This window comes from Nocardioides iriomotensis (assembly GCF_004168035.1).
GTDB lineage: Bacteria > Actinomycetota > Actinomycetes > Propionibacteriales > Nocardioidaceae > Nocardioides_B > Nocardioides_B iriomotensis.
The window spans coordinates 1-57,671 of the sequence record NZ_SDPU01000008.1 but is presented as its reverse complement, the minus strand read 5'-3'; the positions used below and the strand labels follow the sequence as shown (position 1 = coordinate 57,671).

The following is a 57,671-nucleotide window of genomic DNA, read 5'->3' as shown; positions in this document are numbered from 1 at the left end:
GATCCGGACCGTACCGAAAGAACTGCGCTCCGCGGTCCTCGCGTACACGCAAGGTTCGACGCTGACGCCGATCGCGGTCATCGAGACGGTCCGCCGCAGCGTCCACGTGCTCGACCTGGACGGCTCCGTCCTCGCGGAGGTGGTGGACGATCAGGTGACCGCCGGGGACCTGGCGTGGCGTGAGTGGGAAGTCGAGCTCGGCACGGGCGACGAACGACTACTCGCCGCGGTCGCCGCTCGGTTGCGTGACGCGGGCGCGCGTCGATCCAAGGTGGGCAGCAAGCTGGAGCGCGTCGTGGGGACAGGGGTGAGGGAAAGGCCCGAACGGCCTGTCCACAAGGTCGGTCGCAAGAGTCCGGCGGCGAACCTCGTCCGGGAGAGGCTGGCCACGCTGGTCGACGCGATCCCCGCCCGCGACATCTCCGTTCGACGCAACCTGCCCGATGGCGTGCACCGCCTCCGCGTGACGATCCGGCGGATCCGGCAGCTGCTCGCCTCCTTCGAGCCGCTTCTCGACCCGAGCGAGGTGCAGTGGTTCCGCGGCGAGCTCAAGTGGCTCGCCGACTGCCTCGGCGCGGCCCGCGACGCCGAGGTCGTGAGCGCACGCCTGAAGGGTCTCCTCGCCGATCAGTCCGACGAGTCCGGGGCTCCCGCCGCTGCACGCGCGGTCCAGCGGGAGATGACACGCCGCTACCGCGAGGCACACCGCGCCGCCGTCGTCGCCATGGAGTCACAGCGCTACCTCGAGCTCCTCGCCGCCTTGCGCGGGTACGCCGAGGAACCGTCGTTCCGGAAGCGCGCAGCCAAGCCGACCAAGAGGGTGCTGCCCGGAATCGTCGACCGGGACGTCGCGCGGCTCGAGAAGCGGCTGCGCCGGCTCGGCGATCCCGCCGATCCCGACTACGTCGAGCGTCTGCACGAGGCGCGCAAGGCCGCGAAACGAGTGCGATACCTGGCGGAGGCGTGCCGTCCCGTCTACGGAAAGCCGGCGCGTCGATCCGCCCGGGAGATGAAGGCGTTCCAGTCGTACGTCGGGGAGCACCAGGACGTGGCGATGACCCGCACCGCCCTGCGCGTGATCGCCGCCCAAACGGACCCGGCCGGGCGAGTGGCGTTCGTGCTGGGTCGCGTCGACGTGGTGGAGGAGCAGGCCGCCGCATCCGTCGTGCGTGGACTCGGACGCGCGTGGAAGCAGGCCGAGGTCTCGAGGATCAGGAAGTGGGCACGCTGACCGGGAGCTCGCCCCACGTCGTCGTGGCACTCGGCCACGGCCACGACGACATACCTCTCCTCGCCGCCGTGTGCCTGACGCTGCTCGGACGACCGGTGACCGGCGTGAGCGTCAAACGAACATGTCCTCGCTGCGGCGGCGACGACCACGGCCGTCCCTCCCTGAGGATCGATGGCGAGGAGGACCGGTTCTCGGTGAGCATCTCGCGGTGCGACGGCACCACCGGCGTGGCGGTGTCCGACGCGGCCGGGGTTGGCCTCGATCTCGAGAGCCCGCGTCGCGCCGGGTTCGCCGGGTTCGACGACGTGGTCCTGCATGCTCTCGAGTCGGCACCGCAGTCCGAGCGTGACCGCGCAGTCGTGTGGGCGCGTAAGGAGGCCTACCTCAAGGCCGTCGGCACCGGGCTCGACGCCGACCCGCGGGATGTCCGGCTGTCGAGCGCGGACGCGCCGCCACGCGTGCTCGTCGGGGTTCGGTCGGCTGTCGGGATCAGGCTCGCTGACCTCGACGACGAGCTGGTCCCCGCGGGGCTCGTCGGTTGCGTGGCGGTTGCCTCCCCGGCCAGGCCACGCGTCACCGTGGTGACGGCAGGTCCGGAAGGGCTTCCTCGTGCAGCCACGCCTGGAAGAGCGGGTCGAGGTCCGCGTCGCACCGTGTCGCCACGAAGGCGATGAAGCCCTCGGTGGTCACGGTGCCGTACCGCTGCTCGGCCGCCCATCCTCGGAGCATGTCGAAGAAGGCGTTGTCGCCGATCGTGCAGCGCAGGGCGTGCAGGCACAGGGCTCCGCGCTTGTAGACCCGGTCGTCGAACATCAGGTCCGGCCCCGGGTCGGCGAGCAGCAGGTCCTGGGCGAGACCGGAGAGCCGGGTCCAGTGCTCCTCGGCACGCTCCTGCGCGGTCGGCCCGCCGGACGCCTCGGACCACAGCCACTCGCTGTAGCAGGCGAATCCCTCGTGCAGCCAGATGTCCTGCCACGTCTCCGCGGTGAGGCTGTTTCCGAACCACTGGTGGCTGAGCTCGTGCGCCACCAGCCGGACGGCCTCCCAGTCGCCGCGCACCAGGTTGGCGCCGAACGTCGACAGGCTCTGCGACTCGAGCGGGATCTCCAGGTCGTCTTCCGTGACGACCACGGCGTACCCCGCGAACGGGTACGGGCCGAACAGCTCCTGGAACATCTCGATCATCTCGGCCTGCCGACCGAAGGCGTCGTCCAGCTGGTCGCGGAGCCGAGCGGGCGCCACGATCCGGGTGGGGACGTCCGCGTCGAGGTCGTGCACCTCGTACTTGCCGATCTGGACGGTCGCCAGGTACGGCGCCATCGGCTCGGGCTGCTGGTAGGTCCAGGTCGTCGTTCGGCCATGGGGGTTCGTCGAGGTCAGCTCGCCGTTGGCCACGACGACGTAGTCACTCCCGGTCGTGATCTCCAGCGAGTACGAGGCCTTGTCGCTCGGCCGGTCGTTGCAGGGGAACCATGACGGCGCGCCGTGCGGCTGCCCGGCGACGATCACCCCGTCCGTGAGCTCCTCCCAGCCGGCGGTGCCGTGGTGTCGCTTGCGCACCGGCTTGGGGCTGCCGGAGTACATCACCGCCACCTCCGCGGTGTCGCCCGCGGCCAGCTCCTCCAGCAGCCGGACGGAGAGCCGACCCCGTTTGTGGGAGTAGCGCGCCGGTGTGTCGTCGACGAGCACCTTCTCGACGTGCAGGTGGTGCAGGTCCAGCTCGACGCGCTGGATCGTCTCGACGGCTCGCACCGTGAGGGTCGCGCGGGCGTTCAGCCGGTTCCCACGGACGGCGTACGTCAGGGCGAGGTCGTAGTGGTCGACGCCGTAGGAAGTGTCGCCGTGGGCCGTGACGTAGGGATCGGCGCCGGAGGTGCCGAACGTCATGCGTCGCTACGACCGGGCTCGTCCACCCAGGGGCCGATGGGGTTGCCCATCCAGCGAGTCTTGTCCGGCACGGACTCGCCTCTCATCACCAACGACACGGGGCCCACCGTAGCGTGACGACCGAGGCTCGAGGCCGGGAGGATCACGCTGTTGGCTCCGAGGGTGGCGCCCTCGTGCAGGGTCACCGCATCGATGCTGAGCACACGGTCGTGGAACAGGTGCGTCTGCACGACACAGCCTCTGTTGACGGTGGCTCCGTCCGCCAGCCGCACCTGGTCGGACTCCGGCAGCCAGTAGGTCTCACACCACACGCCGCGACCGACCTTGACGCCGAGGAGACGCAGCCAGAAGTTGAGGACCGGGGTTCCCGACGCCGCCCGCGCGAACCACGGGGCCGCGACGACCTCGACGAAGTTGTCGACGAGCTCGTTGCGCCAGACGAACGAGCTCCAGAGCGGGTGGTCCGTCGCCGCGATGCGACCCACCAGCACCCACTTGGCCAGCACGGTGACAGCGGCGGCGACCGCGCCCGCAGCCATCAGCACGACGCCGGAGAGGGCGGCTGCGACCGCCGAGTCGAGGGCGTCGGCGATGACGAGGATCGCGGCGACCACACTCCAGCCGATCGCGGCCCCGACCACCATGGGCACCACGCGGCACAGCTCCACGCAGGCCCGCGCAACCTGCAGGTGGCGAGCCGGCTGGTAGGTGCGGCTGGCGTCGATGCCTCCGGCGGAGCGGCGCAGTGGTACGGGCGGGCTGCCGAGCCAGGAGGCGCCGGCCTTGGCGGACTTGCGCCGCGGTGCAGCGGAGAGCACGGCGACGAGGGCACGCTTCGGCACCTTGCGGCCGGGTGCCGCCATCCCGGAGTTCCCGACGAAGGCGCGCTTGCCGATCTTGACTCGCTCGACGCGCAGCCACCCGCCGCCGAGCTCGTAGCTGCCGATCAAGGTGTCGTCCGCGAGGAAGGACTGGTCGGAGACCGAGGTGAGCCTGGGGATGAGCAGCACCGTCGACGCCTCGACGTGCTTGCCGATCCGGGCGCCGAGGGCGCGGAGCCAGCCGGGTGTGAGCGCGCTGGCGTAGATCGGGAAGAGCCAGGTCCGCGCCTCGTCGAGCACCCGCATCGTGCCCCAGGCCTGCCACGCGGGACGGCTGTGGATCGGAAAGTGGCCGGGCCCGAGCCCGAGGGACAGCAACCGCACCGTGGCCAGCACGAGCACGGCCAGCGCGGTGTACGCGGCGACGACCGCGACGGGCGACCACGCGAGCCCGGCGAGCCAGGCATCGCGCAAGGACGATGCACCGACCACCGGGCGCCACAGCACCAGAGCCGCGACGGCGCCGGCCACGACCGGCAGCAGAGACACAGCCAGGCCCAGCAGCGCGTAGGCGATCGTCCACCGGGGCATGCGGCGGGGCCGCTTCGCTGACCACGGGCCACGCGCCGTACGCGTGACCGGCTCGGCCGGCGAGCCGGACCAGAACGCATGCTTGGGAACCCTGCCGAGGACGGCCGAGCCCGGTGCGACCTCCGACCCCCGGCCGAGGGTGGCGCCGGGGCCCAGGGTGCTCCTCGTGCCGACCCGCGCACCGGCTCCCACCTTGACGTGGCCGATCCGCAGCACGTCACCGTCGACCCAGTAACCGGCCAGGTCGACCTCTGGCTCGATCGAGCAGCCCCGGCCGAGCGTGAGCATCCCCGTGACCGGTGGGAGCGAGTGCAGGTCGACGTCGCGGCCGACCTTGGCGCCGAGCGCCCGGGCGTACCACGGCATCCACGCGGCACCGGCGAGGTTGGCCGCACCCAGCTCGTCCGCCAGCCGCTCCGCGAGCCAGACCCGGAGGTGGATGCGGCCCCCGCGGGGGTAGTCGCCGGGCCGGATCCCGTGCATGAGGATCCGCGCCCCCAGGGCACTGAGTGCCATGCGCCCGGGGGCGAGGACCAGGAGGACCCAGCCCGCGACAAGCCAGGCCCACGGAGTCGTCGGCGCCCACGTCGCGCCCGCGGCTGCGGCGACGTTGCTCCCGGCCAGGACCCACGTCGCCCAGCGCAGTCCGGACAGGAGGCGGAGCGGCACCGTGAACACCACCTGACCCATCTGGGTCTTCCACGGCGTCGGACGGACCCTGCGGTTCGTCGCCGCGACGGGGGTGTCCATCGTATCGAGGAGGTCGGCCAGGCGCTTGACGCTGGGTTGCTCGTAGACGTCGGCCACCGTGATGTCCGGGTGCGATGCCCGGAGCCGCGACACCAGCTGGGCCGCGGTGAGACTTCCGCCGCCCAGGTCGAAGAAGTCGTCCTTGCTGCTCCGGACAACCGCGCCCAGCACCTCGAGCCAGAGATCCGCGACGTGGCGCTCGGTGTCGGTGAGGTCAGCCGCGACATCGGCCACGCCCGCGTCGCCGGCGCCGGGCAGCGGCCACGGGAGCGCTTCCCGGTCGATCTTCCCACTCGTCCGCGTGGGGAGCTGGTCTACCTGTGCGAGCCGGGGAACGAGGGCGGCGGGAAGGTCCCGGCGCAGCTGCTCCGTGGCGGCGGTCGTGTCGAAGTCCTCGCTGACGTTGATGTAGCCGATGAGGATCTGGTTGCCGGCCTGGCTGGTGCGCACGGCGGCCGCGGCGCCCGCGACGCCCGGGAGGCCGAGCAGGGCACTGTCGATCTCACCCAGCTCGATCCGGCGTCCGCCGAGCTTGATCTGGTCGTCGGCGCGTCCGGCGAACACCAGCCCGGTGCCGTCGAAGCGCACGATGTCGCCGCTGCGGTAAGCGCGGTCCCAGCCGAGCGTCGGCATCGGCGCATACTTCTCGGCTTCCTTGGCAGGGTCCAGGTAGCGGGCGAGGCCGACTCCACCGATGATCAGCTCGCCAGGTTGGCCGGCCGAAACAGGCACGCCGTCCGCGTCGACGACCGCGAGGTCCCAACCGTCCAGCGGAAGGCCGATCCGCACGGGACCGTCACGGCTGATCTCAGCCCCGCACGCCACGACCGTGGCCTCCGTGGGGCCGTAGGTGTTCCACACCTCACGGCCGGGAAGCGCAAGTCGCGCACCGATCTCGGGAGGACAGGCCTCGCCGCCCATGATGAGCAGCCGCACCCGGGCGAGCGCCTCGGTCGGCCACAGCGACACCAGCGTCGGAACGGTGGAGACCACGGTGATGTCGTTCGCGACGATCCACGGCCCGACATCCACGCCACTGCGCACCAGCGACCTGGGCGCGGGAACGAGGCAGCCACCGTGCCCCCAGGCCAGCCACATCTCCTCGCACGACGCGTCGAACGCGACGGACAGGCCAGCCATGACCCGGTCTTCTGGACCGAGCGCCGCGCCCTGCAGGAATATCCTCGACTCGGCATCGACGAACGCCGCCGCCGATCGGTGCGACACCGCGACGCCTTTGGGGGTCCCGGTCGAGCCCGAGGTGAAGATGATCCAGGCGTCGTCGGACGGCGACACGGGCGAAGAGGTCGACGCGTGCCGATCGTGACGTCGCGGCGTGACGCGCAGGCCGTTCCCGAGGATCGCGGCAACGTCTGCCTCGTCGAAGATCAAGCGGGCCCGTTCGTCGGGGTCGTCCGCGTCCACCGGCACATAGGCGGCTCCGGCGAGCAGGATCCCCATGATCCCGACGTACAGGTCGAGTGTGCCGGACTTGATGCGGACGCCGACGCGGTCCCCGCGGCCGACCCCGAAGGTGCGGAGGCTGTCGGCCACCTCATCGGCGGCTTCCTCGAACTCGGCGTACGTGAGCACCTCGGCACCGTTGTCGAGCGCGCGACTGGACGGGTGGGCCTGCACGACGTCGCGAAAGATGTCGACCAGCGTTCGAGGTGGAGCAGCGCGCTCGGACCGCAGCAGGGCCGGCTCGAGGCCGAGCGCGCCGACGTCGGCGTCAGGCACGCTCCCAGCCTCGCCTTCCTGGGTGCACGACGGAAGCCCGGAGTCGACCGGTCGAGGGCTCGCGCCACATCCCGACGGTCACACCCGACGGAGACCGCGAGCCGATGCCGGGTCATGTTCCGTGCTCATGGCGCGGAACGTAGTCCCGTGAGGTGAACGACTGATGACGTCGGTACCACCTCGGTCCAGACCAGGGAGGCTCAGTCGAGGTACGCCGTCACGGCGACGCCCGGATCGTTGGACAGAGCACCGCAGTGCCGGCAGCGGTCCACGGTGAGCAACCGGCCGTCGGCGAGCCGAACCCGGGCGAGCTGGAAGAAGTGCACCGCGGTCGGCGCCGTGACGCACTGCGTGTCTGAGAAGCCCATGCTCGTCCCACCGGCGACGCGTTTCGAGTGCGTCGCCTTGTCGCATCGTGCCTTGGCCCTTTGCCCCACGTCATCACGGTAGCCGGGTTTCCCGGTTTCTCATGGCGAACGGAAAATCAGCTGCCCCGGGCGAACTCGACCACCCGCCCAGGTGTCAGACAGGCTGCTCGGGCTGCTCGTAGACACCCGAACGGATGGCTGTGACGGTCTCTTCGGCGAGCGTCCTGCCCTTCAGCTTTTCCGCGGCCAGCTTGGTGAGGGCCCGGAGAAGACGACGCGACCGGCGGACAGCGGCGTGCCCCGATCTCAATCGCGAGCTGCTGACCATTGCGTGAGGGTACGACCAGGGCGATGCCGCGACGGAGGCATGCTTTCCGGGGCCGTGTCGACGTGGTTCGTTGCGTTCATCCCCCGTTCGCAGGGTCGACGTGGCGCAGACACTTTGACGGGTGCAAATACTGGACATGGCAGGTGACGTCGCCCGGATCGAGGCCGCGGGCGGTGTGCTTTGGCGCATGACGGACTCGCGAAGGGGCGTCGAAGTTGTGCTCGTCCACCGGCCCAACAAGGAGGGTTGGTCACTCCCGAAGGGGAAACTGCACGCTGGCGAGCATCCCGTCATCGCGGCCCTACGCGAGGTCCGCGAGGAAACCGGCTTTCGCGCCTCGCTCGGTCCGGCTCTCGGGACGACCAGCTACCTCAAGGGCGGCCAACCGAAGCGGGTTCGCTACTGGTCCATGAGCGCGGTCGATGGTCGGTTCACCCCGAGTGCCGAGATTGATGATCTGACCTGGGTGTCGCTCCGGGACGCTGCTCGACTGACGCGCCGACGCGACCTTCCCGTCATTGCGCGATTCCGTCGTGTGAACGCTTTTCAGACGCGGCCGCTCCTGCTCGTGCCGCCCGTGGGCGTCAGCAGCGAGGATGGGTCGGCTAAGAACCACCGCCGCTCGCTGGGCGGTCGAGAGCAGGCGAAGGCGTTGGGGGAGCTGATCCAGGCGTTCGGGGTTCAACGGGCGCTCGTCGCCGAGGCGCTTCGATGTACTGAGACTCTGCGCCCCTTCGAGCAGGTCATCGACGTCAAGCACGAGTCCGTGCTGGTTGTCCGAGACACCGGCCCACGGGCCCGAGTCGCGGTCGATCAGTTGCTAGAGGTGGCGCAAGAAGGCGTGCCGGCGGTGGTATGTGCCGAGGCGAGTCTGCTGGCCCGGCTGACCGACGAGCTCGGAGCGGGGAAGACGGACTTGCGGCGTCGGATCTCCAGGCTCCAGAACGGCAGTCTGTTAGTGCTGCACTTCGACCGAGGCCCCGGCCGCCTGGGCGGCCAGATTTCGACCACCGAGTGGATCCGCACCGGGGCATGAACCAGAGTGGGTTCGGTCTGTTGGTCAATGCTTCAGGCGCTGTCGGCGACCTGCTTGAGCGCCGCCCCCCGGCAACGCTGGGCTGGCGGTTCGTTATCGGCCGCCCTCGCGCCAACGTCGGTGGGCGGCGGCCTCCTCGTTGACGTGCTCCACGAGCCGGCTCGCCGCCTCTGACTGCTTTCGCCTGACTTTCACGGCGTACGGATCATGTCGATGCCCTGTGGCCACCGTTGCCCCGGCAACGCCAACCCGGACGACGGTGCGTCCTTTCCCAGTTTTCTGCAATTCCGCGCCTGTCACGTCGTCCCAGGCCACGTGAATCAGGCGTCGGGTACGGCGCTGGTCTGCGTCGAACTTGGACCGGGTGAAGGTCACGCCGTCGATCGTGACGTCAATTCGGGCCCCGCGACCCGATGCAGAGATGACGGACACCCGGCAAGTGGAGCACAGCGGGGTGAACTGCCCGCGGACAACGACCGTGATGAACGCTCCAATGGCCTGAGGTGTCTAAACCGCACATGCGCGCGGATGCAGACTGAAGAGTGTGAGCACAGTGAATGCAGCGGTGACGATCGGCGTGTGTGTTCTCATCTCGATTGCTGCTTTCGTGCCGCTTGTCATCGTTTGGCGGGATGACCACAGCTGGCTGGATCGACCGAGGCTCTGACCGATCGAGGTTGGGAAGAGCTCTCTGATTCGGGCCAGGCACATCAGCCAGCGGCCTCCTCGTCGGTAGTCCGCGGGCAAGGCGGCATGGAGGACACGGCCAGTTTCGACTGTCATCGCTCGCGGGCACCTCGAGATCAAGCAGCCTCGTGTAGAAGTCGATCGCCCGATCCAGACTGCTCACGTGGAGGACCGCGCCCTGCAGATGGACCTCTGTGTCGCTCAAGGCGGAGTCACACTCTTGGACACACCGGCGGCGCGGCCCAACTGATCAGGTCTGGGTTCACATCACCGTGGGCGGGTTTGCCGATCGCCGGCATGGAGTGTCGCCCATTCGAGGGCGTAGTCGGCCACCTGTTCCCAGCCGGGCTCGACACCGGTGAAGTGCGAGCGCTCCGGGAACTCGTAGGTCTCGGTCAGGGCCTCGGAGTTGCGGTACTTCTTGGCGTTCGAGCGGATCACCGATGGGGGCATCAGGTGGTCCTTGCCGCCGATGATGAACAGCAGCGGTGCGCGGTCGTCCAGGTCGTAGTCGACCCAGGTGTCCTGGTGGCCCGGCTTCCAGTTCGCGATCAGGCCGTAGGCCCACACCCAGCTGCCCGGCGCCGGGATGTGCAGTCGGTCGTAGGCGGCGTCGGACTCCTCGCGGCTGACCGTGTTGGCAAAGGCGTAGTGGAACTGCTCCTTGGTGAAGCCGACTGCGCGGTGTCGGTTGGCCGGGTTCGCGAGGATCGGGAACAGGGACTTGATCTGGGACGGCGGGTTGACCCGCACGCCCTCGGGTGGTGCCGAGTCGATCGTCACAGCAGCTGCGCCGAGGCCGCGGTTCACCAGCAGCTGTGTGAAAGTGCCGCCGAACGAGTGGCCCATGATGATGGGGGGTGCGTCCAGGCTCTCCACGATGTGGACGAGGTGCTCGAGCGTCGCGGGAACGGTCGCCTCGGCGACGATCTCGGGCTTCTCGCGGAGTGCCTCCACCTCGACCTCGAAGCCCGGGTACGCCGGCACGACGACCTGGTAGCCCTTCGCTCGGTAGTACTCCGCCCAGCGGTCCCAGCTGCGAGGCGTCATCCACAAGCCATGGATCAGCACGATCGGCGGAGATTTGGTCGTCTGCTCGGTCATCGGCTCCTCCTATGCCCCCTCACGTGATACCGCCATCGTTGGAGCCTCTGGTAGCGGTCGCAAGACCCACCTGAACCATGTCGCGCGTCGCTGTCAGGGCCTACGCTGCGATCGTCAGGTCACCGCAGAACCATGGGAGGCCCGATGGCCAAGCCGCGCATCTTCCTGGGTTCGTCGGGCAAGCAGGCCAAGCTCCTCCAGGCGCTGACGCGCGGGCTCGAGGACATCGCGGACGTGGAGCCGTGGACGACGACGTTCAATCCAGGTACCACCACCCTTGGCCGTCTCGTCGAGCTGACGCGCGAGGTCGACTTCGCGGCGTTCGTCTTCGCCCAGGACGATTGGACCAGCGCCGAGCCGGCCACGTCGGAGGCAGAGGCCGTGGCCGGCCAAGCCTCCCCGCGCGACAACGTCGTCTTCGAGGCCGGGCTCTTCGGCGGAGTGCTCGGCATGGAGCGCACCTTCATCCTGCACGCCAACGGGGCGAAGCTGCCCAGCGATCTTCTCGGCCTGACATCTGTCCGGTACGGCGACGCCACCAAGACCTCCGAGCTGAAGGCCGTCAACCAGAAGCTGCGCAAGGCGATCGAGGACATGGGCGGTCTTTCTCGCATCGAGGGGCTGTGGTGGCAGTTCTCGATGACGGAGCGCAGCACCGTGGAGCCGTCCGCGGTGAGCCTGCTTCGCATCTCACGCGATCGCGACTCGATGCTGGAGGTGAACGGCCGGGCCTGGCAGGACGACGGCACCCTGTCCGCCCGCTACTGGAGCGAGGCGACGAGGAGGACAAAGGAACCCCCGGGCATCTTCTATGCCTGGAGCGGCGAGCGCCCGCGCCATCCGAACGCACCCGCGATCCATGGCACCGCCGAGATCAGGCTGGACACCCACGACCGCGCCTCCGGTTACTGGATCACCTGCTCGGACACTGATGCCACCCTCAACGCCCGGACATCAGGTGTCTACCTGCGCGCCGAAGCGGCCGACCTTGCGATCCTGGATGGGCGCGACAACCAGGCCCGCGCCGCCCTGATCGCCAAGCGAATAGAGGACTGGAAGTCGATCGCGAACGCCTGAAGGCAGGGTCAAGCAGGAGGACGGCTCTTGTGCCGTCGGCAATCCTGGACGGGGTATGACCGGTCGGACCTAGTCCGAGGTCAGCAGCGACACCTGGGAGGCAGGACCGTAGCCACACCTGCAAGGCTGAACCGTTGGCGGATTTTTCCACCGCGTTCTGGGATTGGCCTGTGAGAACGTTCATGGAGCGATCCGCTATGCCTGGAGGCCATGGAACGCAGGAGTCCGAGATCGAGGGGTGGCTTGAGTGCGCTGCCGATGACCGGTCTGCCGTTGGATTTCGGTTGCGGTGAGTTCGTTGGCGTCGCGGGTGATGGTCTGGGCGAGTTGTTCGGTGACCTCCTTCGGGACAGCGGGTGGCTGATCTGCGTCGAGTCCGAGTTCGCTACACGTTGGAACGTAGAGCTGGGTGTGGTGGCGGGCCCGGGTTGCGGCGACGTAGAGCTGAGCGCGATCGGTGGTGGTATCGATGATGGCGTGGGTCGTGTCAACGGTGCGGCCTTGGGCTTGGGCGGTGGTGGTGGCGTAGCCAAGGTCGACGTGAGAGTTCACGTAGTGGTGCGGGAGTCTTACGTCTGCTCCGTTTGTGGTGTGCCGGGCGGTGATGTCGCCATTCTGGTGGCGGTGGGTGACGCGCCAGGTGTCACCGTTGCGGACAAACCGGGTGCCTGCGCGGCTCGTGAGGCTTCTGTCGTTGTGGCGGGTGATGATGAGATCTCCGTTGCCGGCGGTTGTGCCGTCGTGGAGCCTGACGCCGTCGGGCTCGACATCGCCGCTGTGGATTCGTTCGGCGCGGGCGCGGCGGTTGAGTTTGGTGACGTCGGCCTTGGTGCCGGCGATGAGCAGGCTGGTGTGTCCGTTGGCGGTGTCGGTGGCCCAGCCTTCGTAGGCGGCGTCGAGGAGAGTGGTTGGGCTTCCACTCGTGAGGCGTGCGTGGCGGGCGTAGTAGTCGATGGCGGTCGGGTCGCCGTTGCGAATGGCGAGGGTGGCGATGGCTTCGTCGGGGTCGGTGAAGCGGTGCAGGTCGGAGAGCTCGACGGCGTCCGTGTCGTGGGCGAGGAGGCGGAGCATGCCGCCGGCCTCGACGGCGTTGAGCTGGGCGGGGTCGCCGAGGAGGCGGACGATGGCACCGCGTTCGCGAGCGTAGGTGGTGAGCCAGTCGAGGTGCCGTGTGCTTGCCATGCCGGCTTCGTCGACGAGGATCAGGTCGCCGGGCTGCAGCGCGAACCACGGGTCACGGCTGGCGGTTGAAGACTGGTCACTGGCGTGGGTGTGGTGGAACTTGTGCAGGTTCTCAGCGCGGCAGCCGAGCTCGTCGCCGAGGACCTCCGCCGCGGTGGCGGAGGGTGCAAGGGGGATGACGCGTCTGCCGGTGGTGCGCCAGGCCTCGGCGACGGCGCGCATGGCAGTGGTCTTCCCGGCCCCGGCGGGACCGATCCCGACGACGAGACGGCGGGGGTCGGCGGCGAAACCGAGGACGAGGGCGCGTTGGCCGCGGTCGAGGCGGAGGTTATAGCGGGCCTCGAATCCGGCGATGAACTCGAGCAACCGCCCACTGTTGATCCCGTGCCGGGTCGGCGTGTGTGCGTGATCGAGAAGGCGTTGCTCGGCGTCAAGGAGGTCTTGGGTGGTGTAGCGGGCGGAGCCGTGCTCGACCAGGACGGACTCACCGTTCGATCGTCGCGGCGGATCGGTCTGGGCGACAGCTTCGAGGGTGCGTTCAGTGCCGTCAGCCGTTAGCTGGACTGCGGAGTCGGGGTGCAGGGAGGCTCTAATGACGGCGGCAGTGGCGGCTTCACGGTCGGCGGGTGTGCTGAACCGAAACGGGCGGAGTTGGCGTTCGGTCTCAGCGGTGATGTTCCATCGGGTCCAGGTCGCCTTTTCCATACTCACAGTCGCGACGACCGCCTCTGCAACCGCCTGCAGGTCGTCTGGTGGTGGAGTCGCGATGTCGCGCCCGAGCGCCTGGGACTCGACGTCGCGGACCGTCCGGTCGGCGAGGACAGTCGTGGCTTCTGTGCGCCAGTCGGCGAGCTTCTCCGCAAGCGCCTTCGGCGGCGCCTTGCCGTCGCGGGTCTCGAGGGTGGCTTGTTGGGCGAGCTTGAGCTGGGCGCTGGCATCCGGTTCGTGGCCGTGGGTGCTGCGGTAGTCGCGGTGCAGGGTGCGGTAGCGGTCCTCGATCGCCGCCCGGCGTTTGGAGAAGTGCTTGAGTAGCCCGACCGGGACTCCGGTGATCTCGCGGATGGGGCGTTTGTCGTCGCGGACGCTGTCCGGCCGCTGGGTGAACGCGACACCGAGCCGGCGGGACAGGCCGTCCTCGAAGCGCGTGTTGTAACGCTCCGAGGCCGCAACCGCGGCGGCGTGGATGACCCGGGCGTCCAGGGACAGCCAGCGCGGGCTGCCGTCGGCATGGTCCTCGCGGGCACGGACCTTGTTCGAGATCGCCAGATGGGTGTGCAGGTCGGGGTCGCCGGCCCGGGAGTCTCGGTGGTCGAAGGCGGTGGCGAGGAAGCCGCGCGTCTCGATCTGCGCCTCGCCCCGATCACCCGTTCGGGCGAACGCGGTCTCGCGTTCAAGCCACGCGAGGGTGTCGGCGACCGCCTCATGGTGCGCAGCCTCCACGGCCTCACGCGTCGAGGTTGAGCCGAGTGCCCACAGCAGCGACGCGGACTTCACCGGGGTGAAGACCAGGTCGTAGCCGGCCACGGCACGGCGATCACGACGGGCTTCCTGAGCCTCGATCTTCGACCGCACCTGCGGCGAAGGGACGCGGCCGTGCTCGTCCTCGAAGTCCCGCAGCCTCGCAGCGACCCGCTCCGATCGCGGCGGGAACGGCTTGTACTTCGGGAACGCCCGGCCCAGCTTCGCCGCCGCCCGCGCGATTGCGGGGTCGGTGCCGGCGGCGGTCTCCAGGGCGATGATCTGCTCGGCGTCCGGGTGCAGGCCGGCGCCGAACAGGGAGCGCATCTGGTCCTCCCGGACCCGTCCTTCGACGGCGAGGTCGGCGGCACCGGAGCCCATCCACCGTCCGGGCGGGTTCCCGGATGCGGTGTAGTAGTCGGCGAGCTGTTGGCCGTGAGAGCGGCTCTCGTCCCCGGCGGCGACCTGGCGGGTGAGATAGGTGTAGCCGTCGCCCGCGTGCAGCTTGTGCAGGGTCATCATGGGAACAGCAGCACCCCGACCCAATGCGTGACACCTGTCCGAGCGACGTCGGCTGGCAACGGCCAGACGCCAGTGGCTGTGCGGAATACGGGAGCAAGTTCAGGCAGACGCAGCCCACGTGCAGGCCACAGGCGCGCAGCCGTCGAACTGTAAATCCGTCGGCTTACGCCTACGCAGGTTCGAATCCTGCACCTGCCACACACAGAGAAGGGCCCCTGACCTGGGATTTTCCCAGATCGGGGGTCCTTCTCGTCTGTCCGGCTGAGGCGCCTGACCCGGGTGGCTGGGGGTGTCCGCGAAGCATGCGTGACGAAGTTTGTCGTCCAACCGATCTCGTGGTTGTCGACAACCGGATCTGCCGCTGGTCGCGCTTCAGAGGGTGCGACGTACCGCCGCGTTGGCGCGGTGCGGACTGACCCGATGAGGCCATCGGTGCACGCGCCCGATGAGGTCATGGCGGCACGCCGGCCCCGTTACCTAGCCTCGTGCCGCATGAGTCCCTTCCCCACCTGGACCGGTCTTGCCGGCGCGTTCTCCCAGGAGACCGCCCGGCGCAACGCCCAACAAGCCGCGTTCGCGTGCGCGCAACGTCGGCGGCAGCGTGAGGACGTCGAACGCTTCCTGGCCCGGCACGACGCGATGGCAGGGGACGTCGTCCGCCGACAGGTCGGCAGCTGATCGGGCTTCCCTTGGTGCCTCAGTCGCCGTCGGCGCCGTCGGCGCCGACGGTACGTGTGGTGGACGTCGTCCGCGGGGGACCATGAAGACGCAGTGGGGCATCGCCTGATGCGCGTCGCGGTTGTGGGCGGCAGCGGAAAGACCGGCCGCGCCGTCCGTCATGCCCTGGCGACTCGGGGCGTGAGGTCGGTGAGCATCGGTCGGGCCGAGTGGCCGAACCTCGCCGCCGCCTCGGCCGATGCGGATGCGGCGTACCTGATCGCGCCGAACATGCATCCCGACGAACCTCGCTACGTCGCCGATGCCCTTGCCGCGATGACGACGGCGGGGGTCACGCGGGTCGTCTACCACTCCGTTGCGTCGCCGTTCGCCCCGCAGATGCCGCATCACATCGGGAAGGCGCGGTCCGAGGACCTGGTGCGGCGGTCGGGCCTTGACTGGACCATTCTCCAGCCGGGCGCATACCTGCAGAACTTCGACCTGACCGCGGACCTGGAGGTGCCGTACGACGTGGAGGCCCGCTTCGGCTTCGCGGACTTGACCGAGGTCGCCGAAGCCGCTGCGGTGGTGCTCACCGAGCACGGACACCTCGGAGCGACGTACGAGCTGGCCTCGCGCGTGGCGACCCCCGCCGAGCTGGCCGCTGAGGCTGGTCGCCGGGCCCGGAAGGTCGAGGCCCCGGAGGGGCATCCCTGGCTCGAGGCGATGTTCGACTACTACGACCGTTACGGCCTGCTCGTGGGCACCCGACCTCTCAGCATGTTGCTCGGGCGGTAGTCGAGCTTCGCTCCACCGGTCGTCGCAGCCCGACGAAGCGCGCGGGGCTGCTAGAAGGACTCCTCGACACCCGGCTGCGCACGTCGCGGGGACGGCAACGTCGAGTCCGGCCGGCGCCGGGGCGTCCCCGACGGGATCGGCGTATGACGTTCGAGGTGCTCGGTCAGCGTCCCCAGGAGCGAGCCTGCGTCCGGGGAGCGCTTCCACCGTCGGGCCAGCTCCAGCCCGGTGAGCAGGTCGAGGGTCGCCGGCGCGGGTCGCGTGCACAGGCAATGCAGGTAGCCGCCCCCTGACTCCTCCCACTCGCAGCACGCGTCCTCGAGCGCAACCTCCACCCGGCGCTCGAGGGCCGGGCCGCCTGGCCCCTCGGGAGCGGTCGCACCGATCACGAACAGAAGCGTAGTCGGGCGGCACACGAGGGCGTCCTCGCCGGTGCCGACGTCTGCCCGTCGTCGTCCAGGACCGCGCCAGGCGGCCGGCCGGGAACCGCCGGCGAGCGTGCGCTCGGGCGACCGGCGTGCTCTGAGGCCTGCTCGCCAGCGCGTGCACGATCTGCAGGCCGTGGCCGCACGGGGCGAGGCCGTCGCCGAGGCCGTCGCACCGATCAGATCCGCTCGGGGAACATCTGGATCGCCCCGGACGGGCACTCGGCGACGCAGAGGCCGCAGCCCTTGCAGTAGTCGAGGTCGATGAGGTACTTCCCGCCCGGGTCGTCCAGCTTGATGACGGCGTTGTCCGGGCACACGCCGTAGCAGTTGTCGCACCCGAAGCAGTTGCCGCAGGACATGCAGCGTCGTGCCTCCATGAGCGCGGTGCTCTCGTCGTGCCCGAGCACCACCTCGTCGAAGGTCGACTCGCGGCGGGCCCTGTCGAGCACGGGCCGGTGCGCGCGGGGAGCGTCGGAGTAGTACCAGGTGTTGAGCGTGTCGAACGTCGCCAGCGCCGGGCGGGCGACCGGCTCGGGGGCCGCGCCGGAGAGCCAGGCGTCGATGTGTCGGGCTGCGCGCTTGCCGTGCCCGACCGCCACGGTGACGGACCGCTCGTGCGGCACCATGTCGCCGCCCGCGAAGACGCCCGGGCAGCCGGTCATCATGTCGCTGCCGACCGCGACGACGCCGTCCTCGACCACCAGGCCGGGGACCCCGTCGAGCAGCGACAGGTCGGTGTCCTGGCCCAGCGCGAGGACGAGCGAGTCGGCGTCGAGCTCCTCCACCTCGCCCGTGGCTCGGGGGAACCCGGTGTCGTCCAGCTCCATCCGCTCCACGGTGAGCCGGCCGCCGTCCACCTGCTTGATCGTGCTGAGCCACTTGAACAGCACGCCCTCGTCCTCGGCCTCGCGGAGCTCGGACTCGTGCGCCGGCATCCGGTCCTTGGTACGGCGGTAGACCACGATCGCCTCGGAGGCGCCGAGCCGCTTGGCGGTGCGGGCGGCGTCCATGGCGGTGTTGCCGCCGCCGTACACGGCGACCCTCCGGCCGAGCAGCGGCTTCTCCCCGGACTCGAGGTCGCGCAGCATGCTCACGGCGTCGAGCACGTGGGCCGCCTCCCCGGCCGGGATGTAGGCGCGCCGCCCGAGCTGGGCACCAACGGCGAGGAAGACGGCGTCGTAGTCCTGCCGGACCGCCTCGAGGTCGCCGACCTTCGTGTCGAGCTCGAGGGTCACGCCGAGGTCGAGGATCCGCTGCACCTCGGCGTCGAGGACGTCGCGGGACAGGCGGTAGCGGGGGATGCCGAAGCGCATCATGCCGCCGGCCATCGGCCCGGCCTCCTTGATCGTCACGGTGTGCCCGCGCAACGCGAGGTGGTACGCCGCCGACAGGCCCGAGGGGCCGGCGCCGATCACGAGGACCCGCTTGCCCGTGGGCGGCACCTCGACGGAGACGGTCCACCCCTGGCGGATCGCCTCGTCGCCGACGAACCGCTCGACCGAGTTGATCCCGACGGCCTCATCGAGCTGCGCGCGGTTGCAGGCGGTCTCGCACGGGTGGTAGCAGACCCGGCCCATGATCGCCGGGAACGGGTTGTCCGCCATGATCTTGCGCCAGGCGCGCTCGTAGCCGGCGCCGCCCTCCTCCGCCTCGTAGAGCCAGGCCTGGACGTTCTCGCCGGCCGGGCAGGCGTCGTTGCAGGGCGGCATCCGGTTCGTGTAGACGGCGCGCTCCGTGCGCCACGAGCCGGTCTTGTTGGCGCGGCTGGTCCCGACGTCGAGCGTGATCGCGAACGGCTTGTCCATCACTCGTCCCCTTCCGGGAGCAGTCCGAAGCGCGCGATGTTGCGGTCGGCCCGGGCCTGCAGGCGCGCCACCACGTCGGGGCGCGGCTGGTCGCCGAAGAGGTGCGCGAAGCGCTTCTGCGGGCGGAGGTAGTCCTCGACCGGAACCTGCCGCCGGATCTTGGACACCTCGGTGACCGTGCCGGCCTCGGCCTCGAACACGGGGAAGAGCCCGGTCTCCTTGGCCAGCCGCGCCAGCTTCACCGTGTCGGCGGACGCCGCGCCCCAGCCCAGCGGGCACGGCACGAACACGTGCAGGTAGCGGGCGCCGCGGAAGGTCATCGCCTTCTCCACCTTGTACTCCAGATCCCGCAGCTCGGCGACCGTGGCGGTGGCGACGTACGGGATCTCGTGCGCCATCGCGATGAGCGGCACGCTCTTGCCCTGGCCGAACACGTTGCCGGGCGTCCCGCCCAGGGCCTTGGTGTTCGCTGTGGTCGCCGCCGGCGGCGTGGCTCCCGACCTCTGGACGCCGGTGTTCATGTAGCCCTCGTTGTCGTAGCAGACGAACAGCACGTCGTCGTTGCGCTCGAACATCCCGGAGAGCGTCCCGAAGCCGATGTCCACCGTCCCGCCGTCGCCCGCCTGGCCGACGACCCGGATGTCCTCGCGCCCCTGGGCGCGCAGCGCGGCCGCGACACCGGCCGCGACGGCAGGCCCGTTGCCGAACAGGGAGTGCAGCCACGGCAGCTGCCACGAGGACTCGGGGTACGGCGTCGAGAAGACCTCGAGGCAGCCGGTCGAGTTCACGGCGACGAGGTTGCCGTCGGTGGCGCGCATCGCGGCGTCCAGCACGTAGCGCGCCCCCAGCGCCTCGCCGCAGCCGCGGCAGGCCCGGTGGCCCGAGGTCAGCGAGTTGGAGCGGCCGGTCCGTGCCTGGACGGAGCGCTGCTCGGGATCGAGCAGCCGGTTGCCGGCGACGAAGGTGCCCGTCTGGTAGAGCTTGATCTGCTGGAACGCCATGACAGCTGACTCCTCCTACTCGTAGGCCCCGGACGCGACGGTGCCGATGTCGCGCAGCATGTTCTCCGCGTGCGGTCCGGGTCGCGCCCCGTGCCGGGCCCGCTCGAGCTCGCGCTGCACGAGCTCGACGTCCAGGTCGAGGAAGTGGAGGCGGCTCGCGTCGACGCGAGCCGCGACGACGTCGTCGAGGAGCCGGCGCAGGGAGGCGCGGGTGATCGGCCGACCGCCCAGACCCGCCACCACGTCGTACACGTCGACCGGCAGGTTGCGGGTGGCGTCGCGCACGTTCTGGCCGACGATCCCGCCAGCCCCCACCGCGAACGCCTTCTCCACGACGACGACCCGCTTGGCCCGCCCCAGCGCCTCGCGCACCTCCGCGACCGGCCACGGCCGGAAGCAGGTGATGCCGAGGGCGCCGACGGACAACCCGTCGTCTCGCATCGCGTCGACGACCTCCTCGACCGTGCCGAGCACCGACCCGAGGGCGACGACCACGGTCTCGGCGTCCTCCACGCGGTAGGGCTTGAGCAGACCGCCCGAGGCCCGGCCGAAAGCCCTGAGGAAGTCCTCGGCGATGACAGGGATCTCGTCGAGCGCCGCCATCTGCTTGACGTGCATCAGGTACTTCACCTCCGCGAACGCCTCGGGGCCGACCATGGCGCCGATCGTCACGGGGTCCGCGGGGTCGAGCAGCTGCTGCGGGACAAGGGGCGGCACGAAGGCGTCCACCTGCTCCTGGCTGGGGAGGTCCACCTCCTCGAAGGCGTGCGTCAGCACGAAGCCGTCCATGCACACCATCACCGGCACCGACAGGGACTCGGCCAGCCGGTAGGCCTGGACGTGCAGGTCCACCGCCTCCTGGTTGGACTCGGCGAAGAGCTGGATCCAGCCCGAGTCACGCATCGACATCGCGTCGGAGTGGTCGTTCCAGATGTTGATCGGTGCACCGATGGCGCGGTTGGCCACCGTCATCACGATGGGCAGCCCCAGCCCCGAGGCGTTGAACAGCGCCTCCGCCATGAACAGCAGGCCCTGGCTCGACGTCGCGGTGTAGGTGCGGGCTCCGGCGCCCGAGGCGCCGATGCAGGCGGACATGGCGCCGAACTCGGACTCCACCATCAGGTACTCGCACGACGTGAGCTCCCCGGTGCGGACGCGGTCCGACAGGGACTCCACGATGTGCGTCTGCGGGGAGATGGGGTACGCCGCGATGACCTGCGGCCGGCACAGCGTCACGGCGCGGGCCACCGCCTGCGAGCCCTCGACCTGCCTAAGCATCGGCGGACCTCCTCATCGTCGTGCGGACGTGCTCGTGCGCGACCTCGGCGGCGCGGACGTTGCCGTCGCCCAGCGCGCCCGGGAACCGGTCGCGCACGGCGTCACGGACCGCGTCGAGCGAGACCTGGCCGGTCAGCGCGGCGAAGGCGCCGAGGAGCGGCACGTTCGGGACCGGAAGGCCGACGTGCTGCCGAGCGATCTCGGTGGCCGGCACGGTCACGACGCGGTCGGGGTCCAGGCGCTGCCCGAGCTCGGTCAGCCCCAGCTCCTCGAGGGTCGAGGAGGTGTTGAGCACCAGGTAGCCCTGCGGCCCGAGGCCGGCGAACAGGTCGACCTGGTGCAGGAGTGTGGGGTCCTGCACGATCAGGGCGTCCGGATCCGTGATGGGCTCCCGCAGCCGGATGGGCTTGTCGTCGATGCGGCAGAACGCCACGACCGGCGCTCCCGTCCGCTCCGACCCGAACGTCGGGAACGCCTGCGCGTGCCGGCCCTCGTCGAAGGCCGCCACCGAGAGCAGCTCGGCGGCGGTGACGGCCCCTTGACCGCCCCTGCCATGGATCCGTACGGCAAACAAGGCACCTCCTCCATTGCTTGGAACGTAGGGCGTGGAGCAGGAGCCCGAGCAGTGTCGTTCGGCCCGTGACGTCGGGACCAAGTGCACCGTGCCACGGGGCCTGCCAGGGCCGTGATCGCCGAAGCGCCTGCGCGCCCGTCGGGGTGCGGCTACCTTCAGCACGAGGGTTGCGAGCGCGCGGGGGTGGGTCCGTGGGTTGGTTGGTCACCGGGGGAGCCGGTTACATCGGGGCGCACGTCGTGCACGCCCTCGCCAGGACGGGGATCGGTCTGGTCGTCGTGGACGACCTGAGCAGCGGGCGCGTGGAGTTCGTGCCCGGAGACGTGGCGCTCGAGGTCGGCGACATCCGGGACGTGGACCTGCTCCGGCGGGTGATCCGCCGGCACCGGGTGGACGGGGTGATCCACCTCGCCGCTTTCAAGTACGCCGGCGCCTCGGTGGAACACCCCCTGCACACCTACGAGCAGAACGTCGTCGGAACCGCGGCGTTGCTCGCGGCCATGACGCAGGAGGGCGTCGATGCACTGGTGTTCTCGTCGAGCTGTGCGGTGTACGGCACGCCGGACGAGGAGCTGGTCGGCGAGGACACGCCCGTGCGCCCGGAGTCGCCGTACGGGCGCTCCAAGGTGGTCGGCGAGTGGCTGCTGCGGGACCAGGCGCGCGCGACCGGGCTGCGGCACACGTCCCTGCGCTTCTTCAACGTGGTCGGTTCGCAGGTCGTGCCCGACACCAGCCCGCACAACCTGTTCCCCCTCGTGATGGACGCACTGGAGCAAGGTCGCCCGCCGCTGATCTTCGGCGACGACTACCCGACACCGGACGGCACCTGCGTCCGTGACTACGTCCACGTGGCCGACATCGCCGCCGCGCACGTCGCCGCCGCCGTGGCGCTCGCTGCCGGTCGTGGGCTCGACCCGGTCTACAACCTCGGCAGCGGCACGGGTGTCTCGGTCAAGGAGATCGTCGCCGAGTTCCGGCGCGTGACCGGCGTGGACATCGAGCCGGTGACCGTCGCCCGACGTCCGGGTGACCCTGCCCGGGTGGTCGCCTCCAACGAACGGGCCGTCCGCGACCTCGACTGGCAGGTGCGCCACGGCCTCGCCGACATGGTCCGCAGCGCCTGGTCCTGCCGCACAGCGTCGGGGACCACTCCGACACCACTCGACGAGGTGTCCGGGACCACACCACCCGGGTGACCCCGAATCGCCCCTCCGTGCCATACCGGACGGGCCGCGCACACCTTGCAATAGGGAGCGGGGGCGTAGGAACACGCGGTCGCGCGGCACGCGCGACCACGCAACGCGGGAGACCTGCTCGGGCGTCACCTCGATGGCGTTGAGGAGGGGGTGCGTCCGTGGAGCGCGTGGTCAGCGACGGCAAGCATCTGCGGGCGGGCAGCGCGCCGTTCCGGGTCAAGGGCGTCACGTACGGCACGTTCCTGCCGCGGGGCGACGGCGCCCGGTTCCCGGAGCCGTCCCGGCTCGAGCAGGACCTGGTCGCGATGGCCGCGTGCGGCTTCAACACCGTGCGCACGTACGACGTCCCGCCCCTGGACCTCCTCGACGGTGCCCGCGCGCTCGGCCTGCGCCTGCTCGTGGGGCTCGCCTACCCCGACTGGCGGTGGCAGCCCCTCGCGACCCGGCGCAGCCACCGCCAGGTCGGCACGGACGCGCGCGCCGCGGCGGCGCACGCGCTCGAGGTGCTGGCGGGACGACCGGAGGTGCTCGCGATCTCGGTCGGCAACGAGGTCCCGTCGGACATCGCAAGGATGTACGGGCGCGCAGCGGTCGAGGACACCCTGTCCGAGCTCGTCGCCCTCGTGCACGCGGGCGACAAGGACATGCTCGCGACCTACACCGGCTTCCCCACCGCCGAGTACCTCCGCGTGGACGGGCAGGACCTGGCCACCTTCAACGTGTTCCTCGAGCGGCCCGGTCCGCTGGCGGCGTACCTCAAGCACCTCCAGCGCGTCACCGAGGGCTTGCCGCTGGTGCTCACCGAGGTGGGCCTCGCGTCGGCGCTGCACGACGACGAGGTGCAGGCGGCGTCGCTGGACATGCAGCTGCGGCTGGTCGACGAGTCGGGGTGTGCCGGCGCCACGATCTTCTCCTGGACCGACGAGTGGGCGACGAGCGCGGGACGGATCGAGGGCTGGGGCTTCGGGCTGACGCGGGAGGACCGCAGCCCGCGCCCGGCCCTGGACGTGGCCACCGAGTGGGCCGGTCGCACGCTGCGCCGCCTGCGCACGTCCTGGCCCTCCCTCAGCGTGGTGGTGTGCGCCTACAACGAGGAGCGGCGCCTCGGTGAGTGCCTGGAGTCGCTGGCCCGGCTCGACTACCCGCACCTGCAGGTCCTGGTCTGCGACGACGGGTCGACCGACCGCACGTTGGAGATCGCCGAGCGCAGTCCCTTCGAGGTGCTGGCCCTGCCGCACGGCGGTCTGAGCGCGGCACGCAACGCCGGGCTCGCCGCGGCCACCGGCGACATCGTCGCCTACCTCGACGCCGACGCCGCCTGCCATCCGGAGTGGCCCTACCACCTCGCGCTGGCCTTCGAGGATCCCGCCGTCGTCGTCGCGGGCGGACCCAACCTGCCCTTCCCGGACAGCGGGTGGGTCGAGCGCGCCGTCGCGCTGTCGCCGGGCAACCCCGTCGAGGTGCTCGTCGGGGACGACCGGGCCGAGCACGTGCCCGGCTGCAACATGGCGGTACGACGTACCGATCTCGAGGACATCGGCGGGTTCGACACCGCCTACACCGCGGCCGGCGACGACGTCGACGTCTGCTGGCGGTTGATGGACGGCGGCGGCCGGATCGCGTTCTCCGCCGCCGCGCAGGTTCTGCACCACCGTCGCGACACCGTCCGCCGCTACCTGCGCCAGCAGCGCGGCTACGGCCGCGCCGAGCGCATGCTGATGGGCCAGCACCGGCACCGGTTCAACCGGCTCGGGGCCGCCCGCTGGGCCGGGGTGGTGTACGGCGGACCGCGGATCCTGCCGCGGATCCTGCGGCCGGTCGTCTACCACGGCCCGATGGGTGTCGCCCCGTTCCAGACCGAGCAGCGCGACCGGGCCGCGTCGGTCGTGACGTGGGCGGGAGCGGCCGTCCCGATGGTCGTCGCTGCCGCCGCGCTGCTGCTGCCCCTCGCCGTCCTCTCCCCTCTGGCGCTCACCGTCCCGGCCGTCCTGCTGCTCCTGCTCGTGGCCTACGCCGCGTGCGTCGCGGTGGCGGCCGACGTCGACGCCCGAGAGCCGTCGCCGTGGCGGTTCCGGCTGCTCGTCGGTGCGCTGCACGTGCTGCAGCCGCTGGCGCGGACCTGGGGTCGCCTGCGCGGCCATCCACTGCCCGCGCGGGAGATCGAGCCCGGGCCGTGGACGGGCAGCCGCGAGCAGTGGCTGCACGCGTTGCGTCGTGACCTGTCCTCGCGCTGGTGCGCGGTGCGGGTCGGGGCACCTGACCAGCGCTGGGACCTCGCCGTGGCCGTCGGACCGCTGCTCCGCTGCCGTCTGCACACGGCGGTCCGGTGGGACTGGGATCCCGTGGTGCGCCGGACGTGGGCGCTGACGGGCTTCGCGAAGGTTGCCCTCGCCGTGACGGTGGTCGGCCTCGTCGTCGTCCCGATGGCGGGCGCGATGCTGGCCTGCATCGTGGTCGGGGCCGCGCTCGTCGAGGCGGCCGTCCTGGTCCGGTTGTGCGGTGGCGCGACGGAGCGCACCACAGCCGCGGTCGAGGCGTTCTCGTGAGGACGCACCGGGCGATCCGTCCCCGCGCGGCCGGGCGGGCGCCGCGCATCGGCCCACGCCTGATGGCGGAGACCCGCGCGTTCTGGCCGGCCGTGCTGCTCCTGTTCGTCGTCGACCTGATGGCCACGCCGCTGGTGCTGCTGGCGCCGGTGCCGCTGAAGATCGCGGTCGACAACGTGCTCGGCGGGGAGCCGCTGCCGCCGTACCTGGACGCCGTGCTCCCGGACCAGGTGACCGGCTCCGAGATCGGCCTGCTGGCCGCCACCGCCGTCCTGCAGGTGCTCGTCGTCGTGCTCGCCCAGCTGCAGCAGATGGGCAGCTACGTGCTGCGGGTCCGGACGGGGGAGCGGATGACCCAGAGCGTGCGGGAGCGCATGTTCGGTCACGCCCAGCGGCTGTCGCTGATGCGGCACGACACCCGCGGCTCGACCGACTCGGTCTACCGGATCCAGTACGACGCCGCCGAGCTCCAGAAGGTCACGGTCGACGGCCTGGTGACCGCCGCCGCCGCGACCGTCACCCTGGTGACCACGCTCGTCGTGATCGTCCGGCTGGACTGGGTGCTGGCCGTGGTGGCGCTCGTCGTGTCACCCCTGCTGGTGCTGCTCATGCGGCGCTACCGGGCCCGGGTGCGGCCGCGCTACCGGCACGTCAAGGGCATCGAGACCGAGGCGATGCAGGTGGTGCACGAGGCGCTCGGCGCGATCCGGGTGGTCAAGGCGTTCGGCCAGGAGGACGGCGAGAACGCGCGCTTCCGGCGCCGTGCCGTCACCGGCGTGGACGCACGCATCCGCCTCGCAGTGGCGGAGGGAACCTTCGGGTTGATGGTCAACCTGGTGACCGCGGCCGGGACGGCGGCCGTGCTCTTCATCGGCGTCCTCCACGTCCAGGCGGACGTGCTGACCCTCGGCGAGCTGCTGATGGTGATCGCGTACCTGTCGCAGCTGTACGCGCCGCTGCGCACGATCAGCAAGAAGGCGGCCTCGCTGCAGTCCTCGCTCGCCAGCGCGGAGCGGGTGTTCGAGTTCCTCGACGAGCCCGACGACGTCGGCGAGGCGCCGGACGCCGTACCCCTGCCGCGAGCGACGGGCGGCGTCGAGTTCCAGGGCGTCTCCCTGCGGTACGGCGGGGGGCCCGAGGTGCTGCACGACCTGACGTTCCGCGCCGAGCCGGGCGCCACCGTGGGGATCTGCGGCGCCACCGGAGCCGGCAAGACGAGCCTGGTCAGCCTGCTCGGGCGCTTCTACGACCCGACCGCCGGGGCGATCCTGCTCGACGGCGTGGACCTGCGCCAGTACCGGTTGTCCGACCTGCGCCGGCAGGTGGCCTTCGTGCTGCAGGAGCCGGTCCTGTTCTCCTCGAGCGTCGCGGAGAACATCCGCTACGCCCGCCCGGAGGCAACGCAGGAGGAGGTCGTCGCCGCCGCGACGCAGGCGGACGCGCACCACTTCATCGAGCGGCTGCCGGAGGGTTACGAGACGCTGGTCGGTGAGCGGGGGATGCGGCTCTCCGGCGGGGAGCGCCAACGCATCTCGCTCGCGCGCGCGTTCCTCAAGGACGCCCCGGTGCTGGTCCTGGACGAGCCGACCAGTGCGGTGGACGTGGCCACGGAGGCGCGGATCCTGGCAGCCATGCGGCGGCTGGCGGCCGGCCGCACGACGTTCCTCATCGCCCACCGGTCCTCGACGCTCGAGGGCTGTGACCTGATGGTCGAGCTGCGCGGCGGCCGGCTCGCGGTGGCCGACGACCCGACCGTGCTCCGCGAACCGAACCTGGGGGATCCCGCATGGACACGCTGACCGACCACCGGCTGACCGCGACCGAGGTCGGGCTCCTCGAGGAGGCGCTGCGCACGTCCCCGTACGGCTGCGTGGGTACGACGGTCAGGGACGCGACGGCCATCCGGCGCCACGTGCACCGCCTCACCCTCGACGGCGCGCGACAGACCAGCGTCGTGGCCAAGCGCCTGGCCGGCCGCCGGTCGGAGCTGGAGCGCCTGGTGACCGGACGCTGGCTCCCGGCCGTCGGCCTGGAGGGGCTCGGCCCGCCGCGGCTCGCGACGGCGGGGGCACCCGACGGTCGGCACGCCTGGCACGTCTACGAGGACCTCGGCCCCGCGGGCCTCGACCGGCCCGACGCCGACCTTCCGTCGATCCGGGCGGCGATGGAGCAGGTGGCCGAGCTGCACGTCGCCTTCAGCCGCAGCCCGCTGCTGCCCGAGGCCCGGTACGCCGCGGGCGACATGGGCGTGTACTTCTACGTCAACAGCGTGCGTGACGCGTTCGACGCGGTCGACCGGCTCCGGCCACCAGACGTCGCGCTGTCCCCCGGGGAGGCGGCGGTCAGGGACCGCGTGCTGGAGCTGCTGGGGAAGCTGCTCGACGACGAGCCGAACCGCGTCCGGATGCTCCGCGAGCAGGCCGGCCCGGAGACGTTGGTGCACGGGGACCTCACGCGAGCGAACGTCTTCGTCCTCGACCACGAGGGCCACCACCGGACCTGCCTGATCGACTGGGACCACTGCGGCGTCGCGCCGGCCGCGTTCGACATCTCCACCCAGCTGGCCTACTACCCGGAGCCGCGGCGGCAGCAGGTGCTCGACGCCTACGCGACGGCGATGGCGGAGCGGGGTCACCGGTTCCCCGCCGACCTCGACTGGGCACGCCTGGTCGCCACGTTCGAGGCGGGCCGGCTCGCCAACCAGGTGATCTGGGTCGCGATGGGCATCCGCGAGGACAACGGCTGGACCGTCGACGACCTGACGATCTGGCGCGACGAGCTCGCCGCGGCCGTGGAGGGACGACCGATCCGGCGCCTGAGCTCCGGGAAGGCGTGATGCGAGTCGTCCTGTCGACCTACTGGGTCACCGAGCACCTCGAGGCCGGTGGGCACTTCTGGGTGTACGCGCAGTACGCCGACGCGCTCCGCCGCCTCGGGTGTGACGTGTGGTGGCTGGAGGAGATGTCGTCGTCGAAGGACGGTCACGCGGCCGACGCCGCGGCCCGCGTGCTCCGGGAGCGGCTGGCCCACCTCGGCCTCGGCGACCGGCTCATCCTGTACCGCTGGGCGAGCGACGGCGACGGGTCGCGAGCCCACCCGTCGTACCTGGACGTCGACGCCGACCGCGCGGAGCAGGTGTTCCGCGGCACCGACCTGCTGCTGAACTTCCACTACGCACTCCCGGCGACGATGCTCGCCCGCTTCACCCGGACCGCGCTCGTCGACATCGACCCGGGACTGCTCCAGCTCTGGTGGACGAACGAGCAGCTCGACGTCAGCCGGCACGACACCTACTTCAGCATCGGTGAGAACCTCCCGGACGTGCCGGCGCACGAGGGCGCGCGCTGGGTCCACACGGCCCCGGCGGTCTCGCTGCCGCTGTGGCCCTACGCGTTCGACCCGGCCGCGTCCCGCTTCACGACCGTCACCTCGTGGGACAGCCACACCTACGTGACGATGGACGGCGCCCTGTTCGACACGAACAAGCGGCGCAGCTACCTCGACCACCACGACGTCCCGCGCAGGACCGGCCGGCAGCTGGAGATCGCGACGATCTTCGGCGCCAGCGAGCTGGCCCATCGTCGCCTGCTGGAGACCGGTGGCTGGTCGGTGCGGGACCCCCGTGTGGTCGCCGGTACGCCGCAGGCGTACCGCAGCTACATCCAGGGGTCGCGCGGCGAGTTCAGCTGCGCCAAGCCGGCCTACGTCGTCCTGCGCAACGCCTGGTTCAGCGACCGCACGGCGTGCTACCTCGCGTCCGGCAAGCCGGCGGTCGTGCAGGACACCGGACCGAGCCGCTACCTCCCGTCGGGCCTCGGGCTGCTCCGGTTCTCCTCGCCCGACGAGGCCGTCGCCGCCGTCGCGGACGTGGATGCTCACTACGAGAAGCACTGCCGGGCGGCGCGCGAGATCGCCGAGACGTACCTGTCGGCGACCGACGTCGTGACGCGGATGCTCGACTGCGCGGTGGCCGGATGAGCGGCCCCGCTGTCGCGGCACACCGCGCCGTCGACGCCTGGCGGAGCCTGCGCCCGCGGCCGGGAGTCCCTGAGGGCGTCGAGCTGCTGGCCCGGCGTCCGCACTCCACGATCTACCGGCTCACCGGCGTCGGCCGTGACGGCGCCCCGGTGATCGCCAAGCTCAGCCCGTCCTCCACCGCGACGATCGAGCGCGCGGTGTACCAGGAGGTCCTCGCCCGCGTTCCCGTGAGCGCACCCCGCTTCTACGGTCTGGTGGCGGAGGGAGACGGGCAGGACTGGCTGTTCGTGGAGGACGTCGGCACCGAGCGCTTCTCGCCGGAGTCCCCGGCGCACCGCACGCTCGCGGCGCAGTGGCTGGGACGGCTGCATGCCACGGCCGCACCCCTGGCGGCCACCACACGGCTCCCCGACCGGGGGCCGGGCCACTACCTGCGCCACCTGCGCACCGGCCGCCGGATGATCGTCGACCACCTGCACGACCCGACCCTGAGCGCCGACGACCGGGAGGTGCTGCTCGGGGTCCGTCGGCAGTGCGACCTGCTGGAGTCGGTGTGGGACGAGGTCGAGCGGATCTGCGCCGACGTCCCGCCCACGTTGGTGCACGGAGACCTGCGGCCCAAGAACGTCCGGGTGCGTGCGACCGGGCGCGGGTCGGCCCTGCTCCCCATCGACTGGGAGACCGCCGGCTGGGGCGTCCCGGCCGCGGACCTGGCCCCGTCCCGTGGTCTCGCGCTGCAGTCGCAGGTCGACCTGGAGGTGTACGCGGCACGCGCGCAGGAGTACTGGCCCGGTGTCGACACGGCGACGCTCTGCCGGCTCGTGACGGTCGGTGGCCTGTTCCGGCGGCTCGCGGCCGTGGACTGGGCGAGCCACGGCCTGGTCCACCCCTGGCCGCAGAAGTCCGTGGCCCAGCTGCGGGTCTACAAGGACGAGCTCGGCCAGCTCACGCGGTCGCTCGGTCCGGCGGCGGAGGCAGCGTCAGCCCTGCGGCCACCGGCTGCTCCGGGATGACGACCGCTGCGGTCGACCCGGCCCGACGGCGGAACCACGCGATCGTGCGGAGCAGGCCGTCCTCGAGGCCCACCTGGGGCTCCCAGCCGAGCAGGTCCTTGGCCAGCGAGATGTCGGGTCGGCGGTGGCTGGGGTCGTCGACGGGACGGTCGACGAAGGTCACGCTCGACCCGGACCCGGTGAGCTCGCGGATCAACGCGGCGATCTCGAGCACCGTGAGCTCCCGCGGGTTGCCGAGGTTGACCGGACCCGGATGGTCGGCGTGCAGCATGGCGACGATGCCGTCCACGAGGTCGTCGACGTAGCACACCGACCGTGTCTGCGAACCGTCCCCGGCAACCGTCAGGGGCCGGCCGGCCAGCGCCTGGTGGATGAACGTGGGGATGACGCGTCCGTCGTTGGCGCGCATCCTCGGGCCGAAGGTGTTGAAGATCCGGATGATCCGGGTGTCCACGCCGCGGTTCGCGTGGAAGGCGGACGTCGCCGCCTCGGCGAACCGCTTGGCCTCGTCGTAGACCGACCGCGGACCGACGGGGTTGACGTTGCCCCAGTAGCTCTCGGGCTGCGGATGGACCAGCGGGTCGCCGTACGTCTCGGACGTGGACGCGAGCAGGAACCGGGCGCCCTTCGCCTCGGCGAGCTCGAGCAGGTTCAAGGTGCCCAGGGCGCCGGCCTTCAGGGTCTCGACCGGGTAGCGGAGGTAGTCCACGGGAGAGGCGGGCGACGCGAGGTGCAGCACCGCGTGGACCGGGCCGTCCACCTCGACGGGGTCGGCGACGTCCTGGACGGTGACGCGGAACCCCGGCCGCCCCGTCAGGTGCCGGATGTTCCTCCGCCGGCCGGTGAGGAAGCTGTCGATGCACAGCACCTCGAAGCCGAGGTCCAGCATCCGCTCGCAGAGGTGGGACCCGACGAACCCCGCACCCCCCGTGACGACGACGCGTCTCCGTCGCATCACACGGCCCCCTCCCGCCCCCGGTTGCCAGCCAGTACAACGGAATCGCGCGACCGGACACCATCGTCCGCCGGGATCATTCCGGACATCCAGGCGTGTCATCGGACGCATGCCGCGGGTGGCCTGCCTGGGGCCCGCCGCGACAGGACCTTCGCCCCTGCAGCGCCGCCGGGGACAGGCCGCACGCTGGTCGGGAGTGACCAGGGAGGTGCCGCCGTGGCCAGGATCCTCGTCGTCTACGGGACGACCGAAGGCCAGACCGCCAAGATCGCCGACGTCATCGCCGACGCGCTGCGGGGCGACGGGCACGACGCCGAGTCCGTCGCCGTCGACAGTCTCGGCGACTCGATCCCGAGCGACCGGGACGGCGTGGTCATCGGGGCGTCCATCCACATGGGCAAGCACGACAAGAGGGTCGTCCAGATGGTGCACAAGAACCGCGACCTCCTCGACCGGCTGCCGTCGGCGTTCTTCTCGGTCAGCCTCGCGGCGCACGGCGACACCCAGGAGGCCGAGGGGTACGTCGACCGCTTCGAGGAGGAGACGGGCTGGCGCCCCGACCAGGTCGCGCTGTTCAGCGGTGCCCTGCTCTACACCCAGTACGGCTTCGTCAAGCGGCACCTGATGAAGCGGATCGCCAAGGACAAGCCCGGCGAGCTCGGCCTCGACACCTCCCGCGACTACGTCTACACCGAGTGGGACGCCGTCCAGCGGTTCGCCGAGCACTTCGCCGAGCAGCTCGGGCCTGGCGCCACCTGACGCGTCCGGTCAGCCAGGGTCCCGGTCCGCCGTGGCGGGGGTCTGCCGTCCCGCGATCTCCTCGGCGCCGGCGACGACGATCGCGCCGAGCTCCTCGAACCGCTGCTCTGTGAGGCGTTCGCTCGGACCCCACACGCTGACGACCGCGACCGGCCTCCCGGTGGCGTCGAGCACCGGCGCCGACACTCCCCACGCCGCGCTCTCGAACTCGCCCCGGCACACCGCGAACGCACGCTCGCGCGTGATCATGAGCTCCTTCGTGAGGGCGGTGAGCGAGGTGATCGTCGTGGGGGTGTGCCGGAGCAGGCGTCCGCCGCGGGACAGCTCGAGGAGCCTGCGGAGGTCGGCGGGGTCGGAGAAGGCCAGCAGGGCCTTGCCTGTCGAGGTCGCGTGGAGGGGGACGTGCCGGCCCTGCCAGCCGGCCGACACCACGGTCCCGGGCGTCGCCTCGGTGACGTAGGTGAGCGCTCCGTCCCGGACCACCGCGAGCGCCGCGGTCTCTCCCGTCTCGGAGGCGATCCGCTGCAGCACCGCCCGCGCCGACCTGGCCAGCGACTCGCGGCCCGCCTGCCCCGCGAGGTCGAGCAGCCCGAAGCCGAGGGAGTACCAGCCGGTCTCGCGGTCGAGGCTCACCAGCCGCTGCTGCTCGAGGGTCGCCAGGATCCGCCACGTGGTCGTGCGGTTCAGCCCGACCGTCTCGGCGAGGGCAGGCGCCGACGCGGACGGACCGTCGGAGGCCGCGACCGCGCGGAGGATGGCCGCCGCCCGCTCGACGGACTGCACGCGCCCGGACGTGGGCCTTCCGTCCGTTGCGCTTGAAGGGGCGTGTTGCGTATCGCGCGTAGACACAGAACCCACTCCTCTGACCATTGACCCCCGCTCCGAGCGAACTTATGTTCCGTAGAACACACCCGGAGTTCGCATCATGCAACCGAGGAGTCACGAAGTGAACCAGATCCGGAACAACGTGCCGGGTATCTCCCGGCGCCAGCTGCTCAAGTACTCCGGCCTCGGTGTCGCGGCGGTCGCGGGTGGTGGCCTGCTTTCCGCCTGCGGGGGCGGTGACGACGGTGGTGGCGGGAACGGCGGCGGCGGCCCGCAGAACAACGGCGGCATCCTCATCCACGGCGCCACCGGTGGCGGCAGCAAGGACACGCTCGACCCGCACCAGCCGGTCACCAACCCGGACATCGCGCGGGTCAGCAACCTGTTCGAGCCGCTCCTGTTCTGGAACAGCAACTACGAGCTCGAGCCCGCTCTGGCCGAGTCCGTCGAGTCCTCCTCGGACGGCTCGAAGTGGACCATCAAGATGCGCTCGGGCGTCACCTTCCACAACGGCAAGCCGGTCACGGCCGAGGACGCCTGGTTCAGCATCCAGCGCGTCGCCGACCCGAAGAAGCCGCTGTCGGCCGGTGGCCAGCTCTCCCAGATCATCGACTTCCAGTCGACGAAGGTGGTCGACGACACCACGCTGGAGCTCGCGCTCAAGGCGCCGTACGCGATCCTCGACTCGCTGCTGGCGGAGTACACCCTGGGCATCATCCCGACCGACTTCGACCTCGCGAACCCGGTCGGCACCGGCGCCTTCCAGTACAAGTCCTTCGAGCCCGGCAAGACCAGCGTCTTCACCAAGTACGCCGACTACTGGGGCGACGCCGCCTTCGTGGACGAGCTGCACATCCAGGACTTCACCGACGACAACGCGAAGGTCAACGCGCTGCAGGCCGGGCAGATCCAGACCGTCGACAACCTGCCCTACAACCTCATCGAGACCATCAAGGGTGCCGGCGGTGGCGTGCTGATCTCCGAGACCGGGGCCTGGGTGCCGTTCACGATGCGCGTCGACGTGGCGCCGTTCTCCGACGTGAAGGTCCGTCAGGCGATGCGGCTCATCGTCGACCGGCAGGCCATGATCGACCAGACCCTCAGCGGCTACGGCTCGCTGGGCAACGACCTCTACGCGCCGTTCGACGCGGCGTACGCGAACGACCTGCCCCAGCGCGAGCAGGACATCGACCAGGCCAAGTCGCTGCTCAAGGAGGCCGGCCACGAGGGGCTGCAGGTCGAGCTCTTCACCGGCGACGACATCAGCTCGGTCGCCCCGGCCGCGGCCAACCTGTTCGTCGAGCAGGCCAAGCTCGCCGGCGTCGACGTGAAGGTCACCAAGAAGACGCCCTTCTACGACGACGACTACCTCTCCTACCCGTTCGCCCAGGACTTCTGGAACACCCGCAACTACATCCCGCAGGCCGCGGTCGGCACGTTCCCGCCCGCCCAGGGCGGCACGTACAACGAGACGCACTGGGACAACGCGGAGCACCGCGACCTGGTCAACACCGCGGCGCAGACGCTCGACGAGGCGAAGCGCAACGACCTGCTCCACCAGGCGCAGGAGATCGAGTACAACGAGGGCGGCCTGATCATCTGGGGCTTCCGGCAGCAGGTCGACGGGTACGCCGCCAACGTCCAGGGACTGGAGCCGAGCAAGTACCTCCCGCTGGGTTCCTACAAGTTCCAGAAGGTGTCGGTCTGACATGAGCCAGGTCGCGACTCTCCCTGATCCGCTCGAGGAGGTCGCACCTCCGCGGGGCCGGCACGGCGGGGCGGCGTGGGCGGTGTGGCTGCTGCGCCGGATCGGGCTGGCGCTCCTGACCCTCTGGCTCGTCTCGGTCCTGGTCTACGTGGCCACCGTCGCGCTCGGCGACCCGGTGCGCGCGATCCTCGGCCGCGACTACAACTCCAACCCCGGCCGGGTGGCCCAGCTCGAGGCCCAGCTGAACGCCGACCAGGGTCTCGTCGCGCGCTACTTCGACTGGCTGGGCGGGCTCCTCACCGGAGACCCGGGCACCTCGCTGGCCAACCAGCAGCCGGTGTGGGGCCAGATCTCCGCGAACGTCCTGAACACCCTGGTGCTGGTGCTGCTCGCCGCCGCCGTGATGATCCCGCTCGCCTTCGGCATCGCCATGATCTCCGCGCACTACCGCCGGCGCCGACCGGACACGGTCATCCAGACGATCCTCCTGGGGCTCGCGGGCGTGCCGGAGTTCGTGATCGGCATCCTGCTCGTCGCGCTGTTCTCGACCACGGTCTTCCACGTCCTCCCGGCGGTCACGCTCGTCTCGCCGACCGGCCACCCGTGGGACCAGCCGGCAGGCATGGTGCTGCCGGTCGCGACCCTGGTGCTGGCCGTGACGCCCTACGTCTCGCGGATCGTGCGCGCGACCCTGCTCGAGGTGCTGGACAGCGACTACGTCGAGCTGGCCCGGCTCAAGGGCATCCCCGAGCCGGTGGTGATGCGCAAGCACGCGCTGCTCAACGCGATCGTGCCGGGCATCCAGGTGATCGCGCTCCAGCTGGCCTGGCTCGCCGGCGGCGTGGTCCTGGTCGAGACGCTGTTCGCCTACCCCGGCATCGGCCGCCAGCTGGTCGACTCGGTCCGCAACCACGACGTGCCGATGGTCCAGGCGCTCAGCATGATCATCGCCGCGGTCTACATCGCGGTGAACCTGGTCGCGGACATCCTCTCCATCCTGCTGACCCCCCGAGCGAGGACGGCGATCTCCCAATGAGTGCCACGACGAGCAGCCCCGCAGCGCCGTCCTTCCTCCGGCGCGCGCTGAAGCAGAAGCGGTTCTCGGTGGGCGGGGGCGTGACGCTGCTGGTCGTGCTGTTCGCGATCTTCGCGCCGTTCTTCGCGCCGTACGGCGAGAACGAGACGACCGGGCCGCCGTACTCGCCGATCGGCGTCCTGGGCACCGACTACCTCGGCCAGGACGTGCTCAGCCGGGTCATGTACGGCGGCTGGGGGGTCCTGGTCATCTCCGTGCTGGCGACCATCGTCGGCATGGTGCTCGGGATCGCCATCGGCGTGGTCGCGGCCTACGGCGGCGGCTGGTGGGACGAGGTGATCATGCGCCTCAACGACGTCCTCCTCGCCTTCCCGCAGATCCTGCTGGCCCTGGTCGTGCTGACCGCGCTGCAGAACCCCGCACCGTGGGTGATCATCGTGCTCGTCGGCACCTCGCACGCGCCCCGCGTGGCACGCGTCGCGCGCGGTGTCGCCCTGGGCATCGTGTCCCGCGACTTCGTCGTCGCCGCCGAGGCGCTGGGCGAGAAGCGCTCCCGGGTGATCCTCGCCGAGGTGCTGCCCAACATGACCGGACCGCTCCTGGCGGAGGCCGGCCTGCGGCTCACCTACTCGATCGGCATCGTCGCGGCTCTCGGCTTCCTGGGCTTCGCGGCCGACCCGGGCGCGGCCAACTGGGGCCAGATGATCAACGAGAACCGGCTCGGCCTGGCCACGCAGCCCTGGGCGGTGCTGGCGCCGGTGATCATGATCGCGATCTTCACCATCGCCACCAACCTGATGGCCGACGGCCTCGCGCAGCTCGCGCAGCGCGGCGAGTGACGAGGGGACGACGATGACGACCACCTCACCCGATGCACCTAATGGCACCCCCATGGCGACCGGGTCCGGTGGGCTCGTCATCGAGGACCTCGGTGTCACCCTGACCGGACGGCCCGTCGACGTCGTCGACGACATCGACCTGGTGCTGCGCCCCGGCGAGGTCGTCGGCCTGGTCGGCGAGTCCGGCTCCGGCAAGACCACCGTCGGGACCTCGCTGCTCGGCTACTCCCGGGCTGGCGCGCTGATCTCCTCCGGCAGGGTCCTGCTCGAGGACCGCGACGTGCTCACGCTCCCGTGGAAGGAGGTCCGCAAGCTCCGCGGTGAGGAGATCGCCTACGTGCCGCAGGACCCCGCGTCGGCCCTCAACCCGAGCATCCGGATCGGCAAGCAGCTCGTCGAGCTCCAGGAGCTGCGCGGCATCGGCACCGCCGAGTCCCGGCTGGAAGGGGCGCGCGCAGGACTGGCCGAGGTAGGCCTGCCCAACGACGACGAGTTCCTCAAGCGCTACGCCCACCAGCTCTCCGGCGGCCAGGTGCAGCGCGTCGCGCTCGCCATGGCGTTCCTGCCCAAGCCCAAGGTGCTCGTCCTCGACGAGCCGACCACCGGCCTCGACGTCACCACCCAGAAGATGGTGCTCGACACGATGGCGGAGCTGTGCCGCACCTACCGGGTGAGCGCCCTCTACGTCACCCACGACCTCGCCGTGGTGGCCAACATCGCCGACCGCGTGGCCGTCATGTACGCCGGGCAGATCGCCGAGCTCGGGCCCAAGGACACGATCTTCGCCAACCCCGCGCACCCCTACACGCGCGCTCTGCTCGACTCGATCCCGCACCTGAGCCAGGCGCGCGCGCTGTCGGGCATCCCTGGCCGTACGCCGGCTCCGGGTGCCCGCCCGGACGGCTGCCGCTTCAACGACCGGTGCGCGTTCGTCGTGGACCGGTGCCGGCAGGAGGTCCCGGCGCTGCGCACCGTCGCACCCGACCACGAGGTGCGGTGCATCCGCGTCGAGGAGATCGGCACGTGGGACATCAACCGCGGGACGGTCCCGGACGCCGACCCCGACAAGGCACGCGACGTGATCATGTCCGTCGAGGGGCTCGACGTCTTCTACGGCCGCAAGCGGGTCGTGCACGGCGTGAGCTTCGACCTCGCCAAGGGTGAGGTGGTCGCGCTGGTCGGCGAGTCCGGCAGCGGCAAGACCACCATCTCCCGGTCGGTCGGGGGCCTGCACAAGGAGTGGACCGGCACGATCAGGTTCGAGGGCCGCGAGCTGGCGAAGAGCGCCCGAAGCCGGAGCGTCGAGGACCGCCGGCGGATCCAGTACATCTTCCAGAACCCCTACCTGTCGCTGAACCCGCGCCTGACGATCGAGCAGATCATCAAGCGTCCGATGGAGCTCTTCGGCATCGCCAAGGGCAAGCAGGCCACCGACCGGGTGGTCGAGCTGATGGAGCACGTGGCCCTCGGCTCCGGGATGCTGCACTACCAGGCCAGCCGGCTCTCCGGAGGTGAGCGGCAGCGCGTCGCGATCGCCCGGGCCCTGGCCGCCGAGCCCGACGTGATGATCTGCGACGAGATCACCTCGGCGCTCGACGTGTCGGTGCAGGGCTCGATCGTCGCCCTGCTCGAGGGCCTGCGGCAGCAGCGCGGCATCAGCATGCTCTTCGTGACGCACAACCTCGCGCTGGTCCGCTCGATCGCCGCGCGCGTGGAGATCCTGCAGGCCGGGCACGTCGTCGAGTCCGGCTCGGTGGTGACGGTGATGGACACCCCGCGCGAGGACTACACGCGCACCCTGCTGTCCAACAGCCCGAGGATCGACTGACGTCGCCCGCGGCCCTCCCCGGCCGCACGGATCCGCCGACACAGAAGGAGTCCTCCCCGTGAACCGCAACGTCATGATCACGTGCGCGCTGACCGGCGCCGGCGACACCGTGGGTCGCTCCGAGCACGTGCCCGTGACCCCCGAGCAGATCGCCGAGTCGGGCATCGCCGCGGCGCGGGCGGGGGCCACGATCGTGCACGTCCACGTGCGCGACCCGGAGACCGGTGCCGGCTCGCGCGACGTCGCGCTCTACCGCGAGGTGGTCGAGCGGATCCGCGCCGCCGACGTCGACGTCATCATCAACACCACCGCCGGGATGGGCGGTGACCTGGTGCTCGACCCCCACGATCCGACGACCTTCCTCGAGGGCACCGACCTGGTCAGCGGCGTCGACCGGCTCCCGCACGTCGAGGAGCTGCTCCCGGACATCTGCACGCTGGACTGCGGCAGCCTCAACTTCGGCGAGGGCAGCCTGGTCTACGTCAGCACGCCCGACATGCTGCGCGAGGGCGCGAAGAAGATCCAGCAGCTCGGCGTGCGCGTCGAGATGGAGATCTTCGACACCGGCCACCTCTGGTTCGCCAACGCGCTCGTCGAGGAAGGGCTCGTGGACGCCCCGGCCATGTACCAGCTCTGCATGGGCATCCCGTACGGCGCGCCGTCCGAGCCGGCCCTGCTGGCCACGATGGTCAACCAGCTCCCCGACGGCGCCGTGTGGGCGTCGTTCGCGCTCGGCGCGATGCAGATGCCCTGGGTCGCCCAGTCGGTCCTGCTCGGCGGCCACGTCCGGGTCGGGCTCGAGGACAACCTCTACCTGAGCCGAGGGGTCAAGGCGACCAACGCGCAGCTGGTCGAGCGGGCGCGCACCATCGTCGAGAGCATGGGCGCGCACGTCGCCACCCCCGACGAGGGACGCGAGATCCTCGCGCTGAGGCCACGATGAGCCGCCCCGCGCCCGCGGACGTCCGCACCGTCGCCTGCATCGGTGCCGGGACCATCGGCGGTGGCTGGGCCGCCTACTTCCTGGCGCGGGGCTACCGGGTCGTCGCCTGGGACCCGGCCGCCGACGGGGCGCCGCGGCTGCGGCACCTCGTGCAGCAGGCCTGGCCCGCGCTGACGGACCTGGGTCTGGCCGAGGGCGCGAGCATCGACAACCTCGAGGTCGAGCCCGGCCTGGCCGCGGCCTGCGCGCAGGCCGACTTCGTCCAGGAGAGCGCTCCCGAGGTCATCGACCTCAAGCGCACCCTCCTGGCCGAGATCGACGCCGCCACCCCGGCCGACGTCGTGATCTCGTCCTCGACGTCGGGCTTCGCCATGAGCGAGATGCAGGACAGGTGCGCCCACCCGGAACGCACCGTCGTCGGCCACCCGTTCAACCCGCCGTACCTGATCCCCCTCGTGGAGGTGGTCGGTGGGAGGGCCACCTCGCCCGACGCGGTCGCGTGGGCCTCGGACTTCTACCGGCACGCCGGCAAGTCGGTCATCACCATGGACCACGAGGTGCCCGGGTTCATCGCCAACCGGCTGCAGGAGGCGCTCTGGCGCGAGGCCCTGCACATGGTGGCGGCCGGTGAGGCCACGGTCGAGCAGATCGACCTCTCCATCACCGACGGTCCCGGGCTGCGCTGGCCGGTCCAGGGTCCGATGCTCACCTTCCACCTGGCCGGCGGGCAGGGCGGGATGGCGCACATGCTCGACCACTTCGGCCCGTCGCTGCAGTCCCCGTGGACCCGCCTCGTGGCCGCCGAGCTGACCCCCGAGCTCCGCGACGCCGTGGTCGAGGGCTGCGAGCGCGAGGCCGGGTCGCGGACCATCGACGACCTCGTCGCGGAGCGGGACCGCGGCGTGATCGCGGTGCTGCGCGCGCTGGGCCGCGCGTGACCGCCGCCCCGGTCGTCTGGCGCGAGCCCGTCCAGGACGCCTGGATCGACTACAACGGCCACCTGTCGGAGGCCTACTACGTGCTCGCGCTCGGGCACGCGACCGACGCGGTGATGGACGCCGTCGGCCTGGGACCGGACTACCGGTCGGCCAACGACGCCTCGCTGTACACCGTCGAGGCGCACGTCCGCTACCTCGAGGAGGTCCCCGCGGGCAGCGATCTCGAGGTCCGCTCGTCGGTCATCGGCGCCACGGCCAAGCTGCTGTGGATCTGGCACGAGCTCTGGGTGGACGGCCGGCTCCGCGCCACCGAGGAGGTGCTCGGCGTGCACGTGCGCGGCGGTGCTTCTGCGCCGTTCCCCGCCGATGTCGCGGCCCGGGCGCGGGACGCCTGCGTGGCCCCGCCCCCGCACGCCGGCGGCCGGATCCAGCTCGCCCCGAAGCCCGTCCCCGAAGGAGGAGCCCGACCGTGACAGACGAGGCCGACCGCACCCGGCTGCCGCTGGACGTCGACACCACGACCCGCCCGATCCGTCCGGTCCACGCCGGGGACGGCGCCCCGAACGTCGTCGTCGTGCTCGTCGACGACATGGGGTTCGGCGCGTCCTCGGCGTACGGCGGGCCGTGCGAGATGCCCACCGCGCGGCGGCTGGCCGACGAGGGGCTGCGCTACAGCAGGTTCCACGTGACGCCTCTCTGCTCCCCGACGCGGCAGGCGCTGATGACCGGCCGCAACCACCACTCGGTGGGGATGGGCGTCACCAGCGAGATGTCGACGCCGCTGCCCGGCTACCACGGCTTCCGGCCGGCCAGCGCTGCCACCATCGCGCAGATCCTCAGCGGCAACGGCTACTGCACGGCGGCGGTCGGCAAGTGGCACCAGACGCCGCCGGTGGAGGTGAGCCCCTCCGGACCGTTCCCGCGCTGGCCGATGGGCGAGGGCTTCGACTACTTCTACGGGTTCATGGGCGCGGAGATGAACCACTGGTACCCGCAGCTCTACCAGGGGCGTTACGCGGTGGAGCCGGACCGGCTGCCGGAGGACGGCTACCACCTCTCCGCGGACCTGGTCGACCACGCGATCTCCTGGGTCGAGAACCAGCAGGCGATCACGCCCGACCGCCCGTTCTTCACCTACCTCGCGCTCGGTGCGACGCACGCGCCCTTCCACGTCGCCCCGGAGTGGCGGGACAAGTACGCCGGCCGCTTCGACGCCGGCTGGGACGCGCAGCGCGAGCAGACGCTGGCCCGGCAGAAGGAGCTCGGCATCGTGCCCGAGTCGACCGAGCTGGCCCCGTGGGCCGAGGGCGTCCCGCACTGGGACGAGCTCGACGAGACCGAGCGGCGGGTCGCGGCCCGGTTCATGGAGACCTACGCCGGCTTCGCCGAGCACGCCGACGTCCAGGTCGGACGGTTCGTCGAGGCGCTCGAGGAGATGGGCGTCCTCGACGACACCCTGTTCTTCTACCTGCTCGGCGACAACGGTGCGTCGGGGGAAGGCGGCCCGCGCGGGACGTTCCGGGAGCACCTCGTCGGGCACGGGATCCAGGACGACACCGCCGACATGGCGGCCCGGCTCGACACGCTCGGCGACCCGACGACGTACGCGATCTACCCCGTCGGCTGGGCGCTCGCGATGAACACGCCGTACCCGTGGACCAAGCAGGTCACCCACCTCGGCGGCACCCGCGACGGGATGATCGTGCGCTGGGGCAACGGGATCGCGGCCCGCGGCGAGATCCGCCACCAGTGGCACCACGTCATCGACGTGCTGCCGACGATCCTCGAGGCCGCCGGGTTGCCCGCGCCCGAGACGTACGGCGGGGTCCCGCAGCAGCGCATCGAGGGGACCAGCCTGCACTACAGCTTCGACGCGCCCGAGGCGCCGGACCGGCACACCACGCAGTACTTCGAGATGATCGGCAACCGCGGGATCTACCACGAGGGCTGGTCGGCCGTGACCCGGCACGGCGTCCCCTGGGAGATGGTGGACACGCCCAAGCGTCCGTTCGACGAGGACGTCTGGGAGCTCTACGACCACAGCGACGATTGGAGCCAGGCGCGCGACCTCGCCGCGCATCAGCCCGACCGGCTGCGTGAGCTGCAGGAGGTCTTCGAGCGCGAGGCCGAGCAGCACCACGTGCTCCCGCTCGACGACCGGGTCACCGAGCGCGAGAACCCGGACGTGGCGGGGCGGCTCGACCTGCACCAGGGTCGCTCGACGCTGTCCTTCGGGCCCAACGTCGGCCGGCTCAGCGAGGAGGCCGCCCCCAACGTCAAGAACCGCTCGCACGTCATCACGGCCGACCTCGAGGTGGTCACCGGCACCAGCGGTGTGGTCGCGGCGCAGGGCGGGCGTTTCGGCGGCTGGTCGCTCTACACCGTGGACGGCGTCCCCCACTACGCCTACAACTTCGTGGGGCGCGACCTGACCGTCGTGCGCGGCGCCGACCCGCTCGTGCCCGGCCGGCACGACCTGGTCGTCCGGTTCTCCTACGACGGCGGGCCGCCGGGCAGCGGCGCTGACGTGGTCCTGGAGGTGGACGGACGAACGGTCGGCTCCGGACGGATCCCCGTGACGACGGCGTACTACTTCTCCTTCGACGAGACGTTCAACATCGGGGTGGACCGCGGCACGCCCGTCGTCGACGACTACCTGCCGGTGCGCAACCGGTTCGAGGGCCTCATCCACCGGGTGCGGTTCGACCTCGACGACGTGGCGGACCCGGGGACCGTCGAGGAGCGCGACCAGGCGGTGCGGGTCCACCAGTGACCGGCCGTTCGGACGAGGTACGGCGTTCCCCCGCCGAGCACCATGAGGGGATGGACGAGCGCGAGGAGCTCATCAACTGGGTGCGCACCGTGCTCACGCCGGCGGAGACGGCGCTCCACAACGGCGACGCGGCGCCGCGGCGTGCCCTCTGGTCACGTCACGACCCCGTCACGGTCCTTGGGGCGTGGCGGAACGCCTCCGGCCAGGCGGAGCTCGACGAGCTCTTCGCCCATCTCGCGGCGAGCTTCTCCAGCTGCACGTCGTACCAGCTCGAGCTGCTCGAGGCCGAGGCGCTCGGTGACGTCGCCTACACCGTCGCGCTCGAGCACACCTCGGCGTCCGTCGACGGCGTGCCGAGGTCCTACACGCTCCGGGCGACGCAGGTCTACCGGCGCGAGGACGGCGAGTGGAAGGTCGCCCACCGGCACGGGAGCGCTCCGCCGGTCTGACCACCGCGTGCGTAGGGCCGGCTACGCAAAGGTGACCATGCGCGTGGTGGTCCCCTGGCCCCATCGGGCCACGGCGCCTGCCTAGCCCGGGTGGAGATGGCGTCCGAGGCTTCACCTACTCGGCGGTCACTCCTAGCGTCGGTGACTTGCGGCGCCCGACCTGGGCGTCGCAGTTCCACGCTCGGGAGGGTGGCAGGAATGGACACCGACAGGATCAGGCACTTGGAAGACCAGGACGTCGACGAGCTGCGGCAGCAGTTCGTCCGGATGTTCCACCGCACGCCGGACGACCGCGACCTGCGGAGGTTCTGCCGCGGGCACGCCTCCCTGGTGCTGCGTCTGCCGATGCGGAGCCGCCGTACCGTCGCGGCGATGATCGCGTCCGTCTGACCCGTCGGGCGAGACGGCCAGGGGTCAGGACATCCCGGCGAGCTCGGCCATCCGGGCCACGCCCGGACCGGCGTGCTTGCCCAAGCGCTGCATCGCGGAGGTCAGCTCGTCGGAGACCTCGAGGTCCGGCGGGATGCGGGCCGGGTTCAGCGGGACACCGTCGGCCCAGGCCTTGATGCCGGGATCGGACGTGAACGACATCGCCGCCCGTGCGCCCAGGACCTGCATCCGGGCCCAGTCCCGAGGTGTGTCGGGCAACGGCGACGGCGGGCAGAGACGGTTCTTCTCCGCGTCGTCGTCGACGGTGGCCTCCGCGTAACCGACGAGAGCCGCGCCGAAGCAGGGGAAGCCGGACCGGATCGGCTGCAGCGTGATGGCCTCGCGTCCCCAGACCGGCACCAGCGGTGGGTACTGCAGCCCGGACGCGGCGCAGTGCACGACCACGGCGTCCGGAGCCGTGGCCACGGTGCCCTGCTCGAGGACCACCCTGCCGGGCTCCACGTGCCGGACGTGTCCGAGCCGGACGACGTTCTCGATGGTCCGCAGCCGGTCCAGCTCCCACTGGGCGAGGGTCGGGGTCTTCGCCATCGTCGGGGTCACCGAGCGGTCGATGCGCAGCATCACTCCCGCGTCCTCGAGGCGGAGGAACAGGTCGTCCGGGGACGCCGCCTCGGCGGCCGCCTCCATCATGTCCGCGGCCATCCCGAGGAACACGGCGGGATCGGGCTGGACGACGGCACGGTTGAGCATCCAGGGCTCGCGGGACCGCACCCAGCAGATCGCGTCGGGGTCGACGCCGTGGCCGAGCAGCCACACGCAGGCGTCGGTCGCCGTCTTGCCGGAGCCGACGATCACGTACTGGGACGGCGCCGCATCGAGATGAACGAGGTCGTTGACGGGCAGCACCTGCACCCCGTCGACCACGCCGAACGGCGCCGGCGTCTCGGCCGGGATCTCCGGTGCGAGGTAGTGGGCGTCGACGACGCGCGGAGTGCCGCGCACCTCGTAGCTCCGGCCCGACAGCCGCGACGCGAACCGGTTGTCGCCGAGGTAGTCGCAGCCCGGATGGAACGACACCTTTCCTGACGAGAGCATGCGCTCGCGCAGCACCCGCTCGTAGTAGACGCAGATCTCCGGTGCCGTTGCCCGCTCGTGCAGGCCGGCCTCGGGACCGTCCTGCTGCACGCGCCCGCCACCCAGGAGCGTCGACGCCACGCCGTAGAACGCGGAGGCCTGGTGGAGCCGGACGAAGGGGTACGCGTCCAGCCAGTGGCCGCCGACGCCGTGCCGGCGGTCGACCATCGCGACGGTGACGTCGGCATGGTCGATCAGGGCGTCCACGAACGCCATCCCCGCCGCCCCCGCTCCGACCACCAGGTAGTCGGCCTCCACCAACTCGACCACGTCTCCATCGTCAGCGCGCCGACGAGACGGGTCAATCGGTCAACCGGGGGAGAGGGCGACCGTCCCTCCGGTGGCCGCGGCCGTGGTGGCCGCCTCGGCGACGACGACGGCCGCCGCCGCGGTCCAGCCGTTGCTGACGGGCACGTCGCCGGATCGTGCGCAGTGCACGAGGTCGGCGACGGCGGCGCGCACACTGGCGGCGTACACGTTCATCTTGGCGGCGTGGCCGCCGAGGCTGAGCTGGACCCGGACGTGGTGCGGGACCTCCAGCGACCGGCCCCGGCCGCGGGCCGACGGGGTGCCGGCGTCGCGCGTGACCACGGGAGTCGCGACGAGGCCCTCCGGTGCCTGGTCGGGCAGCGCCTCGGCGGCCGCGACGCCGGCGTCGTCCGTCCACGCGTCGATGACGCCCTCGACGGGGATCCAGCCCTCGACCCGCACCTCGGCGTTGCCGAAGTCGATCCGCATCAGCTGGCGTTCGCACCGGTGCGCGTGGCTGAAGCCGTGGGTGTGCGTGGCCAGCACGTCGGGGGCGTGCGTCACCGTCGCGCTGACCAGGTCGGGCGGCGCGTCCGCCTTACGCCGGGCGGCACTCGCCTGGACCGACGTGGCCGGGCGGTCGACGAGCATCGCCGCCGCGTCGAAGAAGTGCACCCCGTGCTCGACGAAGATGCCGCCGCTGCGCGACGCGTCCCAGAACCAGTGCCCGGCATGAAGGTCCTCGTCGCTGGCGTCGTTCTCGAAGCAGAAGCGCTGGACCGGGCCGAGCAGCGACCCGCGCAGCGGGAGGAGCGCACGCAGCAGCGGGTTGTAGCGCAGCACGTGGTCGACCACCAGCGCGCGCTGCTCCCGGTCGGCCAGCCTCGCCAGCTCCAGCGCCTCGGCCGCGCCGGTGGCCAGCGGCTTCTCGCAGAAGACGTGCCGTCCGGACTCGATCGCCGCACGGACGATCTCGGCGTGGGTGGCCGGCGGGCTGGCGATGACGACCGCGTCGACCGCCGGGTCGTCGAGGAGGTCCCGCCACTCCGCCACCGTCGGTACGGCGAGCCGGGTCGCCAGGACCTCCGCGGCGGCTGCGTCGGGGTCGGCGACGCCCCGCCAGGCCAGTCCGGGCAAGTCCGCGGCGGCCTCGGCGATGAACGTCGCGAACCGGCCGGCGCCGACCAGCCCGACCCCGAGATCGGTCACTCCGCCACCTCCCCTGGCGGCCGCCGCACGAGCAGCACGCAGGTGGTCAGCAGCCAGACCCAGAAGGCGGCGTACGGGACCAACCAGACCGGGACCGTCCAGACGAGCTGCACCAGCGCGAGGCCGATCCCGGCCACGATGCCCCACCAGCCCAGCCACCGGGGCAGCACGCCCGACGCCACCATCAGCCAGCCACAGGCGAACGCGAAGCCGCCGAGCGGCAGCCAGATGTTGGTGAAGCCGACGGTGGTGACGTCGTAGGCGTACGCGAGCTGCCCCTGGTCGAGGTCGGCCGCCCGGTGGGTGGCGGCCTCCTCGCTGGAGTCGAGGATGACGAACCCGGCCACCAGCAGCGCGGACAGCACGGCCATCGTCGAGCGGACCGGGAGGTCGCCCTCGACGCGGCGCAGGAGCAGGGCGATGCCCACCATGGCCCAGAGCAGGACGAACATGCCGATGTCGGCCGCGGCCTCGGCCGACCGCACCCACGGGGTGTCCAGCCCGCGGAGGAAGCCGGCTGCTGCAGCCGTGGTGGCGTCGGTCGGTGGCTCACCCGGTGACCCGGCGATCAGTCCCGCGAAGAGCACGACGGTGCCGACGAGCCCGGTCACACCGACGCTCCGGGCACGAGGGTCGGTGCGCACCCCGGCGGGTCGCACGGTCATGCGCCCAGGATGGCACCGAACGGCGTGAGCGACGCATGGCTCGACGATGCCGCGCACGATGGCGTCGATGGCCCATTGCCTCCCACGCGGCCGCGGCGTTGACTTGACGGGTTGCACGGGGACCCCAGCACCCACGGGACAGTCCGCAAGGGAATCGACCCACGAGGAGTCCCGCATGAGCATTGGAACCAGTGTCGCCGCCGAGATCGGTCTGCCGGACGGCTACAAGGGGCAGGCGCTACGGCCCGGTGACGCGGAGTACGACGCCGCGCGCGCGGTCTACAACCGGATGGTCGACCGGCGGCCGGCGCTGATCGTGCGCCCCACCGGCGCCGCGGACATCCGCGATGCGGTGGCGTTCGCCCGGCAGCAGCGGCTCCCGCTGGCGGTGCGCTGCGGCGGGCACAGCGTCGCCGGCGTGAGCATGGTGGAGGGCGGCGTACAGATCGACCTGTCCAGCCTCAAGGGCGTGCAGATCGACCCCGAGCGCGGCACCGCCATCTGCAACGCGGGCGTGCTGTGGGGCGAGTACGACCGGGAGGCGGAGATGTTCGGCCTCGCGACCCCCGGCGGCCGCGTGACGACGACCGGCGTCGGCGGGTTCTGCCTGGGCGGCGGGTACGGCTGGCTGTCGACCCGCCACGGCCTGACCTGCGACAACCTCGTGGGCGCCGACCTGCTCACGGCGAGCGGGGAGATGCTGCACGTCACCGACGAGACCAACCCCGAGCTGATGTGGGGACTGCGCGGAGCCGGCGCGAACTTCGGGGTGGTGACCTCGTACGAGTTCCGGCTGCACCCGGTCCGGCCCCTAATGCTGGCCGGTCTGCTCGCGGTGCCCAACGACGGCGACGGGGCGCGCGACGTCGCCCGCGGCTTCCGCGACTACATCGAGCAGCGACCGTCGGAGGACCTCGCGGCGGCCCTGATCACGGCGCTCGCGCCACCGGAGGACTTCGTCCCGCCGGAGCTCGTCGGCAAGCCGGTGCTGCTCCTCGTCGTCGCGTGGCTGGGCGACCCTTCCGCCGCCGAGGAGGCGATCCGCCCGCTGCGGCAGCTCACCGCCGGCGGCATCGACCTCGTCCAACCGATGCCCTACACCGCGCTCCAGGCGCTGCTCGACCCGAACAACCCGCCCGGCATGCTCAACTACCACCGCGGCATGCACCTCACGTCGCTCCCCGACGACGTCATCGACCGCTACCTCGCCAACGGCCGGGAGATCGGCTCGCCGCTGACGGCTGGCGTGATCTTCCACCACGGCGGTGCCATCGCGCAGGTCGGCGAGAACGACACCGCCGTCAGCGACCGGAACGCGCCGTACATGGCCCACCCGATCGCGGCGTGGGAGGACGCCGCCGACACCGACCGGGAGATCGCCTGGGTCCGCGACTTCACCGATGCCGTCTCGTCGGTGCGCACCGGGCGCGTCTACCTGAACTTCGAGCCGGAGACCAGCGAGGAGAACGTCCGCGCGGGCTTCACCGCCGGCAAGTACGAACGACTGGCGGCGCTGAAGGCGCAGTGGGACCCGGAGAACCTCTTCAACGGCAACCACAACATCACCCCTGCCCGGGAGGGCTAGGCCGGGTCGGACGGGCCGCGCCCGGCAGGGGCTCCGCCGGATCCCCTGCGCGCGCGGTCCGTCCGCCCGTACCATGTCGCGACACCACTCACGACCACTCGGGGGATCCTGTGCCTGTCGTACGTACGGGCGCGCGGTACATCACCACGACCACGCGCACCCTTCGCACCGCCACCGTCGCGCTGCTCGCGACCGCCGCCGTCGCGGCTCCGCTCGCCACCGTCACCACGGTGGCCACCGCCTCCTCGGCACAGGCCGACGGCTGGACCGGCCCGGTCATCGAGCTCCACCAGGGCCGGGCCTGGCTGTCCCCGAACGGCGACGGGACCCAGGAGAAGGCACGCCTGACCTTCGACCTCGACAAGCCGGCGAGGGTGACCGTCAAGGTCCGGCGCGACGACAAGGCCCGAACCCTCGTGCTCCAGGAGGAGCTCGGCAGGCTCGACGCCGGCGTCCGTCACGAGTGGACCTGGAAGGGCAGGAACGCCGACCGCCGGGTGGTCCGCGACGGCCACTACACCGCGATCTTCGTCGCCGACCAGGTCGGCCGGGACGGCAAGAAGCGGACCCGCGCGACCGAGCTGTACGTCGACACGAGGTTCGACGCGGTCAAGGCGCCCGCGCTGAGCATCGACACGCTCTACCCGCGAACCACCCTGATCCGCGACGCCCTCGTCGTCACCCTGCCCGGCAAGGGACACCTCGCCAGCGTCGGCCGCGCCGTGATGAAGGTGACCGACGCGCAGGGCCGCGTCGTCCGCCTGAGCAGCGGCGCCTACGACTACTGGCCGAAGCTCCAGTCCCTGTTCGACGGCCGCGACGCGGCCGGCACGCCCCTCCCGGGCGGGCAGTACTTCATCGGGTTCAAGGTCTGGGACAAGGCCGGAAACACGGGCCGGTCCGAGCGCGTCCCGGTGACCGTCTCCGACAAGGCGCTGGTCGAGAGGACGGGCACGCTGGTCGTCCCGCCGGCCGGCAACTGGAAGGCGTCCGGGCTCCCGGCCGGCACGGCGTCGGCCGCCAAGCGCGCGGACGACCGCTCGTCCACGACCGGTGGCGACGACCCGCAGCCCGCTCCGTGCGGCAAGGTCGTGCCCTCCGAGGTGTACGCCAACGCGGGCGCCATGAGCTACCGGTCCGCCGACACCTGCCCCGAGGACTACCTGACCCCGCGGATGGCCTGGACCTCCGGCTACCTGGCGCTGGACAACCTGACCTTCGAGGTCGCGCCTCGCGGCCTCTACTCCGGGCAGGTGTCGATGCGCGGCAGGCCGACGGTGGCCGGCGAGACCGACACCGCGGTCCTGTACGGCGGTGGCCTCGGCTTCGACCTGTCCGGTGCGCCCACCTCGCGCGGCACCGCGTCGCCCGCGGTCGCGCACGAGACGGTCACCTCGACCGACAGAGTGACGGCGTGGCAGCCGAGCTACTACTCCCGGCCGACCAACGCGCCCTCGGTGTACTGGACGATCGCGACCCGGGGTGTGGACTCCTTCGACGTCGCCGACGTCACGGTGCAGTACTCGTACCTGACCCCGCAGCCGTAGCCGCACGTCGGACGACCGCTGCGGCGTACCTCGGTCACCGGACCGACCTGACGCGGCTGACGGCGACCGCCGAGGCCACCGCGCAGCTGCCGGCGACCAGGAACAGGGCCGGGTACCGGCCACCGCTCACGGCGAGGACGAGCGGAGCAACAGCGGGCGCCACCGAGTACGGCAGCGCGTTGGCGACGTTGAAGACCCCCATGTCCTTGGCGTTGTCCGACGCGCTCGGCAGGACCTCGGTGACCAGCGCCAGGTCGACGGCGACGTACACGCCGAACCCGACCCCGCTGATCGCGACACCGACGAGGAAGCCGCCGAAGTCGCCGGCCAGCGCGACCACGAACATCGCGAGGGCGTAGACCAGCGCGGCCACGAGCACGAAGGTCTTGCGGCGACCCCAGCGGTCCGAGAGCCGACCACCGATGAGCGACGCCGCCACCACGCCGACGGAGGAGACGAGCGTCGCGACGAACACCTGGTGCGGGACCAGGTCCCCGCTGCTGCCGAGGTCGGTCAGCAGGTAGTACACCTGGTAGCCGGTCAGGAACGCGAAGGCCATCACGAACAGGAACCGGCTGAGGAAGACCCACGCGAAGTCCCGGTGGCGGCGCGGCGAGACGTAGAACGTGCCGGCGAGCTCCCGCCACGACCACGGTGGTCGGTCCTCGGGCCGCAGCCGCCGGTCGTCGAGGGTCAGTGCGAAGGCCACGATGAAGACGGCGCCGACGCCGACCGGCGCCAGGAACATCGCGGCCGGGTGGCCGGCGAACAGGTTGACCAGGTAGGTGCCCGACACCGACGCCACCGGGACACAGATGCCGAGCACGCCGGACACCAGCCCGTGTTGCGCCGCCGGCACCTGGTCGGGCAGTACCGCCACCTGGACGGCGAGCAGGGCGTTGAAGAACACCTGCGCGACGCACCATCCGACCAGCACCCAGGTGAACGTCGGAGCGAAGGCGATCGTCGCGATGCCGATCGAGCCTCCGATCAGGCCGAGGAGCATCCACGGCCGGCGCATCCCGAGCCGCGAAGTCGTCCGGTCGCTGAGCTTGCCGAACAGCGGGTTCGCGAACAGTGCCAGGAACGATCCGACCGCCAGCACGAGCGCCAGCCTGCCCGGTGCGTCCTCGGGGCCGACCAGGTCGCCGACCTTCAACGCCAGGGTCACCAGGAGCGGTGCGATCAGCATCAGGCAGCTGGCCATGAACGCCAGCGCGTACGCCGTCACGAAGCCCGGACCGACTCTCGCCGGCTCGGCCGGGAGCCCGGGAGCTGCGGGTGCGGTCCGTTCCGTCGTCACCGCGACCCCCTCGGTCCTGCCACCGCACCGGCGGGCAGCGGGCTCACCGTCGGGCAGGACGCCATGGATCGAGCGTCTGGCCGTGTCCACGGCCGGCGCAATGACGGGTCCGGGTGGTTGCAGCCACCCCCCGTGCGAACCACAGAGCTGCACCGCGCGGGTGTGGCACGCTGATGTCCGAACCGGAGGGGACGAGTCGGCGATGTCCAGCCCGTTGCTGGAGACCAAGCTCTACGCGGCGCGTGTACGACGCCGCTCCGTGCCGCGCCCCCGGCTGGCCGACCGGCTGGCCCAGGGCCTGGCCGGCAGGCTCCTGCTGGTGTCCGCTCCCGCGGGTTTCGGGAAGACCACGGCGCTGGCGCAGTGGGTCGAGGGGTCCGCCGGCAGCGCGGAGCCGCCGGCCGTCGCCTGGGTCTCGCTCGACGCCGGCGACAACGACGTCCGCACCTTCTGCCGCTACCTCGTCGCCGCGGTGCACGGCGCCGCCCCCGACATCGGGGCGCGGGAGCTGGACCTGCTGAGCACCGATGCCACCGCGTCGGCGGACGGCGTCACGGCGCTGCTGGCGAGCCTCCTCAACGACGTGGCCGACCTCGCGAACGACCTCGCCGTGGTGCTCGACGACTACCACGTCATCGAGGCTCCCGAGGTGCACGAGGCCGTCACGTTCGTGCTCGAGCACGCGCCGCCGCAGCTGCACGTCGCGATCGCGACCCGCGTCGACCCACCCCTGCCGGTGGCCAGGTTGCGCGCCCGCGGCGACCTGACCGAGGTGCGCGCCGCAGACCTGCGCTTCACGCCCGTCGAGGCGGACACCTACTTCAACGACGTCATGCAGCTCGGCCTCACCGAGCCCCAGGTGAAAGCCCTGGACGAGCGGACCGAGGGCTGGGTCGCGGCCCTCCAGCTCGCCGCCCTCTCGCTCCAGGGGCGTGACGACGTCGCGGGCTTCATCGGGACCTTCGCGGGGGACGACCGCTACGTCGTCGACTACCTCGTGGAGGAGGTGCTCCAACGACAGCCCGGCCCGACGCGGCAGTTCCTGCTGCGCACCTCCGTGCTCACCCGTCTCAGCGGGCCGCTGTGCGACGCCCTGACCGGTCGCGACGACGGGCGGCGCACCCTCGAGTCGCTCGAACGAGCCAACCTGTTCCTCGTCCCGCTCGACGACCGCCGCCAGTGGTACCGCTACCACCACCTCTTCGCCGACGTCCTCCGCGCCCGGCTCCTCGACGAGCAGCCCGACCAGGTCGCACGCCTGCACCGCCGCGCCGGCGACTGGTTCGAGTCGCAGGGCCGGCGCGAGGACGCCATCGGCCACGCGCTCCAGAGCCGGGACCCGGGCTACGCCGCGAACCTCGTCGAGCGGACCGTCGAGCAGTCGCGGCGCGAGCGCACCGAACGCACGATGCGCGGCTGGCTCGCCCGGCTGCCGGCCGAGGTCGTCGCGGAGCGACCGGCGCTCGGAGTCGCGCTGGCCGGCGCCCTGCTGTCCACCGGGACGACGGACGGTGTGGCCCGCGCTCTCGACGACGCGGAGCGCGCGCTCTCCGCGCACGACGGCTCCACAGGGCTCCGCGGCTGGATCCAGGTCTACCGGGCCGGGCTCGCGCAGGCGCACCACGACGCCGCCGGCACCCTCACCCATGCCCGAGGCGCACTCGACACCCTGCCGCGCGACGACGCCGTCGGCCGGGCCGCGGCGTCCGCCCTGCTGGGCCTCGCCTCCTGGGGCGCCGGCGACCTCGACGCCGCCCACGCCGCCTACTCGGCGTCGCAGGCCATCTTCAAGGAGGCCGGCTTCCTGACCGACGTGCTCGGGTGCGCGGTCGTCCTCGCCAACCTCCGCACCTCGCAGGGCCGGCTGCAGGACGCGCTCGACACCCACGTCTCCGCCCTCGACTTCACTGCCGGCCGATCGGCGGCGCCCGGAGCCCTCGTCGACCCGCTCGAGCAGCAGACCCTCCGCGGCGTCGTCGACACCTACGTCGGGATGGCCGACGTCCACCGCGAGCGCAACGACCTCGCCGAGGCGACCCGGCTGCTTCTGGCCGCCGAAGCCGCCGGTGAGCACGCGGGCCTGCCGCAGGCGCGGTACCGGTGGCACGTCGTGATGGCCCAGGTCCTCCAGGCCGAAGGTGACCTCGCGGGCGCCGACCCCTTGCTCGACGTGGCCCGAGAGTCGTACGTCGACGACTTCCACCCCGATGCCCGGCCGGTCGCGGCCACCCAGGCTCGTCTCCGGGTCGCGCAGCGGCGACTCGACGAGGTGTTCGCGTGGGCCCGGGCTCGTGGCCTGGCGCTGGACGACGAGGTCACCTACCTGCGTGAGTACGAGCACCTCACCCTCGTCCGGGCCCACCTGGCCGATCCGGCCCTCGACCGTGCCGTCCGCCACGAGACCCTGGGGCTCCTGGGGCGCCTGCTCACGGCCGCCGAGGCAGGCGGACGCGACGGCACCGTCATCGACGTCCTGGTCCAGCAGGCCGTTGCCCTGGACGGCGCGGGCAGGGCCTCGGCCGGGTCGCTGGAGGCGCTCGAACGCGCGTTGCAGCTGGCCGAGCCCGAGGGTTACGTCCGGACCTTCCTCGACGAGGGCTCCCGGGTCCTCGACCTCCTGTCGGCGGCACAGCGGGCGGGCCTCCGTACGCCGTACGTCCGGGACCTGCTGGCCCGGTCATGCCACCCGCAGGAACCGCCGCAGCCCCGCGTCGACGAGGGCCTGGTCGTCGACGAGCTGAGCCCGCGTGAGCGCGACGTCCTGCGGCTGCTCACCACCGAGCTCAACGGACCCGACATCGCGCGCGAGCTGGTGTTGTCGCTCAACACGGTGCGCACGCACACCAAGAACATCTACGCCAAGCTCGGCGTGACCAACCGGCGCGCTGCCGTCCGCCGGGCCCAAGAGCTCGACCTGCTCCACCCGTCACGCACCACCTGACCGGCGACGCCGAGGTTCACCACCGGATTCACCACATGATGTGAAGCCGGCTCACCACGTCGGTTCCTACGGTGCGGGGCATGAGCACGCCGAACGCCGACCAGCAGCCCCGCGGGGACTGGTACGAGATCCGCCTCCAGGGGCGGCTCGCGCAGCGGTGGGTCGCCTGGTTCGACGGGCTCACGCTCACCGCCGACGACGACGGCACGACCACCTTGCGCGGACGCGTCGTCGACCAGGCGGCCCTGCACGGGGTGCTGCAACGCCTCGGCGACCTCGGCGTACCCCTCATCTCGGTCGCCCAGGTGCCGCCCGACCCCGACCCCGACCACACCACCCGACCCGACCCAGGAGAACCGACATGACCACCACGCTGCGCCCCACCACCCCGCCCACCGCGAAGGACCCCACCCGGCGGTACTCCCTGGCCGGCGGCCTCTTCTACATCCTGACGTTCGCTGCCTCCATTCCCGCCTGGGTGCTCATCCGTACGTCGGTCAACGACGACCTGAGCTTCATCCCCGGACACGAGACGCAGCTGCTGTGGGCGGGCATCGGAGACTGGGTCACCGCGATGACCGGTGTCGGCGCCGCCGTCGCCCTCTACCCGGTCGTCAAGCGGCAGAGCCAGGCCTCCGCCATCGGGTACGTCACCACCCGACTCGTCGAGGCCGCCGTCATCATGGTGGGCGTCTGTGCCCTCCTGGCCGTCGTCACCTTGCAGCAGGACGTCGTCGGCACCCCCGGCAGCGACCCCGCCGCCGTCACGGCGGTCGGCCAAGGCCTGGTCGCGGTCCGGGACTGGTCGTTCCTGTTCGGTCCCGGCTTCATGGCGACGTTCAACGCACTGATGCTCGGCACCCTCATGTACAAGTCCGGTCTTGTTCCCCGCGTCATCCCCGCGGTCGGTCTCATCGGCGCTCCGCTGCTGCTCGCCGCGAACCTGGCCACCTACTTCGGCTACAACGAGCAGACCTCCACCCTCACGATGATCGCCACGCTGCCGATCGCGTTCTGGGAGCTCGGCGTCGGGTTCTACCTGACCTTCAAGGGCTTCAAGCCGTCCCCGGTCACCGCCGGCCTCACCACGGTCGACTGAACGATCCCCCTCACGACCACCGGGAGTCCCCGTGTTCACCGTCGAAGCAGTCACCACGTCCCGCGCGGTCGTCCAGCACCGCTACGGAGCCCCGGACGTCCTCGCCGTCGTCGACCGGCCCGTCCCGTCGCCCGGCGAGGGCGAGCTCCTCGTCGCGGTACGGGCGTCCTCCGTGAACGCTCGCGACTGGCACATCATGCGCGGCGAACCGCGGGTCGCGCGGTTCCTCGACGCGGGCACCTTCACGCCCCGGCGCCCGCGCGTCCCGGTCCGTGGCACCGACGTCGCCGGGGTCGTCGAGGCCGTCGGACCGGGTGTCACGGGCTGGCGCGTCGGCGAGCGGGTGTTCGGGGAGACGGTCGGCGCCTTCGCCGAGCACGTCACCGTGAGCACGCGGCAGGTCGCCCGCATCCCCGCCGGCGTCTCCTTCGAGCGGGCCGCCGCCACACCGCTGGCCGGCGTCACCGCCCTCGCCTGCCTGGACGCCGCCGGTCTCGCTCCCGGCCAGAGCCTCCTGGTCAACGGCGCGTCCGGCGGGGTCGGCACCTTCGCTCTCCAGCTCGCCAAGGCGCGTGGCCTGCGCGTCACCGCGGTGTGCAGCACCCGCAACCTGGAGCAGGCGCGCCGGCTCGGAGCGGACGAGACCGTCGACTACACGGTCGACGACTTCACCCGCCGCGGGCGCCGGTACGACGCCGTCATCGACCTCGTCGGCAACCGCCGGCTGCGCGACCTCGGCCGCGCCGTCGCGCCGGACGGGACGGTCGTCCTCTCCGGCGGCGGTGTCCCCGGCACCGGCCGCACCGTCGGACCCCTGGGGCTGCTCGTCCGCGCCCAGCTCTGGGCCCGCGTCACCCGGCGACGGCTGCGCGCGCCGCTGGGTGTGCCGGACACCGCCGCGCTCGAGCGGCTCGGACGGATGCTCGCAGACGACCGGCTGCACCCGGTGATCGAGGCGACGTACCCCCTCGAACGCGTCGCCGACGCCGTCCGCCACATGGAGACGCGGCACACCACCGGGAAGGTGGTCGTCACGACGGCCTGACGTCAGCGGCGCCTCACTCCGGCGGCCTCCCCGCCGCCTCGAGGGTCGCCGTACCGGGTCCGGCCGCCGACCAGGCGCCGGGCAGGCGCAGCACGGCGATCGCGGACGTGGGCATCCCCGGCATCTCGTCGGTGAGCACGGAGACGAGGTCCTCGAGGCCAGGGTTGTGCCCGACCAGCACGACGGTCTCCGCGTCGTGGGGAAGGTCGCGTACGACGTCGAGCAGCTCGTCGTCCGACGCGGCGTAGACACGGTCGTCGACGAGCACCCGCGGCGGGTCGTCCAGCTCGGCGGCGACCAGCTCCCAGGTGCTGCGGGCGCGGGTGGCGGGGGAGACGACGGCGAGGTCGATCCGGTCGACGTTCGCGGCCAGCCACTGCCCGGCCTCCGGCGCCTGGCGGCGGCCGCGCTTCGCAAGGGGACGGGACCTGTCGGCCCCGCCCGTGGACCAGTCCGACTTGGCGTGGCGGAGCAGGACCAGCGTGCGCGCGCTCATGGCGCCCAGTGTCGCCCCGTTCGGCGTCGGGTCACCACATCATCCCGGGTCCCATGCCCGGCCCGCCCGGATGCCAGCTGGCGTCGAACCACGCGCGGAGCCAGCGTCGCATCTGGAAGATCTCGGCATGCTGGTCGTCGCGGATCGTGCGGGCCAGCTCGGCGACCTGCGGCCTGGCGCTGCCACGGGCCAGCAGCTGCTGCGACATCATGACCGCCGCCATGTGGTGGACCACCATGTCCTGCAGGAACGTCCGGTCGAGCCGGTCGCCGGAGAGCCCGGTGAGGTCCCGCATCATCGGCCGGTACACGACGTCGGTCGACCGGCCCGGGTACCAGTCCGCCAGCCAGCCCTTCATCTGGTCGATCTGGGCGGTCTGCGTGGCCACGATGCCGCGACCGAACGCGCGCATCCGCGGCCGCTCGGAGCGAGCCAGCTGCCGGGCCGCGGCGACGGCCTCCTGGTGGTGGGCGACCATGTGGGCCAGGTAGGAGAAGTCGGTGCGAGCGACGCCCGGCATCATCGGCCCGCCACCCCGCCCGGTCCAGGTCCTGGCAGGGTTCGGGCCGTCCCACGTGCCGGCCCGCATCATCGGGTGGGCGCGGTTGCCGGTCGCGTCGTCGCGGGCCGCCATGGTCACGACGGCCGCGGTGGTCGCCACGACCACGACCGCAGCCAGCGCCGCGGCCAGCGTCACCCAGGGTCTCCTCATCAGCGCACCTGCCTCTGCTCTCTCCTCCAGCCTGGGCCGGGGTGAGCCGGTGGCGTAGAGCAAGGAGACCCCGCCCGAGGGTCACAAGACCCTGGCCACCTTCGAAAGCACAAAGGCCCCGACCGATGGGTCGGGGCCCCCGAGGGCGTGTCTCTCAATTCAGTTGGCCTGCTGCGCGCCGCCCGGA

General features: G+C 71.5%; 49 protein-coding genes (1 of these 49 running past the window's edge). 29 read left to right on the top strand and 20 right to left on the bottom strand.

Features of this window, described 5'->3' with window-relative positions:
• Together ETU37_RS01940 and ETU37_RS01935 are read left to right on the top strand one after the other, a co-directional pair.
• Window positions 1–1,231, top strand: the 3' portion of a protein-coding gene (locus ETU37_RS01940) for a CYTH and CHAD domain-containing protein (RefSeq protein ID WP_129985192.1). Its footprint begins 266 nt before the window's first position; only the last 1,231 of its 1,497 coding nucleotides appear in the window; the start codon falls outside the window, past its left edge; it ends in the stop codon at window positions 1,229–1,231.
• Entirely contained in the window at window positions 1,219–1,905 is a 687-nt protein-coding gene (locus tag ETU37_RS01935; protein WP_165372362.1) for a 4'-phosphopantetheinyl transferase family protein, read from the top strand. Before ETU37_RS01940 ends, ETU37_RS01935 begins: the two co-directional genes overlap by 13 nt.
• On the opposite strand, the gene ETU37_RS01930 is transcribed toward ETU37_RS01935, so the two are convergent.
• The 4 genes from ETU37_RS01930 to ETU37_RS23015 all read right to left on the bottom strand — a co-directional run bounded on the left by ETU37_RS01930 (window position 1,805) and on the right by ETU37_RS23015 (window position 7,716).
• The gene (locus ETU37_RS01930) at window positions 1,805–3,118 is read right to left on the bottom strand and encodes a M1 family metallopeptidase (protein ID WP_129985190.1); all 1,314 of its coding nucleotides are present in this window, start codon (window positions 3,116–3,118) and stop codon (window positions 1,805–1,807) included. The two genes, ETU37_RS01935 and ETU37_RS01930, sit on opposite strands and share 101 nt — an antisense overlap.
• Window positions 3,115–7,020 carry a Pls/PosA family non-ribosomal peptide synthetase gene (locus ETU37_RS01925; protein ID WP_129985189.1) on the bottom strand — a complete coding sequence of 1,302 codons (3,906 nt, stop codon included), beginning with the start codon at window positions 7,018–7,020 and terminating at the stop codon, window positions 3,115–3,117. The genes ETU37_RS01930 and ETU37_RS01925 overlap by 4 nt, the downstream gene beginning before the upstream one ends.
• 200 nt (window positions 7,021–7,220) lie before the next feature.
• Window positions 7,221–7,388, bottom strand: coding sequence for a hypothetical protein (locus ETU37_RS23020; RefSeq protein WP_165372361.1), 168 nt, complete (start codon window positions 7,386–7,388; stop codon window positions 7,221–7,223).
• Window positions 7,389–7,542: 154 nt separating this feature from the next.
• Window positions 7,543–7,716, bottom strand: a complete 174-nt coding sequence (locus tag ETU37_RS23015; RefSeq protein WP_165372360.1) for a hypothetical protein — start codon at window positions 7,714–7,716, stop codon at window positions 7,543–7,545.
• Window positions 7,717–7,852: 136 nt separating this feature from the next.
• On the opposite strand from ETU37_RS23015, the gene ETU37_RS01920 reads away from it, so the two are divergent.
• A complete protein-coding gene (locus tag ETU37_RS01920; RefSeq protein WP_129985188.1) occupies window positions 7,853–8,752 on the top strand; it encodes an NUDIX hydrolase in 900 nt (299 codons plus the stop codon).
• 93 nt (window positions 8,753–8,845) lie between these two features.
• On the opposite strand, the gene ETU37_RS23400 is transcribed toward ETU37_RS01920, so the two are convergent.
• Window positions 8,846–9,127, bottom strand: coding sequence for a hypothetical protein (locus ETU37_RS23400; RefSeq protein ID WP_129985187.1), 282 nt, complete (start codon window positions 9,125–9,127; stop codon window positions 8,846–8,848).
• A 579-nt stretch (window positions 9,128–9,706) separates the two neighbouring features.
• Window positions 9,707–10,543 carry an alpha/beta hydrolase gene (locus ETU37_RS01910; protein WP_129985186.1) on the bottom strand — a complete coding sequence of 279 codons (837 nt, stop codon included), beginning with the start codon at window positions 10,541–10,543 and terminating at the stop codon, window positions 9,707–9,709.
• Window positions 10,544–10,687: 144 nt separating this feature from the next.
• Between ETU37_RS01910 and ETU37_RS01905 the strand changes: the two genes are divergently transcribed.
• Complete coding sequence (locus ETU37_RS01905) at window positions 10,688–11,620, top strand: TIR domain-containing protein (protein ID WP_129985185.1); 933 nt, start codon at window positions 10,688–10,690, stop codon at window positions 11,618–11,620.
• Window positions 11,621–11,815: 195 nt separating this feature from the next.
• Here ETU37_RS01905 and mobF read toward each other — a convergent pair whose 3' ends face one another.
• Entirely contained in the window at window positions 11,816–14,779 is a 2,964-nt protein-coding gene (mobF, locus tag ETU37_RS01900; RefSeq protein ID WP_165372359.1) for a MobF family relaxase, read from the bottom strand.
• 495 nt (window positions 14,780–15,274) lie between these two features.
• On the opposite strand from mobF, the gene ETU37_RS01895 reads away from it, so the two are divergent.
• Together ETU37_RS01895 and ETU37_RS01890 are read left to right on the top strand one after the other, a co-directional pair.
• Window positions 15,275–15,460, top strand: a complete 186-nt coding sequence (locus ETU37_RS01895) for a hypothetical protein (RefSeq protein ID WP_129985183.1) — start codon at window positions 15,275–15,277, stop codon at window positions 15,458–15,460.
• Between the two features lie 108 nt (window positions 15,461–15,568).
• On the top strand, window positions 15,569–16,237 hold the full coding sequence (locus ETU37_RS01890; RefSeq protein ID WP_129985182.1) for an SDR family oxidoreductase: 669 nt from the start codon (window positions 15,569–15,571) through the stop codon (window positions 16,235–16,237).
• A gap of 50 nt (window positions 16,238–16,287) precedes the next feature.
• Here ETU37_RS01890 and ETU37_RS01885 read toward each other — a convergent pair whose 3' ends face one another.
• The 5 genes from ETU37_RS01885 to ETU37_RS01865 all read right to left on the bottom strand — a co-directional run bounded on the left by ETU37_RS01885 (window position 16,288) and on the right by ETU37_RS01865 (window position 21,323).
• Window positions 16,288–16,626 (bottom strand): hypothetical protein, encoded by a 339-nt coding sequence (locus tag ETU37_RS01885; RefSeq protein WP_129985181.1) that lies wholly within the window; start codon window positions 16,624–16,626, stop codon window positions 16,288–16,290.
• Window positions 16,627–16,841: 215 nt separating this feature from the next.
• The gene (locus ETU37_RS01880; RefSeq protein ID WP_206053648.1) at window positions 16,842–18,470 is read right to left on the bottom strand and encodes an NAD(P)-binding protein; all 1,629 of its coding nucleotides are present in this window, start codon (window positions 18,468–18,470) and stop codon (window positions 16,842–16,844) included.
• Window positions 18,470–19,471: a thiamine pyrophosphate-dependent enzyme gene (locus ETU37_RS01875; RefSeq protein WP_129985179.1), complete on the bottom strand. Its 1,002-nt coding sequence runs from the start codon at window positions 19,469–19,471 to the stop codon at window positions 18,470–18,472. Before ETU37_RS01875 ends, ETU37_RS01880 begins: the two co-directional genes overlap by 1 nt.
• Window positions 19,472–19,486: 15 nt before the next feature.
• Window positions 19,487–20,749: a transketolase C-terminal domain-containing protein gene (locus ETU37_RS01870; RefSeq protein ID WP_129985178.1), complete on the bottom strand. Its 1,263-nt coding sequence runs from the start codon at window positions 20,747–20,749 to the stop codon at window positions 19,487–19,489.
• Window positions 20,742–21,323, bottom strand: coding sequence for a 2-oxoacid:acceptor oxidoreductase family protein (locus ETU37_RS01865; protein WP_129985177.1), 582 nt, complete (start codon window positions 21,321–21,323; stop codon window positions 20,742–20,744). Before ETU37_RS01865 ends, ETU37_RS01870 begins: the two co-directional genes overlap by 8 nt.
• Window positions 21,324–21,514: 191 nt before the next feature.
• Between ETU37_RS01865 and galE the strand changes: the two genes are divergently transcribed.
• The 6 genes from galE to ETU37_RS01835 all read left to right on the top strand — a co-directional run bounded on the left by galE (window position 21,515) and on the right by ETU37_RS01835 (window position 30,056).
• Window positions 21,515–22,519 (top strand): UDP-glucose 4-epimerase GalE, encoded by a 1,005-nt coding sequence (gene galE / locus ETU37_RS01860; protein ID WP_129985176.1) that lies wholly within the window; start codon window positions 21,515–21,517, stop codon window positions 22,517–22,519.
• A 158-nt stretch (window positions 22,520–22,677) separates the two neighbouring features.
• Complete coding sequence (locus ETU37_RS01855) at window positions 22,678–25,065, top strand: glycosyltransferase family 2 protein (protein ID WP_129985175.1); 2,388 nt, start codon at window positions 22,678–22,680, stop codon at window positions 25,063–25,065.
• Window positions 25,062–26,864, top strand: coding sequence for an ABC transporter ATP-binding protein (locus ETU37_RS01850; protein WP_206053647.1), 1,803 nt, complete (start codon window positions 25,062–25,064; stop codon window positions 26,862–26,864). The genes ETU37_RS01855 and ETU37_RS01850 overlap by 4 nt, the downstream gene beginning before the upstream one ends.
• Window positions 26,852–27,901: an aminoglycoside phosphotransferase family protein gene (locus tag ETU37_RS01845; protein WP_129985174.1), complete on the top strand. Its 1,050-nt coding sequence runs from the start codon at window positions 26,852–26,854 to the stop codon at window positions 27,899–27,901. The genes ETU37_RS01850 and ETU37_RS01845 overlap by 13 nt, the downstream gene beginning before the upstream one ends.
• Entirely contained in the window at window positions 27,901–29,043 is a 1,143-nt protein-coding gene (locus ETU37_RS01840) for a hypothetical protein (RefSeq protein ID WP_129985173.1), read from the top strand. Before ETU37_RS01845 ends, ETU37_RS01840 begins: the two co-directional genes overlap by 1 nt.
• Entirely contained in the window at window positions 29,040–30,056 is a 1,017-nt protein-coding gene (locus tag ETU37_RS01835; protein WP_129985172.1) for a phosphotransferase family protein, read from the top strand. Before ETU37_RS01840 ends, ETU37_RS01835 begins: the two co-directional genes overlap by 4 nt.
• Here the strand turns inward: ETU37_RS01835 and ETU37_RS01830 are convergent.
• The gene (locus tag ETU37_RS01830; RefSeq protein ID WP_129985171.1) at window positions 29,989–31,011 is read right to left on the bottom strand and encodes a UDP-glucuronic acid decarboxylase family protein; all 1,023 of its coding nucleotides are present in this window, start codon (window positions 31,009–31,011) and stop codon (window positions 29,989–29,991) included. The genes ETU37_RS01835 and ETU37_RS01830 overlap by 68 nt on opposite strands.
• A gap of 216 nt (window positions 31,012–31,227) precedes the next feature.
• On the opposite strand from ETU37_RS01830, the gene ETU37_RS01825 reads away from it, so the two are divergent.
• Window positions 31,228–31,770: a flavodoxin domain-containing protein gene (locus ETU37_RS01825; RefSeq protein ID WP_129985170.1), complete on the top strand. Its 543-nt coding sequence runs from the start codon at window positions 31,228–31,230 to the stop codon at window positions 31,768–31,770.
• Window positions 31,771–31,779: 9 nt separating this feature from the next.
• Here the strand turns inward: ETU37_RS01825 and ETU37_RS01820 are convergent, their stop codons facing one another.
• On the bottom strand, window positions 31,780–32,553 hold the full coding sequence (locus ETU37_RS01820) for an IclR family transcriptional regulator (protein WP_206053646.1): 774 nt from the start codon (window positions 32,551–32,553) through the stop codon (window positions 31,780–31,782).
• A gap of 163 nt (window positions 32,554–32,716) precedes the next feature.
• Between ETU37_RS01820 and ETU37_RS01815 the strand changes: the two genes are divergently transcribed.
• The 10 genes from ETU37_RS01815 to ETU37_RS23010 all read left to right on the top strand — a co-directional run bounded on the left by ETU37_RS01815 (window position 32,717) and on the right by ETU37_RS23010 (window position 43,499).
• Window positions 32,717–34,303, top strand: coding sequence for an ABC transporter substrate-binding protein (locus ETU37_RS01815; protein ID WP_240755477.1), 1,587 nt, complete (start codon window positions 32,717–32,719; stop codon window positions 34,301–34,303).
• Window position 34,304: 1 nt separating this feature from the next.
• Window positions 34,305–35,339, top strand: a complete 1,035-nt coding sequence (locus ETU37_RS01810) for an ABC transporter permease (RefSeq protein ID WP_129985167.1) — start codon at window positions 34,305–34,307, stop codon at window positions 35,337–35,339.
• Window positions 35,336–36,178, top strand: a complete 843-nt coding sequence (locus ETU37_RS01805) for an ABC transporter permease (protein ID WP_129985166.1) — start codon at window positions 35,336–35,338, stop codon at window positions 36,176–36,178. The genes ETU37_RS01810 and ETU37_RS01805 overlap by 4 nt, the downstream gene beginning before the upstream one ends.
• Window positions 36,179–36,191: 13 nt before the next feature.
• Window positions 36,192–38,006, top strand: coding sequence for an ABC transporter ATP-binding protein (locus ETU37_RS01800; RefSeq protein WP_129985165.1), 1,815 nt, complete (start codon window positions 36,192–36,194; stop codon window positions 38,004–38,006).
• A gap of 58 nt (window positions 38,007–38,064) precedes the next feature.
• Window positions 38,065–38,949, top strand: coding sequence for a beta-keto acid cleavage family enzyme (locus ETU37_RS01795; RefSeq protein ID WP_206053645.1), 885 nt, complete (start codon window positions 38,065–38,067; stop codon window positions 38,947–38,949).
• The gene (locus ETU37_RS01790; RefSeq protein ID WP_129985164.1) at window positions 38,946–39,887 is read left to right on the top strand and encodes a 3-hydroxyacyl-CoA dehydrogenase NAD-binding domain-containing protein; all 942 of its coding nucleotides are present in this window, start codon (window positions 38,946–38,948) and stop codon (window positions 39,885–39,887) included. Before ETU37_RS01795 ends, ETU37_RS01790 begins: the two co-directional genes overlap by 4 nt.
• The gene (locus tag ETU37_RS01785; RefSeq protein WP_129985163.1) at window positions 39,884–40,360 is read left to right on the top strand and encodes a thioesterase family protein; all 477 of its coding nucleotides are present in this window, start codon (window positions 39,884–39,886) and stop codon (window positions 40,358–40,360) included. The genes ETU37_RS01790 and ETU37_RS01785 overlap by 4 nt, the downstream gene beginning before the upstream one ends.
• Window positions 40,357–42,660 (top strand): arylsulfatase, encoded by a 2,304-nt coding sequence (locus ETU37_RS01780; protein ID WP_206053644.1) that lies wholly within the window; start codon window positions 40,357–40,359, stop codon window positions 42,658–42,660. Before ETU37_RS01785 ends, ETU37_RS01780 begins: the two co-directional genes overlap by 4 nt.
• A gap of 50 nt (window positions 42,661–42,710) precedes the next feature.
• Window positions 42,711–43,109 (top strand): nuclear transport factor 2 family protein, encoded by a 399-nt coding sequence (locus ETU37_RS01775; RefSeq protein WP_129985162.1) that lies wholly within the window; start codon window positions 42,711–42,713, stop codon window positions 43,107–43,109.
• A gap of 222 nt (window positions 43,110–43,331) precedes the next feature.
• Window positions 43,332–43,499, top strand: coding sequence for a hypothetical protein (locus ETU37_RS23010; protein ID WP_165372357.1), 168 nt, complete (start codon window positions 43,332–43,334; stop codon window positions 43,497–43,499).
• Between the two features lie 24 nt (window positions 43,500–43,523).
• Here ETU37_RS23010 and ETU37_RS01770 read toward each other — a convergent pair whose 3' ends face one another.
• The 3 genes from ETU37_RS01770 to ETU37_RS01760 are packed head-to-tail and all read right to left on the bottom strand — an operon-like array spanning window position 43,524 to window position 46,756.
• Window positions 43,524–44,903, bottom strand: coding sequence for an NAD(P)-binding protein (locus ETU37_RS01770; protein ID WP_129985161.1), 1,380 nt, complete (start codon window positions 44,901–44,903; stop codon window positions 43,524–43,526).
• Window positions 44,904–44,942: 39 nt separating this feature from the next.
• Window positions 44,943–46,091, bottom strand: coding sequence for a Gfo/Idh/MocA family protein (locus tag ETU37_RS01765; protein ID WP_129985160.1), 1,149 nt, complete (start codon window positions 46,089–46,091; stop codon window positions 44,943–44,945).
• The gene (locus ETU37_RS01760; RefSeq protein WP_129985159.1) at window positions 46,088–46,756 is read right to left on the bottom strand and encodes a DUF4386 family protein; all 669 of its coding nucleotides are present in this window, start codon (window positions 46,754–46,756) and stop codon (window positions 46,088–46,090) included. The genes ETU37_RS01765 and ETU37_RS01760 overlap by 4 nt, the downstream gene beginning before the upstream one ends.
• A gap of 175 nt (window positions 46,757–46,931) precedes the next feature.
• On the opposite strand from ETU37_RS01760, the gene ETU37_RS01755 reads away from it, so the two are divergent.
• Window positions 46,932–48,341 carry an FAD-binding oxidoreductase gene (locus ETU37_RS01755; RefSeq protein WP_165372356.1) on the top strand — a complete coding sequence of 470 codons (1,410 nt, stop codon included), beginning with the start codon at window positions 46,932–46,934 and terminating at the stop codon, window positions 48,339–48,341.
• Window positions 48,342–48,451: 110 nt separating this feature from the next.
• On the top strand, window positions 48,452–49,888 hold the full coding sequence (locus ETU37_RS01750) for a FlgD immunoglobulin-like domain containing protein (RefSeq protein WP_129985157.1): 1,437 nt from the start codon (window positions 48,452–48,454) through the stop codon (window positions 49,886–49,888).
• A 34-nt stretch (window positions 49,889–49,922) separates the two neighbouring features.
• Here the strand turns inward: ETU37_RS01750 and ETU37_RS01745 are convergent, their stop codons facing one another.
• On the bottom strand, window positions 49,923–51,191 hold the full coding sequence (locus tag ETU37_RS01745; protein WP_206053642.1) for an MFS transporter: 1,269 nt from the start codon (window positions 51,189–51,191) through the stop codon (window positions 49,923–49,925).
• A gap of 202 nt (window positions 51,192–51,393) precedes the next feature.
• On the opposite strand from ETU37_RS01745, the gene ETU37_RS01740 reads away from it, so the two are divergent.
• From ETU37_RS01740 to ETU37_RS01725, 4 genes are all read left to right on the top strand, one after another.
• Entirely contained in the window at window positions 51,394–54,132 is a 2,739-nt protein-coding gene (locus tag ETU37_RS01740) for a winged helix-turn-helix domain-containing protein (RefSeq protein WP_129985156.1), read from the top strand.
• 80 nt (window positions 54,133–54,212) lie between these two features.
• On the top strand, window positions 54,213–54,497 hold the full coding sequence (locus tag ETU37_RS01735) for a hypothetical protein (RefSeq protein ID WP_129985155.1): 285 nt from the start codon (window positions 54,213–54,215) through the stop codon (window positions 54,495–54,497).
• Entirely contained in the window at window positions 54,494–55,231 is a 738-nt protein-coding gene (locus tag ETU37_RS01730) for a DUF4386 domain-containing protein (protein WP_129985154.1), read from the top strand. The genes ETU37_RS01735 and ETU37_RS01730 overlap by 4 nt, the downstream gene beginning before the upstream one ends.
• Window positions 55,232–55,262: 31 nt before the next feature.
• The gene (locus ETU37_RS01725; protein ID WP_129985153.1) at window positions 55,263–56,276 is read left to right on the top strand and encodes an NAD(P)-dependent alcohol dehydrogenase; all 1,014 of its coding nucleotides are present in this window, start codon (window positions 55,263–55,265) and stop codon (window positions 56,274–56,276) included.
• Window positions 56,277–56,289: 13 nt separating this feature from the next.
• Here ETU37_RS01725 and ETU37_RS01720 read toward each other — a convergent pair whose 3' ends face one another.
• Window positions 56,290–56,772, bottom strand: coding sequence for a SixA phosphatase family protein (locus tag ETU37_RS01720; protein WP_129985152.1), 483 nt, complete (start codon window positions 56,770–56,772; stop codon window positions 56,290–56,292).
• A gap of 31 nt (window positions 56,773–56,803) precedes the next feature.
• Complete coding sequence (locus ETU37_RS01715; RefSeq protein ID WP_206053641.1) at window positions 56,804–57,484, bottom strand: DUF305 domain-containing protein; 681 nt, start codon at window positions 57,482–57,484, stop codon at window positions 56,804–56,806.
• Window positions 57,485–57,671 lie beyond the last annotated feature (187 nt).

Bases quoted from the DNA above. Each gene is read 5' to 3' on its own strand.
- ETU37_RS01730 (WP_129985154.1), top strand. From the start codon at position 54,494: ATGACCACCACGCTGCGCCCCACCACCCCGCCCACCGCGAAGGACCCC.
- ETU37_RS01930 (WP_129985190.1), bottom strand. From the start codon at position 3,118: ATGACGTTCGGCACCTCCGGCGCCGATCCCTACGTCACGGCCCACGGC.
- ETU37_RS01715 (WP_206053641.1), bottom strand. From the start codon at position 57,484: ATGAGGAGACCCTGGGTGACGCTGGCCGCGGCGCTGGCTGCGGTCGTG.
- ETU37_RS01875 (WP_129985179.1), bottom strand. From the start codon at position 19,471: ATGGCGTTCCAGCAGATCAAGCTCTACCAGACGGGCACCTTCGTCGCC.
- ETU37_RS01810 (WP_129985167.1), top strand. From the start codon at position 34,305: ATGAGCCAGGTCGCGACTCTCCCTGATCCGCTCGAGGAGGTCGCACCT.
- ETU37_RS01895 (WP_129985183.1), top strand. From the start codon at position 15,275: ATGAGTCCCTTCCCCACCTGGACCGGTCTTGCCGGCGCGTTCTCCCAG.
- ETU37_RS01845 (WP_129985174.1), top strand. From the start codon at position 26,852: ATGGACACGCTGACCGACCACCGGCTGACCGCGACCGAGGTCGGGCTC.
- ETU37_RS01830 (WP_129985171.1), bottom strand. From the start codon at position 31,011: ATGCGACGGAGACGCGTCGTCGTCACGGGGGGTGCGGGGTTCGTCGGG.
- ETU37_RS23015 (WP_165372360.1), bottom strand. From the start codon at position 7,716: ATGGTCAGCAGCTCGCGATTGAGATCGGGGCACGCCGCTGTCCGCCGG.
- ETU37_RS01880 (WP_206053648.1), bottom strand. From the start codon at position 18,470: ATGGACAAGCCGTTCGCGATCACGCTCGACGTCGGGACCAGCCGCGCC.
- ETU37_RS01840 (WP_129985173.1), top strand. From the start codon at position 27,901: ATGCGAGTCGTCCTGTCGACCTACTGGGTCACCGAGCACCTCGAGGCC.
- mobF (WP_165372359.1), bottom strand. From the start codon at position 14,779: ATGACCCTGCACAAGCTGCACGCGGGCGACGGCTACACCTATCTCACC.
- ETU37_RS01890 (WP_129985182.1), top strand. From the start codon at position 15,569: ATGCGCGTCGCGGTTGTGGGCGGCAGCGGAAAGACCGGCCGCGCCGTC.
- ETU37_RS01740 (WP_129985156.1), top strand. From the start codon at position 51,394: ATGTCCAGCCCGTTGCTGGAGACCAAGCTCTACGCGGCGCGTGTACGA.
- ETU37_RS23020 (WP_165372361.1), bottom strand. From the start codon at position 7,388: ATGGGCTTCTCAGACACGCAGTGCGTCACGGCGCCGACCGCGGTGCAC.
- ETU37_RS01870 (WP_129985178.1), bottom strand. From the start codon at position 20,749: ATGCTTAGGCAGGTCGAGGGCTCGCAGGCGGTGGCCCGCGCCGTGACG.
- ETU37_RS01835 (WP_129985172.1), top strand. From the start codon at position 29,040: ATGAGCGGCCCCGCTGTCGCGGCACACCGCGCCGTCGACGCCTGGCGG.
- ETU37_RS01800 (WP_129985165.1), top strand. From the start codon at position 36,192: ATGACGACCACCTCACCCGATGCACCTAATGGCACCCCCATGGCGACC.
- ETU37_RS01790 (WP_129985164.1), top strand. From the start codon at position 38,946: ATGAGCCGCCCCGCGCCCGCGGACGTCCGCACCGTCGCCTGCATCGGT.
- ETU37_RS01805 (WP_129985166.1), top strand. From the start codon at position 35,336: ATGAGTGCCACGACGAGCAGCCCCGCAGCGCCGTCCTTCCTCCGGCGC.
- ETU37_RS01910 (WP_129985186.1), bottom strand. From the start codon at position 10,543: ATGACCGAGCAGACGACCAAATCTCCGCCGATCGTGCTGATCCATGGC.
- ETU37_RS01905 (WP_129985185.1), top strand. From the start codon at position 10,688: ATGGCCAAGCCGCGCATCTTCCTGGGTTCGTCGGGCAAGCAGGCCAAG.
- ETU37_RS01735 (WP_129985155.1), top strand. From the start codon at position 54,213: ATGAGCACGCCGAACGCCGACCAGCAGCCCCGCGGGGACTGGTACGAG.
- ETU37_RS01920 (WP_129985188.1), top strand. From the start codon at position 7,853: ATGGCAGGTGACGTCGCCCGGATCGAGGCCGCGGGCGGTGTGCTTTGG.
- ETU37_RS01720 (WP_129985152.1), bottom strand. From the start codon at position 56,772: ATGAGCGCGCGCACGCTGGTCCTGCTCCGCCACGCCAAGTCGGACTGG.
- ETU37_RS01775 (WP_129985162.1), top strand. From the start codon at position 42,711: ATGGACGAGCGCGAGGAGCTCATCAACTGGGTGCGCACCGTGCTCACG.
- ETU37_RS01760 (WP_129985159.1), bottom strand. From the start codon at position 46,756: ATGACCGTGCGACCCGCCGGGGTGCGCACCGACCCTCGTGCCCGGAGC.
- ETU37_RS01755 (WP_165372356.1), top strand. From the start codon at position 46,932: ATGAGCATTGGAACCAGTGTCGCCGCCGAGATCGGTCTGCCGGACGGC.